Annotated in this window: 50 protein-coding genes and 3 pseudogenes; 29 read left to right on the top strand and 24 right to left on the bottom strand. The window is 71.5% G+C overall.

The features are described 5' to 3' along the window. The first annotated feature begins 204 nt into the window (after positions 1–204). From ACZ7H1_RS11005 to ACZ7H1_RS10995, 3 genes are all read left to right on the top strand, one after another. The gene (locus tag ACZ7H1_RS11005) at positions 205–783 is read left to right on the top strand and encodes a hypothetical protein (RefSeq protein WP_470785573.1); all 579 of its coding nucleotides are present in this window, start codon (positions 205–207) and stop codon (positions 781–783) included. A 309-nt stretch (positions 784–1,092) separates the two neighbouring features. Further along, positions 1,093–1,650, top strand: coding sequence for a DUF2785 domain-containing protein (locus ACZ7H1_RS11000; RefSeq protein ID WP_470785581.1), 558 nt, complete (start codon positions 1,093–1,095; stop codon positions 1,648–1,650). A 105-nt stretch (positions 1,651–1,755) separates the two neighbouring features. Beyond that, a complete protein-coding gene (locus ACZ7H1_RS10995; protein ID WP_470785571.1) occupies positions 1,756–2,160 on the top strand; it encodes an actin depolymerization factor/cofilin- and gelsolin-like domain-containing protein in 405 nt (134 codons plus the stop codon). 22 nt (positions 2,161–2,182) lie between these two features. On the opposite strand, the gene ACZ7H1_RS10990 is transcribed toward ACZ7H1_RS10995, so the two are convergent. Both ACZ7H1_RS10990 and ACZ7H1_RS10985 read right to left on the bottom strand, forming a co-directional pair. After that, positions 2,183–3,277: a carboxylate-amine ligase gene (locus ACZ7H1_RS10990; RefSeq protein ID WP_470785569.1), complete on the bottom strand. Its 1,095-nt coding sequence runs from the start codon at positions 3,275–3,277 to the stop codon at positions 2,183–2,185. Positions 3,278–3,424: 147 nt separating this feature from the next. Further along, the gene (locus ACZ7H1_RS10985; RefSeq protein WP_470785568.1) at positions 3,425–4,390 is read right to left on the bottom strand and encodes a pirin family protein; all 966 of its coding nucleotides are present in this window, start codon (positions 4,388–4,390) and stop codon (positions 3,425–3,427) included. A gap of 137 nt (positions 4,391–4,527) precedes the next feature. Between ACZ7H1_RS10985 and ACZ7H1_RS10980 the strand changes: the two genes are divergently transcribed. The 4 genes from ACZ7H1_RS10980 to ACZ7H1_RS10965 all read left to right on the top strand — a co-directional run bounded on the left by ACZ7H1_RS10980 (position 4,528) and on the right by ACZ7H1_RS10965 (position 8,047). Beyond that, entirely contained in the window at positions 4,528–4,881 is a 354-nt protein-coding gene (locus tag ACZ7H1_RS10980; RefSeq protein WP_470785567.1) for a tetratricopeptide repeat protein, read from the top strand. A 62-nt stretch (positions 4,882–4,943) separates the two neighbouring features. Next, positions 4,944–6,152 carry a methyltransferase gene (locus ACZ7H1_RS10975; RefSeq protein ID WP_470785565.1) on the top strand — a complete coding sequence of 403 codons (1,209 nt, stop codon included), beginning with the start codon at positions 4,944–4,946 and terminating at the stop codon, positions 6,150–6,152. Between the two features lie 141 nt (positions 6,153–6,293). Then, on the top strand, positions 6,294–7,424 hold the full coding sequence (locus ACZ7H1_RS10970; protein WP_470785563.1) for a saccharopine dehydrogenase family protein: 1,131 nt from the start codon (positions 6,294–6,296) through the stop codon (positions 7,422–7,424). After that, positions 7,421–8,047, top strand: coding sequence for a TetR family transcriptional regulator (locus ACZ7H1_RS10965; RefSeq protein WP_470785562.1), 627 nt, complete (start codon positions 7,421–7,423; stop codon positions 8,045–8,047). The genes ACZ7H1_RS10970 and ACZ7H1_RS10965 overlap by 4 nt, the downstream gene beginning before the upstream one ends. Here the strand turns inward: ACZ7H1_RS10965 and ACZ7H1_RS10960 are convergent. Then, the gene (locus tag ACZ7H1_RS10960; protein WP_470785561.1) at positions 8,037–8,252 is read right to left on the bottom strand and encodes a hypothetical protein; all 216 of its coding nucleotides are present in this window, start codon (positions 8,250–8,252) and stop codon (positions 8,037–8,039) included. The two genes, ACZ7H1_RS10965 and ACZ7H1_RS10960, sit on opposite strands and share 11 nt — an antisense overlap. Before the next feature lie 134 nt (positions 8,253–8,386). On the opposite strand from ACZ7H1_RS10960, the gene ACZ7H1_RS10955 reads away from it, so the two are divergent. From ACZ7H1_RS10955 to ACZ7H1_RS10935, 5 genes are all read left to right on the top strand, one after another. Then, complete coding sequence (locus ACZ7H1_RS10955) at positions 8,387–9,562, top strand: TDT family transporter (RefSeq protein ID WP_470785559.1); 1,176 nt, start codon at positions 8,387–8,389, stop codon at positions 9,560–9,562. A 9-nt stretch (positions 9,563–9,571) separates the two neighbouring features. Beyond that, positions 9,572–10,507, top strand: coding sequence for a LysR family transcriptional regulator (locus ACZ7H1_RS10950; RefSeq protein WP_470785558.1), 936 nt, complete (start codon positions 9,572–9,574; stop codon positions 10,505–10,507). 96 nt (positions 10,508–10,603) lie between these two features. Continuing rightward, positions 10,604–10,762, top strand: coding sequence for a hypothetical protein (locus ACZ7H1_RS10945; RefSeq protein ID WP_470785556.1), 159 nt, complete (start codon positions 10,604–10,606; stop codon positions 10,760–10,762). Between the two features lie 21 nt (positions 10,763–10,783). Then, complete coding sequence (locus tag ACZ7H1_RS10940) at positions 10,784–11,455, top strand: disulfide bond formation protein B (RefSeq protein WP_470785554.1); 672 nt, start codon at positions 10,784–10,786, stop codon at positions 11,453–11,455. A 111-nt stretch (positions 11,456–11,566) separates the two neighbouring features. Next, positions 11,567–11,848, top strand: coding sequence for a DUF2087 domain-containing protein (locus ACZ7H1_RS10935; protein ID WP_470785552.1), 282 nt, complete (start codon positions 11,567–11,569; stop codon positions 11,846–11,848). Here ACZ7H1_RS10935 and ACZ7H1_RS10930 read toward each other — a convergent pair. From ACZ7H1_RS10930 to ACZ7H1_RS10920, 3 genes are all read right to left on the bottom strand, one after another. Beyond that, the gene (locus tag ACZ7H1_RS10930) at positions 11,845–12,759 is read right to left on the bottom strand and encodes a phosphatase domain-containing protein (RefSeq protein ID WP_470785551.1); all 915 of its coding nucleotides are present in this window, start codon (positions 12,757–12,759) and stop codon (positions 11,845–11,847) included. The genes ACZ7H1_RS10935 and ACZ7H1_RS10930 overlap by 4 nt on opposite strands. 3 nt (positions 12,760–12,762) lie before the next feature. After that, positions 12,763–13,980 (bottom strand): T4 RnlA family RNA ligase, encoded by a 1,218-nt coding sequence (locus tag ACZ7H1_RS10925; RefSeq protein WP_470785549.1) that lies wholly within the window; start codon positions 13,978–13,980, stop codon positions 12,763–12,765. Positions 13,981–14,070: 90 nt separating this feature from the next. Then, entirely contained in the window at positions 14,071–14,922 is an 852-nt protein-coding gene (locus ACZ7H1_RS10920; protein WP_470785547.1) for an HAD-IIA family hydrolase, read from the bottom strand. Between the two features lie 102 nt (positions 14,923–15,024). Here ACZ7H1_RS10920 and ACZ7H1_RS10915 point away from each other — a divergent pair, with 102 nt between their 5' ends. Then, complete coding sequence (locus ACZ7H1_RS10915) at positions 15,025–16,410, top strand: phosphoribosyltransferase family protein (protein ID WP_470785545.1); 1,386 nt, start codon at positions 15,025–15,027, stop codon at positions 16,408–16,410. Here the strand turns inward: ACZ7H1_RS10915 and ACZ7H1_RS10910 are convergent. Next, positions 16,379–17,092: a GntR family transcriptional regulator gene (locus ACZ7H1_RS10910; protein ID WP_470785544.1), complete on the bottom strand. Its 714-nt coding sequence runs from the start codon at positions 17,090–17,092 to the stop codon at positions 16,379–16,381. The two genes, ACZ7H1_RS10915 and ACZ7H1_RS10910, sit on opposite strands and share 32 nt — an antisense overlap. Positions 17,093–17,159: 67 nt before the next feature. Between ACZ7H1_RS10910 and ACZ7H1_RS10905 the strand changes: the two genes are divergently transcribed. Both ACZ7H1_RS10905 and ACZ7H1_RS10900 read left to right on the top strand, forming a co-directional pair. Continuing rightward, positions 17,160–17,582: a VOC family protein gene (locus ACZ7H1_RS10905; protein ID WP_470785542.1), complete on the top strand. Its 423-nt coding sequence runs from the start codon at positions 17,160–17,162 to the stop codon at positions 17,580–17,582. Between the two features lie 96 nt (positions 17,583–17,678). After that, positions 17,679–18,059 (top strand): VOC family protein, encoded by a 381-nt coding sequence (locus tag ACZ7H1_RS10900; protein WP_470785541.1) that lies wholly within the window; start codon positions 17,679–17,681, stop codon positions 18,057–18,059. Positions 18,060–18,095: 36 nt separating this feature from the next. Here ACZ7H1_RS10900 and ACZ7H1_RS10895 read toward each other — a convergent pair whose 3' ends face one another. The 5 genes from ACZ7H1_RS10895 to ACZ7H1_RS10875 all read right to left on the bottom strand — a co-directional run bounded on the left by ACZ7H1_RS10895 (position 18,096) and on the right by ACZ7H1_RS10875 (position 24,092). Beyond that, positions 18,096–19,538: a dihydrolipoyl dehydrogenase family protein gene (locus tag ACZ7H1_RS10895; RefSeq protein WP_470785539.1), complete on the bottom strand. Its 1,443-nt coding sequence runs from the start codon at positions 19,536–19,538 to the stop codon at positions 18,096–18,098. A gap of 85 nt (positions 19,539–19,623) precedes the next feature. Continuing rightward, on the bottom strand, positions 19,624–20,004 hold the full coding sequence (gene trxA, locus ACZ7H1_RS10890; RefSeq protein ID WP_470785537.1) for a thioredoxin: 381 nt from the start codon (positions 20,002–20,004) through the stop codon (positions 19,624–19,626). A 92-nt stretch (positions 20,005–20,096) separates the two neighbouring features. Next, a complete protein-coding gene (locus ACZ7H1_RS10885; RefSeq protein WP_470785536.1) occupies positions 20,097–21,536 on the bottom strand; it encodes an aldehyde dehydrogenase family protein in 1,440 nt (479 codons plus the stop codon). Positions 21,537–21,669: 133 nt separating this feature from the next. After that, a complete protein-coding gene (locus ACZ7H1_RS10880; protein WP_470785534.1) occupies positions 21,670–22,854 on the bottom strand; it encodes a thiolase family protein in 1,185 nt (394 codons plus the stop codon). Between the two features lie 206 nt (positions 22,855–23,060). After that, positions 23,061–24,092 (bottom strand): LacI family DNA-binding transcriptional regulator, encoded by a 1,032-nt coding sequence (locus ACZ7H1_RS10875; protein ID WP_470785533.1) that lies wholly within the window; start codon positions 24,090–24,092, stop codon positions 23,061–23,063. 899 nt (positions 24,093–24,991) lie between these two features. On the opposite strand from ACZ7H1_RS10875, the gene ACZ7H1_RS10870 reads away from it, so the two are divergent. The 3 genes and pseudogenes from ACZ7H1_RS10870 to ACZ7H1_RS10860 all read left to right on the top strand — a co-directional run. Then, entirely contained in the window at positions 24,992–25,645 is a 654-nt protein-coding gene (locus ACZ7H1_RS10870; protein WP_470785532.1) for an alpha/beta fold hydrolase, read from the top strand. A 19-nt stretch (positions 25,646–25,664) separates the two neighbouring features. Then, positions 25,665–27,107, top strand: a complete 1,443-nt coding sequence (locus tag ACZ7H1_RS10865) for an amidase (RefSeq protein WP_470785531.1) — start codon at positions 25,665–25,667, stop codon at positions 27,105–27,107. Positions 27,108–27,145: 38 nt separating this feature from the next. Next, a pseudogene (locus ACZ7H1_RS10860) lies at positions 27,146–27,316 on the top strand (type II toxin-antitoxin system PemK/MazF family toxin); the annotation flags it as partial. 121 nt (positions 27,317–27,437) lie between these two features. Here ACZ7H1_RS10860 and ACZ7H1_RS10855 read toward each other — a convergent pair. Continuing rightward, positions 27,438–29,039, bottom strand: a complete 1,602-nt coding sequence (locus ACZ7H1_RS10855) for a tyrosine-type recombinase/integrase (protein ID WP_470785529.1) — start codon at positions 29,037–29,039, stop codon at positions 27,438–27,440. A 184-nt stretch (positions 29,040–29,223) separates the two neighbouring features. Between ACZ7H1_RS10855 and ACZ7H1_RS10850 the strand changes: the two genes are divergently transcribed. Next, positions 29,224–29,418, top strand: coding sequence for a DNA-binding protein (locus ACZ7H1_RS10850; protein WP_470785528.1), 195 nt, complete (start codon positions 29,224–29,226; stop codon positions 29,416–29,418). A gap of 469 nt (positions 29,419–29,887) precedes the next feature. After that, positions 29,888–30,619 carry a hypothetical protein gene (locus ACZ7H1_RS10845; protein ID WP_470785527.1) on the top strand — a complete coding sequence of 244 codons (732 nt, stop codon included), beginning with the start codon at positions 29,888–29,890 and terminating at the stop codon, positions 30,617–30,619. 178 nt (positions 30,620–30,797) lie between these two features. On the opposite strand, the pseudogene ACZ7H1_RS10840 reads toward ACZ7H1_RS10845, so the two are convergent. Then, positions 30,798–31,334, bottom strand: a pseudogene (locus tag ACZ7H1_RS10840) (transposase); the annotation flags it as partial. A gap of 596 nt (positions 31,335–31,930) precedes the next feature. Between ACZ7H1_RS10840 and ACZ7H1_RS10835 the strand changes: the two are divergent. Beyond that, positions 31,931–32,776, top strand: coding sequence for a sporulation protein (locus tag ACZ7H1_RS10835; protein WP_470785525.1), 846 nt, complete (start codon positions 31,931–31,933; stop codon positions 32,774–32,776). On the opposite strand, the gene ACZ7H1_RS10830 is transcribed toward ACZ7H1_RS10835, so the two are convergent. Continuing rightward, complete coding sequence (locus ACZ7H1_RS10830; protein ID WP_470785523.1) at positions 32,755–33,834, bottom strand: LCP family protein; 1,080 nt, start codon at positions 33,832–33,834, stop codon at positions 32,755–32,757. The two genes, ACZ7H1_RS10835 and ACZ7H1_RS10830, sit on opposite strands and share 22 nt — an antisense overlap. A gap of 435 nt (positions 33,835–34,269) precedes the next feature. On the opposite strand from ACZ7H1_RS10830, the gene ACZ7H1_RS10825 reads away from it, so the two are divergent. The 5 genes from ACZ7H1_RS10825 to ACZ7H1_RS10805 all read left to right on the top strand — a co-directional run bounded on the left by ACZ7H1_RS10825 (position 34,270) and on the right by ACZ7H1_RS10805 (position 37,800). Then, positions 34,270–34,848, top strand: a complete 579-nt coding sequence (locus ACZ7H1_RS10825) for a BlaI/MecI/CopY family transcriptional regulator (RefSeq protein WP_470785521.1) — start codon at positions 34,270–34,272, stop codon at positions 34,846–34,848. Further along, positions 34,845–35,246 carry a BlaI/MecI/CopY family transcriptional regulator gene (locus ACZ7H1_RS10820; protein WP_470785519.1) on the top strand — a complete coding sequence of 134 codons (402 nt, stop codon included), beginning with the start codon at positions 34,845–34,847 and terminating at the stop codon, positions 35,244–35,246. Before ACZ7H1_RS10825 ends, ACZ7H1_RS10820 begins: the two co-directional genes overlap by 4 nt. Positions 35,247–35,250: 4 nt before the next feature. Then, on the top strand, positions 35,251–36,183 hold the full coding sequence (locus ACZ7H1_RS10815; protein ID WP_470785518.1) for a M56 family metallopeptidase: 933 nt from the start codon (positions 35,251–35,253) through the stop codon (positions 36,181–36,183). Between the two features lie 533 nt (positions 36,184–36,716). After that, positions 36,717–37,190 carry a hypothetical protein gene (locus tag ACZ7H1_RS10810; RefSeq protein ID WP_470785517.1) on the top strand — a complete coding sequence of 158 codons (474 nt, stop codon included), beginning with the start codon at positions 36,717–36,719 and terminating at the stop codon, positions 37,188–37,190. Further along, positions 37,162–37,800, top strand: coding sequence for a hypothetical protein (locus ACZ7H1_RS10805; RefSeq protein ID WP_470785516.1), 639 nt, complete (start codon positions 37,162–37,164; stop codon positions 37,798–37,800). The genes ACZ7H1_RS10810 and ACZ7H1_RS10805 overlap by 29 nt, the downstream gene beginning before the upstream one ends. Before the next feature lie 435 nt (positions 37,801–38,235). Here ACZ7H1_RS10805 and ACZ7H1_RS10800 read toward each other — a convergent pair whose 3' ends face one another. Together ACZ7H1_RS10800 and ACZ7H1_RS10795 are read right to left on the bottom strand one after the other, a co-directional pair. Continuing rightward, a complete protein-coding gene (locus ACZ7H1_RS10800) occupies positions 38,236–38,670 on the bottom strand; it encodes a nuclear transport factor 2 family protein (RefSeq protein WP_470785514.1) in 435 nt (144 codons plus the stop codon). 302 nt (positions 38,671–38,972) lie between these two features. After that, complete coding sequence (locus ACZ7H1_RS10795; protein WP_470785513.1) at positions 38,973–40,025, bottom strand: TerC family protein; 1,053 nt, start codon at positions 40,023–40,025, stop codon at positions 38,973–38,975. Between the two features lie 386 nt (positions 40,026–40,411). On the opposite strand from ACZ7H1_RS10795, the gene ACZ7H1_RS10790 reads away from it, so the two are divergent. After that, positions 40,412–40,957, top strand: coding sequence for a DM13 domain-containing protein (locus tag ACZ7H1_RS10790; protein ID WP_470785511.1), 546 nt, complete (start codon positions 40,412–40,414; stop codon positions 40,955–40,957). 343 nt (positions 40,958–41,300) lie between these two features. Here the strand turns inward: ACZ7H1_RS10790 and ACZ7H1_RS10785 are convergent, their stop codons facing one another. Together ACZ7H1_RS10785 and ACZ7H1_RS10780 are read right to left on the bottom strand one after the other, a co-directional pair. After that, a complete protein-coding gene (locus tag ACZ7H1_RS10785) occupies positions 41,301–41,540 on the bottom strand; it encodes a hypothetical protein (protein ID WP_470785510.1) in 240 nt (79 codons plus the stop codon). 113 nt (positions 41,541–41,653) lie between these two features. Further along, complete coding sequence (locus ACZ7H1_RS10780; protein ID WP_470785509.1) at positions 41,654–41,824, bottom strand: hypothetical protein; 171 nt, start codon at positions 41,822–41,824, stop codon at positions 41,654–41,656. 476 nt (positions 41,825–42,300) lie between these two features. Here ACZ7H1_RS10780 and ACZ7H1_RS10775 point away from each other — a divergent pair. Then, positions 42,301–43,421, top strand: a pseudogene (locus tag ACZ7H1_RS10775) (IS630 family transposase). Positions 43,422–43,440: 19 nt separating this feature from the next. Here ACZ7H1_RS10775 and ACZ7H1_RS10770 read toward each other — a convergent pair. The 5 genes from ACZ7H1_RS10770 to ACZ7H1_RS10750 form a co-directional block, all read right to left on the bottom strand. Further along, positions 43,441–43,827, bottom strand: a complete 387-nt coding sequence (locus ACZ7H1_RS10770; protein WP_470785508.1) for a hypothetical protein — start codon at positions 43,825–43,827, stop codon at positions 43,441–43,443. 134 nt (positions 43,828–43,961) lie between these two features. After that, positions 43,962–44,219 (bottom strand): twin-arginine translocase TatA/TatE family subunit, encoded by a 258-nt coding sequence (locus ACZ7H1_RS10765; protein ID WP_470785507.1) that lies wholly within the window; start codon positions 44,217–44,219, stop codon positions 43,962–43,964. A 93-nt stretch (positions 44,220–44,312) separates the two neighbouring features. Beyond that, positions 44,313–44,894, bottom strand: a complete 582-nt coding sequence (locus tag ACZ7H1_RS10760) for a TerD family protein (RefSeq protein ID WP_470785506.1) — start codon at positions 44,892–44,894, stop codon at positions 44,313–44,315. A gap of 244 nt (positions 44,895–45,138) precedes the next feature. After that, complete coding sequence (locus ACZ7H1_RS10755) at positions 45,139–45,849, bottom strand: hypothetical protein (RefSeq protein ID WP_470785504.1); 711 nt, start codon at positions 45,847–45,849, stop codon at positions 45,139–45,141. 133 nt (positions 45,850–45,982) lie between these two features. After that, the gene (locus tag ACZ7H1_RS10750; RefSeq protein ID WP_470785503.1) at positions 45,983–46,558 is read right to left on the bottom strand and encodes a TerD family protein; all 576 of its coding nucleotides are present in this window, start codon (positions 46,556–46,558) and stop codon (positions 45,983–45,985) included. A 311-nt stretch (positions 46,559–46,869) separates the two neighbouring features. On the opposite strand from ACZ7H1_RS10750, the gene ACZ7H1_RS10745 reads away from it, so the two are divergent. After that, on the top strand, positions 46,870–47,748 hold the full coding sequence (locus ACZ7H1_RS10745; protein ID WP_470785501.1) for a universal stress protein: 879 nt from the start codon (positions 46,870–46,872) through the stop codon (positions 47,746–47,748). The last annotated feature ends 402 nt before the right edge of the window (positions 47,749–48,150 follow it).

Raw genomic sequence — 48,150 nt, 5'->3', positions numbered from 1 at the left:
GCTTGCCCCGCCCCCCCCCGCCCCCCCCTACCCCCCCCCCCCCCCCCCCCCCCCCCCCCCCCCTCCGTCCCTCCCCCCCCCCCCCCCCCCCGGGGCCGGATTCCGACGCAGACCCGACGGCCGGCCTATGCGGGTCGTCAAGGAGCCATCAGCGTTGCGTCAAACCGGGCCGGGCCGTCGGCCGCTGCTCCTAGCGTCGCCGTCATGGGACGACGATTCGCACAGCCCGCCGCCGCCGGCGATCCCCCGGACGCACGGCCGCCCTCGCCCGGCGGCCGGCCCGGGCCCTGCGTCCTCGACGCCGACTGGGCGGGCGAGCGGCGCACGGCCGTCCGGGTGTCCCTCCTCTTCCTCGCGGCGTTCCTCGTCCTCGACGGCGGGACGGGGGAACTCACGCTCCGGCGGGCCGCCCTGTGGATCGCGCTCGCCGCCCTCGTTTTCGTGATCCTGGTCCCGCCGCGCGTCTCGGCCACGCCGGGCCGGCTCACCTCGCGGGGTCTGTTCACCGAGCGGTCCGTCCGTACCGACGCCCTGGTCTCCGTCCGCCGGGACGACGGGGTCGCCCAGCGCCTGATCCTGCGCGACGTGCACGGCGACCGGGTGGAGATCGATCCGGTCGTCTTGATCCGCAACCCTCGACTGTGGCGGCTGCTCGACGGTGACACGCGTACGTCCATCGAGCAGGGCACCCTGCTGTGCGGGGCGACCGCGATGCGCCGGCTCGCCGAGCACGTCGACCGCCAGACCGCCCGTACCGTCTTCAAGGTCTCCGGTCTGGAGTGATCCGCCCCGGAGCCGGGCTCGAGGCCGGCCGACGGATATTCCCGGTGCCCGGGGCGCGTGGTGTACGTATGTTGACCCTCATGATCGACTGGGAACACATCGCGCGCACCGACTTCCCCGTACCCGCCGGGTACCCGATGGACGAGCTCGTACGAGCGCTCTCGCGCGCCCTGGCAGACCCCGATCCGTCGGTCCGGGACGGGGCGCCGTACGCCGTGCTGGACATGTGGATCGAGCGCGGAGTCATAGACGCGCCACGGCGGTCGGCCCTGGGCGACGAGATGGCCGCCCGCTTCGCCCACCCCCGAGATCCAGGCGCGCACCTTCGCGCCGCTGGTGCTCGACATGATCGTGACCAAGGGCGACTTCAGAGCGGACTGGGTGGACGCCTTCGAGCGCTGGTACACCGCCGAAACGGACCTGCGCGGCCACGACGAGGAGCTCGGATGGCTCCATGCCGTCGCCCACGGGGCCGACTTGCTCGGCCGCTTCGGACGGCGGCCCGAGGTGGCACCCACCCGGATGCTGGAACTCGCCGCCGCCCGGCTGCTGATGCCCACGGCACACGTGCTCGACCAGCTGGAAGACGACCGGCTCGCCCTCGCCGTCGCCCGGATCCTCACCCGCCCGGACATCACCGAGGGCGAGGCCGTCGGCTGGCTGGAGCCGATCGCGGCCGGGTTCGCCGGGAGCCCCACTCCGGTGCCGGCCCACGTCTCCAACTGCCTGCGCACGCTCCGCATGCTCTACTTCCTCGCGGACCGGGGCGTCCGGCCGACGGCCGATCAGGAGCCCGCCCCGCTCCCCCACCGCAGGGCGGTCAAGGCGGCCCTGGACCTCACCCTCGGCCGGATCTTCAAGCGCTGACACCGCGGACCGGCACGACACGGACGCCTGCCGGGCAGCAACCTCCCGGGCGAGGGTTCGTTGAGCCGGTCGACCCCTGCGCTCGAAGTGTCGGAAAGGACTGCCGTGGCCGAGGACATCACCGTGGAGGAGAGCTGCATCAGCGCGTTCCAGGAGCTGAAGGGCAGGCGGGACGTCAACACGGTGATCTTCCGGCTCGGCGACACGATGGACAGCATCACCCTCGACTTCCAGGGGAACGTCACCCACGACGAGCTGCTGGCCGCGCTGCCGGCCGCCGAACCCCGGTTCGTCGTCTACGACCTGGCCTTCGCCACGCCGGACGGGGCCCGTCAGAACATGGTCGCGCTGATCCGCTGGTGCCCCGAGGGCGTCAGCGCCGCGCAGCGGGCGGCGTCCGCCGCCGGCTACGGCACGCTCCGGGACACCCTCGACGGTGTCCAGGTCTTCGTGGAGGCGACGGACCCGTCCGACGTCGACCACCAGAAGCTGGTGGCGGAAGCGCCCTGACCCGCAGCCCCCGGCAGACGGCTCACACGGTGGTCACCCCTGCGGTGATCAGGGCCGCGAGGGCCGGGACGCCGCCCTCGGCGAGGGCGCGGCGCTGCCGGTCGGCCGGTGTGCCCTGCTGGAGGAGCCGGTGCACGAGCGCGCCCACCTCGCGCCGGTCGCCGGACTCGTCGAGGGCCGTACCGACGTACGTCATGAGCATGCACAGCACGTCGCCGCTGCTGCTCGGCCGGCCTTCCGGGTCCAGCAGGGTCTTGCTCATGCCGTAGCGGGCCGCGTGCCAGGTCGCGGCCTGGAGGATCTCGGGCGGGCACCGCACGGGAGCGGCTCCGGACTGCTCCTCGGCGATCGCGGTGGCGACGAGTGCGCGGATGACGCCGGCGAGCATCACCGAGTCGTCCGCCTCCAACTGCACGTCGCAGCAGCGGACTTCGAGGGTGGGGTAGCGCTCCGAGAGCCGGGCCTGCCAGTACAGCTGACCCCGGTCGGCGATCACGCCCGATGCCGTCAGCGCCTCGCCCCTCGCCTCGTAGTCCGCGAGGTCCTCGAAGTACGGCGGCGGGCCGCTGACCGGCCAGCGGCCGAAGATGATGGTGCGCCAGCTGGCGTAACCGGTGTCCCGCCCGTCCCACAGGGGCCCGTTCGCGGACATGGCCAGCAGGGTCGGGAGCCAGACCCGCAGGCGGTTGAGGACGCGCACGCCGGTTTCCCGGTCGGGGATCCCCACGTGCACGTGCATGCCGCAGATCAGCTGCTCGTCGACCAGCTGCCGGGCCTCGCCCCGCATCTTCAGGTACCTCGCCCTGCTGGTGACGGGTACGGGTTCGGCGTCCCGGAGCGGGGCGGTGGCGGAGGGCGCGATGCTGCAGCCGTTCGCCTGTGCGGCGGCGGCGACCGCGTGGCGCAGCCGCAGGAGGTGGCCTCCCACCTCCTCCAGGGCCGTGCACACGGGGGTGGCCACCTCGATCTGCGACTGCAGCAGCTCCTCCTGGACCTCCTGCTCGTCCGTGATCGGCGTCAGCCCGGCCGTGGCGCACACCGCGTCCACCAGCGGCGCGGGCAGCAGCGTCGCCGGGTCGACCAGCAGGTACTCCTCCTCGACCCCAACGGTCAGCATGCCGGACAAATACCCCGAAGCGCCGCGATCATCCCGGGCGGCCGACCGGTATTCGGACGCCTACCGTCCGTCGCCCCTCCGCACGTGCACCGGGGCATCCGGGCGGCCCCGGGCACGAAGCAGGAGCCGGATCGGCCCGCGGACCGGCTAACGGACCCGGCCGCGGGGCTTGAGGGGGACCGGGGGGAGGGCCGGGGCCGGGAGGGGCGCGCCGGCGTAGCCCTTGACCTCGCCGAAGCGGGTTCCGGAGGTCCAGTCCGAACGGGCCTGGGCGATCTCGTCGTTGGTGCGGCCGATGAAGTTCCACCACATGACGATCTCCTCCTCGAAGGGCTCGCCGCCGAGGAGCAGCAGGCCCGCGTCGGAGACGGCCCGCAGCGGGAGGGAGGTGCGGCCACAGCCGAGGTAGAGCATCGATCCGGGGAGGACGGGGACGCCGTCGACGCGGGCCTCGCCGGACATGGACAGGACGGCGTACTCGAAGTCCGGATCCAGCGGGAGGTCCGCCTCGGCGCCCGCCGCGAGGGCGAGGTCCGCACCGACCAGCGGGGTGTACGTCGTACCCGGCGAGGCGGTGCCGTCCAGCGCGCCGAGGATGACGGTCGCGTCGAGGCCGGGCGCGGTGACGTGCGGGAGTTCGGCGTGGTGCTGGAAGTGCGGGTCGACGTCGCGGTGCGCGTCGGGGAGGGCGACCCACAGCTGTGCGCCGTGCAGGAAGCGGGCATGGGACGCCGGGCTCTCCTCGGAGTGGCTGATGGCCCGTCCGGAAGTCATCAGGCCCAGCTCCCGCGGGCGTACGGCCTGCAGGCTGCCGGTGCTGTCGCGGTGCAGCACTTCGCCCTCGTGCAGCCAGCTGACCGTCTGCAGGCCCATGTGCGGGTGCGGCGGTACCTGCATGCCGGGCTCGTCGGCGATGTCGTCGGGGCCGTAGTGGTCGACGAAGCACCAGGCGCCGACCATCCGGCGGCCGAGGTTCGGCAGCAGGCGGCGGACCTCTGTGGACTCGCCCAACTGGACGCGGCGCGGGGCGAGGAGCTCCCGCACGGGCTCTGCGACGACGAAGCCGCGGCCGCCGCACACCGAGAGCGAGGCCTGGCGATCGAGATTGCTCATGGACGACAACCTAGCCCCGCGGGGGCCCCGGCCGCCGGTGTCCGCGCCAGGAGAGTTAGTGGAATTTTCAACTTCTTGGCCGGGTTGAAGGGTCCGAGCGGCCCGCAGCGGGCGGGCCGCCCGGCAGGAGGGACCCGATGAGCGAGCGCACGGCGTACTACGAACACGGGACGGCAGCCGAGCGCTGGGCGCGGGCCCAGCTCTTCTTCGAGGCGAGGGAGTACGCCACGGCCGCGCGCGTCCTGACGGGTCTGGCCGCGGAAGCGCCCGAGCAGCTGGCGCCGCGGCTGCTGCTGGCACGCGCCTACTTCCACTCGGCCCAGCTGCGCCGGGCCGAGGCGGAGCTGCGCGGCATCCTGGAGCGGTGGCCGGTGGAGGACTACGCCCAGCTGATGCTGGGCCGCACGCTGGAGCGCCAGGGGCGGGCGGCGGAAGCCGCCCCGCACCTGCGGATCGCGGCGGCCATGGCCGGAGACTTCGGCGACGCGTGAGCCGCGGTGCCGGACGGTGCGGTTCTTCCGCGCCGCCCGGCCTCGGCTAGCCTGGCTGCACGATGACAGGCACCACTGAGAACCGTTTCACGACGTCATGGGGCGGGTTCGAGCTCACCCGATTCCCCGAGGAACCCCGCGACAGGCTGCGCGCCTGGGACGCCGCCGACGAGTACCTGCTCCGGTATCTCGCCGGTGAGGCGGGAGAGGAGGCGGGCACCGGGGAAGCCGGTCCGGTGGACCTGGCAGGGCGCAATGTCACATTGTTCGGTGACAGGTGGGGTGCGCTGGTCACCGCGCTCGCCGCCCGGGGCACCGCAGCCGACCTCGCCCAGATCACCGATTCCTACCTCACCCACGAGGCCAGCCGGGCCAACGTCGCCCGTGCGGGCGCGGCCCCCGACGCCGTACGGCTCCTCACCACCCGGGACGCGCCGCCGGAGCGGATCGACGTACTGCTCGTCCGCGTACCCAAGAGCCTGGCCCTGCTGGAGGATCAGCTGCACCGGCTCGCACCGCACGTGCACGCGGACACGGTGGTCATCGGCACGGGCATGGTGAAGGAGATCCACACCTCCACCCTGAAGCTGTTCGAGCGGATCCTCGGGCCCACCCGGACCTCGCTCGCCGTGAAGAAGGCCCGGCTGATCTTCTGCACGCCCGAGCCCCGCGAGCAGCCCGCACCCAGCCCGTGGCCGCTCACGTACGCGCTCGGCGAGGACGAGGGCGCCGCGGCCGGACTCTCCGTCACCAGCCACGCCGGCGTGTTCTGCGCCGACCGGCTCGACATCGGCACCCGCTTCTTCCTGGGCCACCTCCCCCGCAGCCGCGGAGCCGAGCGCATCGCGGACCTCGGCTGCGGCAACGGCGTCGTGGGCACGGCGGCCGCGCGGGCCAACCCCGCCGCCTCCCTCGTCTTCACCGACGAGTCGTACCAGGCGGTGGCCTCGGCCGAGGCGACGTACCGCGCCAACGTCCCCGTCGGGGCGGCGGAGTTCATGGTCGGGGACGGATTGGCCGGCCTGCCCGAAGGCTCGCTCGACCTCGTGCTCAACAATCCGCCGTTCCACTCCCACCAGGCGACGACCGACACCACCGCGTGGCGGATGTTCACCCAGTCCCGCCGGGCCCTGCGGACGGGCGGCGAGCTGTGGGTGGTCGGGAACCGCCACCTCGGCTACCACCTCAAGCTGCGCCGCCTCTTCGGCAACTGCGAACTCGTCGCCGGAGACCGCAAGTTCGTGGTGCTCCGCGCCGTGAAGAACCGCTGACCCCGGGGCCCCTGCCGTCCTACCGAGAACCTCCCGCAGCGCCGGATGCGCCGCGGGAGGTTCTCGTTTTCCCCACACCCCTTTTCCCTTTCTTGGTCGGTCGACATATTTTTCTCGGTCATGTGACCTATGATCGGGCTCATGACTGACGAACTGCGGCACGACCCCGCCGGTCCGGTACTGATCACGGGCGGGTACGGCACGGTCGGTGCCGAGATCGCCCGCCTCGCGGCCGCGGACGGCCTGCCCGTCCTGCTCACCGGCCGCACCCCGGCGCGCGGCACGGAACTGGCGGACCGGCTCGGGGGCGAGGCCCGGCGCTGGGACCTCTCCGACCCCGCGTCGTTCCGGGCGGAGGCCCGGGCCGTGATCGGCGCCGTCAACGACCCCGACGACCGCGTGCTGCGCGCCGCCGTCGTCGGCTGCGTCCCGTACGTCGACATCACCCGCTGGACCTCCCGGCTGCAGCGCGCGGCCGCCCTGGCTGCGACCCTGCGCCCGGCCGCCCCCGTCCTGCTCTCCTCCGCCTGGATGGGCGGGGTGACCAGCCTGGCCGCCGCGGCGCTCGCCGCACGGCTGGGCGGCGCCGACACCGTCGAGACCGCCGTGCGCTGGGACCTCGCGGACCGGGCGGGCGCGGACTCGGTGGAGTTCATGGACCGGCTCGGCATCGCGTTCGAGGTGGTGGAGGGCGGCCGGCGGCGGCTCGCGGCGCCGCTCGGGGACGCCCGCACGGTGTCCGTCGGCGGCGACCGGACCCGGGTGGCCCGGATCGACACCCCCGAGCAGTTCACCCTCCCCCTGACCCTCGGCACGGCCACGGCCGCCACCCGGATCGGCTTCAGCTCGGCCGCGGCCACCGCGGCGCTGCTGGCGGTGCGGCGCACCGGCTTCTTCCGCTGGGGCGCCGGGGACCGCTGGGCGCCCGCCCGCCGTGCCCTGCTGTACTCGCCCGGCGAAGGCGGCGTGGCCCGGCTGCGCGTCGACGTGTCCCACGCGGGCCGCACCCTGACCGCGACCGTCACCGACCCCCGGGGGCAGGGCCACCTGACCGCGGTGGGCGCGCTGCTGGGACTGCGCCGGGTCCTGGGCACCGACGGTGCACCGCCCGTCTCCGGCGTGTCCTTCCCCGAACTGACCCCGCTGCCCGGGGCCGTGCCCGCCGCGCTGGCCGCCGCGGGCGCCGAGATGACGGTGAGCTGTCCGAGCGCCGTCGCCCGTACGGGACCGGCCGCCGGTACGCAGCCGACGGTGGACGGGGCCGCCGCGTGACCCCGCCGGAGGCCGCCGCGCCCACGCCCAAGGGGACCCGGCGCCGGGCCGAGCTGCTGGACGCGGCCGAGCGGGTCCTCGCCGACGGCGGCGGCGCCGAGCTGACCATGCGGGCCGTGGCCGCCGAGGCGGGCGTACGCCTGGGCCACCTCCAGTACTACTTCCCCGCCCGCGCCGATCTGCTGGCCGCGCTGCTCGACAAGGTCCTCGACTCCGCGCTGGTGCGGGTCGCAGCCCTGGCAACCGACACGGGCCGGGAGGCGGCCGAGCCCGCCGAGCCCGCTGCGCTCCTCGACGCCGTGCTGCTGGCCGACCACGACGACCCGCGCCTGGTGCGCCTGTTCACCGAGGTCTGGGCGCTGGCGGCACGCGACGAGGCGGCCGCCGCGGCCGTACGGGCCTTCTACACCGCGTACACGGGGCACGTGGCGGACTTCATCGCGCGCCGGGCGCCCGCGGGGACGCCCGCCGCCGACTGCCGGGCCCGGGCGGAGACCTTCGTGATGCTCGTCGAAGGCGCCGCGCTCTTCCGCACCGGCATCGCGGCGCACCGGTCGGCCCGGACGGACGCGCAGCTGCGCCGGGTGTGCCTGGCGCTGCTCGACCCGTCCGTCAGCCCTTGAGCGTGGTGCCCAGTTCGCCGAGCAGCCGGCCGGGAACGTTCTGGGCCAGGCCGACCGACGGGCGGATCTCGTCGCCGCCGGGCGCGCCGATGCCCGTACCGACGGTCGTGGCGGGGCCGTCCGCCGCCGGGGCGGGGGCGGCCCCGGCGATCAGACTGCCGGCAGAGGTGAGGGCCAGCGCGGTGCCGGCCAGGATGCGGCGCACGGGTGTCTCCGCTCGTCGAGCACGGGGGGCGGTCCGGACAGAGCCCTAACGACCGGAGATCGTTCCCGGTCACCGGGAGCACCTGCCCGGGCCACCGGTGGCGGGAGTGCGGCCCGGGCCCGAGGGTGGGCTGCATGGCAGCAGCTGTGCAGGGCGCCGGACGGGCCGCCGCGGTGCGTCATCTGGGGCCCAACTGGTACGCCTCGGTGATGGGCACGGCGATCGTCGCCAACGCCGGGGTCGCACTGCCCGTACGCCTGCCCGGGCTGTACGTCCTGTCCCAGGCCTTCTGGGTCCTCTCCGCCGTGCTGCTGCTCCTCCTGCTGGGCGCACGGGCCGCGCACTGGCGCTTCCACGGCGACCAGGCCCGGCGCCAGCTGCTCGACCCCGCCATGGCGCCGTTCTACGGCTGCCTGTCCATGGCCCTGCTCTCGGTCGGGGGCGGGGCCCTGCTGGTCGGGCGGGACCTGATCGGCACGGACGCGGCCGTGGCGATGGACGCGGTCCTCTTCACGCTCGGTACGGCCGTGGGACTGGCAGCGGCGGTCGCGGTGCCCTACCTGATGGCCTCGCGGCGCACCCTCAGACCCGGCAGCGCCTCACCCGTGTGGCTGCTGCCGGTGGTGGCGCCCATGGTCTCGGCCGCCCTCGGCCCCCTGCTGGTCCCCCACCTGCCCGCCGGGCAGTGGCGGGAGGCGCTGCTGCTGGGCTGCTACGCCCTGTTCGGGCTCAGCCTGTTCGCAACGCTGGCGTTGCTGCCCGTGGTGTTCTCCCGGCTCCTGACCGGGCCGCCGCTGCCGCTGACGCTCACGCCGACGCTGTTCCTCGTGCTCGGGCCGCTCGGCCAGTCCACCACCGCCGCGAACAAGTTCGCCGACGTCGCACCGCACACCGTGGCCGCCCCCTACGAGGAGGGCTTCGCCATGCTGGCGGTGCTGTACGGCGTGCCGACCATGGGCTTCGCGCTGCTGTGGCTCGTGCTCGCGGGGCTCGCGGTGGCCGGCGCCCGGCGGCGCGGGATGCGGTTCGCCATGACCTGGTGGGCGTTCACCTTCCCCGTCGGCACCTGCGTGACCGGAGCGGAGGGCCTGGCCCGGCACACCGGGCTGCACGTGTACGAGTGGCTGGCGGTCGCCCTGTGGGTGCTGCTGCTGCTCGCGTGGGCCGTCACCGGGCTGCTGACCGTACGGGGCCTGGTGCGCGGGACGCTGCTCCCGGCGAAGGACCCGCCCGCACACGGGGCGCCGGAGCCGGAACCGCCGGAGCGGAGCGCGGCCGCGGCTGCCGGGACCGCTCCGCCCCGGTCATAGCATGGCTCTATGCCCCTGTCCCCCCGCGTACCCGACCTGACCGCCCTCGAACTGCTGCTCAGCGTGATCGAGCTGGGCAGCATGGGCCGGGCCGCCGACGCACACGGCATCAGCCAGCCCTCCGCGAGCTCCCGGATCCGCTACCTGGAAAAGCTCGTCGGGGTGCCCGTGCTGGAGCGGACCCCGCTCGGATCGCGGCCCACCGGGGCGGGGGCCCTGATCGCCGAATGGGCGAAGGCGGTCGTCGACGCCGCGCACCAGCTGGACGCGGGGATCGACACCCTGCGCGAGCGGCGCGACTCCCAGCTGCACGTCGCGGCGAGCCAGACGGTCGCCGAGTACCTCTTCCCGGGCTGGCTGGTGGCGCTGCGCACCCGCGCCCCGGAGACGGCGATCGCCCTGCGCTCGGGGAATTCCGCCGACGTCGCCCGGGCCGTGCTGGAAGGCCGCGCCGAGATCGGGTTCACGGAGGGCCCGCGGGCGCCGAAGGGACTGCAGAGCAGGCTCGTCGCCCGGGACCGGCTCGTCCTGGTGGTGGCTCCGGGGCACCCCTGGGCCCGGCGCACGGCCGTCCCGCTCGAGGAGCTGGCCGGGACGCCGCTGATCCAGCGCGAGGCCGGCTCGGGCACCCGTACCGCCTTCGAGCGGGCCGTCGCCGCCCGCCTGCCGGGCCGGGAGCCGGCGGTGCTGCTGGAGCTGTCCTCGACGACGGCCATCAAGACGGCGGCGGCCGCCGGGGTGGGGCCGGCCGTCATGAGCTCGCTGGCGGTCGCGGCGGAGCTGGCCGCCGGGACCCTGCGCTCGCCGCGGGTGCCGGACCTCGACCTGGGGCGCGGGCTGCGCGCGGTCTGGCGGGCCGGCCAGACGCCCATCGGCCCGGCCCGCGACCTGCTGGCCATCGCCCGCTCCCTGGGCGGCGGGCCGGCCGCCTTCCCCAGCCCATAGAACCGTTCTGTGGATGCATCGGACCGGTGCCGCTACCGGGGGCGTCCCGCCGGGCGGAAGGTGAAGACAAGATCCTTCCGATGAAGCAGGGACACGATGTACACCCTCCTCTTCCTTCTCATCTCACTGTGTGTGCTGGCCGTACTGCGGGACTGGCCGCGGCGGGCGCGACTGCTGATGTGGGCCGGTTCGCTGGCCGCCACCACGCTCGCCTTCCTGCCCCACCTCGACCGCGCCTTCGGCCTCGCCTTCTGAGCTCCGAGGAGGAGATCCACCATGAAGACCGACATCACCACCGCTCGTACCGCCCCCGGGGCCACCGGCCCCCGGACCGCCGCCGGACTCGTCCCCACCGCCCGCCTCGGCAACCGTCTCGGACTGTGGTTCGCCAACCTGTACGTCGTCGGCATGTGCGCCACCATCGGCGGCGCCTACGTCTTCCAGTTCGGGCTGTGGGAGTACCCCTGCCCGATGTGCCTGCTCCAGCGGATGTTCATGCTGCTCAGCGCGCTCGGACCCGCCTACGTCGTCGCCCGGTCCCGCAAGGGGGCCGTGACCACCCGGGAATTCGCCTCCGGCTGGGGCTGGGCCATCGTCTGCGCGCTGATCGGCAGCACCGTCTCCGGCGCGCAGGTGCTCATGCACATCGTGCCCCCGGACCCCGGCTACGCCGGCGCCCTGTTCGGCCTGCACCTGTACACCTGGGCCGCGATCACCTTCGGCCTGGCCGTGCTGGCCGCAGCGGTCAACCTGACCTTCACCCACGAACTCCAGCCCCTGGACGCCTCGGTGGCCTCGCCCGCCCTGCGGCGGGCCGCGTCCGTCAGCCTGGCCGTGCTGGCCCTGTTCGCGGTCAGCAACCTGATCGCCTGCTTCTTCCTCCAGGGCTTCCACTGGCAGATGCCCGGCGACCCCACCGGGTACCGGTTCTTCACCGACCTCTTCTAGAAGCCCCGTTTCCAGAAGGACGCGTGAACACGGTTCCCTCCTCCCTGCGGCGTCCGCAGGGAGGAGGAAATTCCGTTGCCGCACCCGTGCCACTGCGCAAGGCTTCCCGCCATGTCACACAGCACCGCACACGATGTCCCCGCAGTCGCCGACCTGTTCCGGCAGGGGCGGCTCCAGTCCGTCCCCCGGCGGCCCGCCCGCCGCGAGCAGCTGCTCGCCCACCTCGCCCGGACCCTGTTCGAGCCGGGGCGCTCGTACTCGGAGCCGGAGGTGAACGACGCGCTGCGCACGGTCCACGACGACTGCTCGGCGCTGCGCCGCTATCTGGTGATCGCGGGCCACCTGACCCGGACCCGGGACGGCAGCGCCTACCGGCGGGCGGACACGGTCTAGAAGTTGCCGTAGTTGACCTGCCAGGTGGGCAGGCCCATCCGGCGCCACACCGCGACCACGCGGTCCCGGTCGTCGAGCGACACCCGGACCGCGTACCGCCGGCGCACGTGCCGGTCGAAGAGCTCGGCCTTCACGATGTCGTCGCCGCGCCCGTCGCCGGACGCCCGCATCCACAGCTCGTCGTACGGGACCGCGTGGTCCCGCAGCCACTGCTCGGTCAGCGCCCGGTGGTCCTCGCTGCGGCCCGACAGCAGCACGATCACATCGCCCTCCGCCCGCTTGAAGGCGTACAGGGCGTCCCGCACCGACGTGTTGAGCAGGTCGCGGTCGCAGCGCGTGAAGTCGTACGGCCCGCGGTCCCCGCGCAGCGCGAGCGTGCCGTCGATGTCGCACATCACCGCCGACGGCAGCGCCGGGTCCGGCACGTACGGCGCGACGGGCCGTACGTCGTTCAGCCAGTCGCCGGTCAGCCGCCAGCCGCCCTTCGTGGCCTTGAGGTGCTTGTCGGCGAGGATCCGGATGATCTCCTCCCCCACGGGCCGCTCCCGGGCGGCGTCGCGGCGTACGCACTCCTCCACCGGCACGCCGGTGAAGTCGTGCACCACGAAGTCCGCCTGGCCGGCCACGGCCGCCTTGAGCCGCTTGGGTATGTGCGGCGTCAGGTGGGTGTTGTCGACGACGACGTCGAACCCGTCCTCGACGGCCGCGCGCACCGCGGCGTCCTGGATCGCCAGCACCGTCTGCTCGTGCGCGTGCGAGCGGCCCCGCTCGGGTGCGGGGACGTCCAGCATGCTCCGCAGGTCGTCGAGGTTGACGCGGCGCATCCGGCCCTCGGACTCCGCCTGCAGCTGCCGGGCGGCGGTCGTCTTACCCGAGGCAGGCAGCCCCGTCATGACGTGGACGAAAGGCACGGATCAGTTCTCCTCATCGTTCGTGAAGGGGTCGGACGCCTCCGGCCGCACGGCCCGCCAGACGAAGAGGTCCGTCGGCTTGCCGTCCAGGCGCAGGAACAGGGCCGCGCGCAGGTCCGGGTCCGGCAGCTGCCGGGCGGCGCGGGCGAAAGCGCCCCGGTCGTCGGCCAGATGGGCCAGCGACGCGAAGGCCTCGTCGATGGCGCGCTCCCGGCCCGCCGCTTCGGCTTCGAGCCGCGCGATGACCGTACGCACCCAGGCGTCGAACTCGTCGGGCACCTGCTCCAGCAGCGCGTCCAGCGGGCGTCCGCCCGAGGACCGGATGCCACCGAGCTCGGCCACCGGGCAACCCAGGCCCTGCGCCAGCCGCTTGACGGACATCCCGGCGAACCGCTGGATGCCGTGGCTGCGCCAGATGTCCCGCTCGGTGACACCGGTCAGCACCTTGTGCAGCCGGACGTACTCGGCGATCTTGGCCTTCGCCCGCACGCCGGAGGCGAAGCGGAGCACGTAGCCCTCGGCGTCGGTCCCGGTGGCGGCGGCGCCGCCCGGCAGGGTGCTGGTCTCGGTCAGCTTGAGGAGTTCGTCGAGCGGCATGGCCGGCCAGACCCGGACCACGGAGCCGATGCCCTGCCAGGCGGTGGCGGCCTCGGCCAGCGGGACCTCGGTGCCGTCGTTGCCGAACGCCGCGAGGAGCACGAGGTCCCGGCGGTCGCCGTAGTCCACGACGATGCGGTTCTGCGGGTAGACGATCTCGGCGAGGTAGGTCACGCCCGGCACGAGCGCGGAGGTGTCCTTGCCGTCGAGGCGGCGCTGCGCCCAGGTCGCCTGCGTGCTGCCGAAGGAGCCCTTGGACGCGACGTGCCACCGGTCCGCGTAGTGGAAGACGACGGCGAGGCTGCCGTCGACCTTGTCGTAGACCTCGAACGGCTCGTCCGGCAGGGCGGGCGCGTACGGCTGGCCCGTGGTGTGTTCACCCACGTTGAAGAACTTGGGCAGCGGCAGCGCGACGATCTCGCCCGTGGTGTCGTCGGCGACGAGGCCGCGGCAGCGCGTGGTGACGTCGTTCCAGATCCGCTCGTACTGGCACGCCCGCGTGTACGTGTAGATCGACAGCGGCAGCTCGGGGTGCCGCTTGCGCGTGACGTGCCCGGCGTCGAGCGCCGCCGCCAGCTCCTGGTGCGGCAGCAGGCCGTGCAGAGTCAGGGGTGCCTGGCTCATGGGTTCCTCCCGTGGATGATGCGTCATTCTCACGTGCGGGAGGGGCTGTCCGACACCCAATTAGCCGTGGGACGGCGAGAGAGCCGCAGGTCACACACGCCGGCCGGGGCCGGATTCCAGCAATGCGGGCACATCGGCGAAGGAGTCGAGCACGTGGTCGGGCGTGCCGGAGGCCGACCGGTGCGTCTCCGGGAGGTACTTGCCCGTCCTGACGAGCACTCCGGTGATCCCGGCGCGCTGGGCGGCCAGTACGTCGGACTCGACGTCGTCGCCGACCATCAGGGCCTGCGACGGCGGGACGCCGAGGTGGGCGAGCGCGGCGGCGAAGAAGGCGGGCGACGGCTTGCCGGTCACTTCCGCCTCGACGCGGGCGGCGCGTTCCAGGCCGAGGAGGAAGGCCCCGGTGTCGAGGTCGAGCCCGGCGTCGGTGCGCCAGTACAGGTTGCGGTGCATGGCGACGAGCCGGGCGCCCCGCTGCAGGTGGTGGAAGGCGCGGTTGAGGTCCGCGTAGCCGAATCCTTCGCCCGCCCCGCCGAACACGACCACGTCGACGTCCGCGTCGACGTCCACGTCCACGTCCGCCGGGTCCGTGGCCGGGTCCCCCACGAGGGTGATGCCCGCGAGGTCCTCTCGGACGTCTCCGGTGGTCAGCAGCAGACAGCGGGCGCCCGGATGGTGCTCCCCGAGGTACACGGCCGTGGCGGCTGGGGCGGTGAGGACGTCGTCGACGCCCACCGGGAAGCCCGCGGCGGCGAGTTTCGCGGCGATGGCCGCCCGGGTCCGCGAGGTGTTGTTCGTGACGAGCGCGAGCGGGATGCCGGCCGCGCGGAGCCGCTCCATGGCCCGGACGGCGCCGGGGAGGGGTTTCCACGACACCGTGAGGACGCCGTCGATGTCGATCAGGACCGCTGCGGGGTGCGGGACCGGCCGCTGTGCTTCCACAGGTCCGACCGTCGCCGAGTTGCGGACCGGGCGCAACCGCGGTTGCGTCGAAGGAGGCGGGGAAGTGGATGCCGTCTCACCCCGGGATGGGGGCGGAGCACCGTGTTCTTCACCGACCGTACCGATGCGGGGCGCCGGCTGGCCGCAGCGCTCCGGCACCTGGCGGGGGAAGACCCGGTCGTCCTCGGGCTGCCCCGGGGCGGTGTACCGGTGGCCTTCGAAGTGGCCCGGGAACTGCACGCCCCCCTCGATGTGATCGTGGTCCGCAAACTCGGCGTGCCCACCCACCGCGAGCTGGGGTTCGGCGCCATCGGCGAGGGCGGCGTACGGATCGTGAACGACGACATCGTGCGCAGCAGCCGGGCCCGCCCCGAGGAGCTGGCGGCCGTCGAGCGCGCCGCCGAGGAGACGCTCGCACTTCAGGCGCAGCGGTTCCGGGCGGGCAGGGAGCAGGTGTCGCCGGCCGGCCGCACGGCGGTCGTCGTGGACGACGGGATCGCGACCGGCGCGACCGCGGCGGCCGCGTGCGAGGTGGTACGGGCCCAGGGTGCGGCCCGGGTGGTGCTGGCCGTACCCGTCGCGCCGCCGGACGCCGTGGCGTGGCTGCGGACGGAGGCCGACGAGGTGGTCTGCCTGTCGACGCCACCGGGGTTCCGGGCCGTCGGCGAGTGGTACGGGGACTTCTCCCAGACGCCCGACGAGGAGGTCGTCGCGCTGCTGGCGCAGGCGGCGGCCGCCACGGCGCGCGAGGACGGCCCGGGCGGCACCGCCGCGGCCGCCGGGCGGGAAGTGCGGGAGGTGGAGGTGGCGGCGGGCGGGCTGCGGCTGGCCGGGGACCTCGTCCTGCCGCCCGGCGCCCGGTCCGTCGTCATGTTCGCCCACGGCTCCGGCAGCAGCCGGCTCAGCCCGCGCAACCGTGCGGTGGCGGCCGAGCTGAACGCGGCGGGCCTGGGCACGCTGCTCTTCGACCTGCTCACCCCGGCCGAGGAGGCCGACCGGGCGAACGTCTTCGACGTCGCCGCCCTGGCCGGACGGCTGGGGGACGCCACGCGCTGGCTGCGCGACCACGCGGGCGGACGGGCCGGCGAGCAGTCCGGAGGGCGCGCCGGCGGGCAGGCCGGTGGACAGGCAACCGGCCGGGCCCTGCGGATCGGCTACTTCGGAGCCAGCACCGGCGCCGCGGCCGCGCTGCGGGCCGCCGCCGCGCCGGACGCGGACGTCGGCGCCGTGGTCTCCCGCGGCGGGCGCCCCGACCTGGCCGGGGACGCGCTGCCCGGGGTGCGGGCGCCGACCCTGCTGATCGTCGGCGGGCGCGACACGACGGTCCTCGAGCTCAACCGGGCGGCCCAGGCGGAGCTGACCTGCGAGAACCGGCTCGACGTGGTCCCGGGTGCCACGCACCTCTTCGAGGAACCGGGGACCCTGGACGAGGTCGCCGCGCTGGCCCGGGAGTGGTTCACCCGGTACCTGGCTCCCCCGGACCGGTAGCCCCGGCCAGCTGGGCGCACAGCACGCGGCACGCCGACAGCACGTGCTCCTCGGCCGCCCGCTCCAGCGCCGCGAGGTCCTTGGCGCCGATCAGGCGCACCAGCTCGCGGTGCTCGTCGACCACGGCGGCGCGGTACTTCTCGTACCCGAGCCGCACCCGGGTCAGCTGGAAGAGGTGGACCTGCGAGCGGACTCCGGACCAGGCCTCGTACAGACGGGCGTTGCGGGCGAGCCGGTAGATCCGGTCGTGGAAGTCCAGGTCGAGGGCGAGCAGCCGGGGGCCGTCCGCGCCGCGGGCGAGTTCCGCCGCCATCGTGTCGACGACGGCGTCCAGGGCGGCGACCTCCTCCGGCGCGGCGCGCTCGGCGGCCAGGCGGGCGGCGAGGCGTTCCAGGGCGGCGCGGACGGCATAGACCTCCTCCGCCTCCTGCGGTGTCACGTCGATGACCTTCGTACCGCGGTGCCAGGCGCTGCGGATGAGTCCTTCGCGCGCGAGCACGGCCAGGCCCTCGCGGACCGAGCCGCGGCTGATGTCCAGCGATGCGGCCAGCTCCACCTCCCGGAGTGGCGCCCCGGGCGGGAACCGGCCCTGCAGGATCGCCTCGCGCACCCGGTCGGCGGCCTCGTCCGCGAGCCCCCGCCGCTGGGCCGGTGCCACCGCCCCGCTCCCCATGATGTCCATAAGTTCGAATGTTGACATCAGTCGGCCGAGAGGTCAAAGTCATGAGCAGGAACGGAAGGAGTCACCGATGAACCGCCCCGGCTTCCACCTCGCCATCCCCGTCGACGACCTGGTCGCGGCGCGCGCGTTCTACGGCGGTGTGCTCGCACTTCCCGAGGGCCGCTCCACGGACACCTGGGTCGACTGGGACTTCCACGGGCACCAGCTGGTGACCCACCTCGACGGCCGTCGCCCGGCGGACCGGCCGGCGTACGGCGAGGTCGACGGACACCGCGTGCCGGTACCGCACTTCGGCCTGGCCCTGTCCGTTCCCGGCTTCCACGAGCTGTCCGGGCGCCTGCGCGGGTCCGGTACGGCGTTCGTGATCGAGCCCTCGGTGCGTTTCGAAGGCCGGCCCGCGGAGCAGTGGACCATGTTCCTCCTCGATCCCGCCGGGAACGCCCTGGAGTTCAAGGCGTTCCGGGACGAGTCGCAGGTGTTCGCGAAGTAGCCCGGGTCGACGGCCCGCGCACCGGGGTCGAGGATGGAAGGAGATCCCCGGCGGAGGGGAAAGGGCAGCGGGGAAGAGTCGGACAGAAGGATCGCCATGTTCGCTGACAGCAAGGCATTCAGCGGCTTTTCGGTCGACGACCTGGCCAAGGCCAGGGAGTTCTACGGCGAGACGCTCGGCCTGCGCGTCTCCGAGGAGAACGGCATGCTGTTCCTGCACCTCACGGGTGACGCGACGGTGCTGATCTACCCCAAGGAGAACCACGAGCCGGCCGGCTTCACCATCCTCAACTTCCCCGTGACCGACCTGGAGAAGGCCGTCGACGACCTCACCGCGCGCGGTGTGCGCTTCGAACGGTACGACGGCTTCGACGCCGACGAGAAGGGCATCGTCCGCCAGGAGGGCGGCATGCCGTCCATCGCCTGGTTCAAGGACCCCGCGGGCAACGTCCTGTCAGTGCTCGACGAGACGCCCTGAACGCGCCCGGCCGGTGACGGACGGCGTGCACGACGGCTACCCGCGGTAGGTCTCCAGCAGCCTGAGCCACACCTCGCTGATGGTCGGGAAGGCCGGGACGGCGTGCCAGAGGCGGGCCAGGGGGACCTCGCCCGCGACGGCCACGGTGGCGGAGTGCAGGAGCTCGCTCACGCCCGGGCCGACGAAGGTCGCACCGAGGATCACTTCCCGGTCCAGGTCGACGACCATGCGGGCCCGGCCGCGGTACCCGTGGGCGTACAGACCCGCCCCGGAGACGCTGCCGAGGTCGTAGTCGACGGCCCTGACCCGGTGCCCGGCCCGCTCGGCCGCCTCCAGCGTCAGGCCGACCGCCGCCGCCTCCGGATCGCCGAAGACGACCTGCGGGAGCGCGGCCTTGTCGGCGGTCGCGGCGTGGGCGCCCCAGGGCCCGGTGTCCGCCTCCGTCTCCGGGTGCGCCCCGCCGGCCGCGCGGGCGGCGATCGCCGCCCCGGCGATCCGCGCCTGGTACTTGCCCTGGTGCGTCATCAGGGCACGGTGGTTGACGTCCCCGACGGCGTACAGCCAGTCCTTGCCGAGCACGCGGCAGCTCTCGTCGACCGGCAGCCAGCCGCCCGGTTCGAGGCCGACCGTGTCCAGTCCGACGTCCTCGGTGCGCGGGGTCCGTCCGGTCGCGAAGAGCAGCTCGTCGGCCTCGACCAGCGCGCCGCCCTCCAGGACGACCGTGACGGGCCCGGTCGAGCCGTCGCGGACCACGGCCTCGACGGACACGCCGGTACGGACGTCCACACCGGCCTCGCGCAGGCTCTCGGCGACCAGTTCCCCGGCGAAGGGCTCCATGCGGGGCAGCAGGCGCGGGCCGCGCACGAGCAGGGTCACCTGCGAACCGAGCGCCTGCCAGGCGGTGGCCATCTCCACGCCGACGACCGAACCGCCGACGATGGCCAGGCGCGCCGGCGCGTGCTGGGAGCTGGTGGCCTCGCGGCTGGTCCAGGGACGTGCCCCGGCCACGCCGGGCAGGTCCGGCAGGACGGCGCGGCTGCCCGTGGAGACGACCACGGCGTGCCGGGCGGACAGGATGTGGTGTTCGCCCTCGGGGCTGGTGACGCTGACCTTCCGCTCCCCGTAGAGCCGGCCGTGGCCGCGGTAGAGGTGGGCCCCGATGGAGTCGAGCCAGCCGAGCTGGCCCCCGTCCTTCCAGTTGCCGGTCCACCAGTCGCGGTGCGCGAGCACGGCGGAGACGTCCAGCGGGCCCTGGACGGCGGGGGCGAGGCCCGGCACCCGGCGGGCGTCGGCGCGGGCGAGGGCCGGGCGGAGCAGGGCCTTGCTGGGGATGCAGGCCCAGTACGAGCACTCGCCGCCGACGAGCTCGCTCTCCACCACGGCGGTGCTCAGCCCGGCCGCCCGGGTGCGGTCGACGATGTTCTCGCCGGCCGGTCCCCCGCCGAGCACCACGACGTCGTACTCCACTGCTTCCGTCATGGGGACAGTCTCGGGGCAGCGGACGGGCCGCGCACGCGGTTCGCGCGGTTCGCGCCGTTCACGCGGTTCCGGGGGCGGCCGGGTGTCAGGCGTCCGCCGCGCCGGAGCCCTGCGCCTCGGCGATCTTGGCCCGTACCTCGTCCATGTCCAGGGCGCGGGCCTGGCTGATCACGTCTTCGAGCAGGGCCTCGGGGAGCGCCCCGGGCTGGGCGAAGACGGCCACCTGGTCGCGGATGACCATGAGGGTCGGGATGGAGCGGATCTCGAAGGCGGCGGCGAGCTCCTGCTGGGCCTCGGTGTCCACCTTCGCGAAGACGAGGTCGGGGTGGGTCTCGGAGGCCTTCTCGTAGACCGGGGCGAACTGCCGGCACGGACCGCACCAGGACGCCCAGAAGTCGATCAGCACGAAGCCGTTGGAGCTGACCGTGTCGTCGAAGTTGTCCTTGGTGAGTTCTACGGTGGCCATTGCGTCGTCCCTCTTTCGTCGTCTGCGGGCGCAGCCGTCCGCGACAACCGCCGCACGGCCCCTGCTATTCCGCCCCCGGCCGGGCGGCTGTCTCAGAACGGGTACCCGGCGGGCTCGCCGCGGACCGTGGTCCAGCGCAGTTCCGTGAAGGCGTCGAGGTTGGCCTCCCCGCCGAAGCGGGCGCCGGTCCCGGAGGCGCCGACACCGCCGAAGGGCGCCACCGCCTCGTCGTTCACGGTCTGGTCGTTGATGTGGGCGATGCCGGTGGGGATGCAGTCGGCGAGCGCCAGACCGCGTGCAATGTCACGTGTGACGATCCCCAGTGACAGGCCATACGGTCCCGCCGCGGCCAGTTCCGCCGCCTCGTCGGCCGTACGGAAGGACCGCACCGGGGCGACGGGCCCGAAGACCTCCTCCGCGTAGGCCGGGGTGTCGTCCCCGACCCCCGCGAGGACCGTCGGCCGGTAAAACGGCCCCACGCGGCTGCCGCCCGCCAGGAGCTTCGCCCCGGCTGCCGTGCTGGCCTCGACGAGGGCGTGCACCCGGTCGAGCTGGCCGCGGTCGATCAGCGGGCCGAGGTGCACCTCCTCCCGGTACGGGTCGCCGACCGCGAGGGCCTCCGCGCGGGCGGCGAGCCGCTCGGCGTACTCGTCGTAGAGCGAGGCGTGCACGAGGTGGCGGCCGGCGGTCATGCAGATCTGGCCCTGGTGGAAGAAGGAGCCCCACGCGGCCTGGCCGACCGCGGCCTCCACGTCGGCGTCCTCCAGGACGATCAGGGCCGAGTTGCCGCCGAGTTCGAGGTGCGCCCGCTTGAGCGCGCGCCCGGCCGCCTCGCCGACCGCCCGCCCGGTGGCGGTGGACCCGGTGAACGACACCACGCGAACGCGCGGTTCGGCCACCAGTGCCCGTCCGGTGTCCGGCCCGCCGGGCAGCACGTGCAGCAGCCCCTCCGGCAGCCCGGCCGCCTCGAACACCGCCGCCAGGGCGATCCCGCCGCAGACGGCCGTACGCGCATCGGGCTTCAGCAGCGCGGCGTTCCCGAGGGCGAGCGCCGGCGCCACCGAGCGGATCGACAGGATCAGCGGGGCGTTGAAGGGCGCGATCACCCCGACCGTCCCGGCCGGGACCCGGCGGGTGTACGACAGCCGCGGGGCCTCGCTCGGCAGGACCTGGCCGACCGGGCGGGAGGCCAGCGCAGCCGCCTCGTAGCACTCCTGCGCGGCCACGTGCAGCTCGAAGGCCGCCTTGCCGGGTATGGAGCCGGACTCCCGGACGATCCAGGTGGCGAGCTCCTGGGCGTGCCGGGTGAACAGGTCTCCGGCCCGGCGCAGTACGGCCGCGCGCTCGGTGTGCGCGGCGCGTGCCCAGTCCCGCTGGGCGGCCTCGGCCCGGACGGCCGCCGCGGTCACGTCCGCGGGCGAGGCGAGGCGGACGGTGGCGAGGGTGTCGCCCGTCGCCGGTTCGGTCACGGGTGCCGTGCCGCCGGTGAGCGTACGGCCGTCCTGCCAGGTGGCGGGGTCGAGCAGGGGCATGGGGCGGTCTCCCGGTCCTCGCGGGCCCGGCGGGGGCCCGGGCACGCGCGCCATGCTAGCCAGAGCGGTCCGTCAAATCTGTTCAGTTATTGGGCAGTTGGTGACCTGAATTGATCCACAGCGCCGGGCCGGGTCAGCGCTCGAGCACCAGGGCGATGCCCTGGCCGACGCCGATGCAGAGCGCGGCGAGCCCGGTGCCGGACCCCGCGGCGGCCAGCTGGTGCGCCACGGATCCGGCGAGCCGGGCGCCCGAGGCGCCGAGCGGGTGGCCGAGGGCGATGGCGCCGCCGCGCTGGTTGACCAGGGCGGGGTCGAGGTCCGGCCACTCGGCGAGGCAGCCCAGAGCCTGGGCCGCGAAGGCCTCGTTGAGCTCGAAGGCGGCGAGGTCGCCGAAGCCGCGACCGGCCTTGGTCAGGGCGCGCTGGACGGCGTCGACCGGGCCGAGCCCGAAGATCTGCGGTTCGATGCCGGTGACGGCCGAGGTCCGGATCCGGGCGAGCGGTTCGCGGCCGGTGGCGCGCAGCCCCTCCTCGTCCGTCAGCAGCAGGGCGGCGGCCCCGTCGTTGAGCGGCGAGGCGTTGCCGGCGGTGACCGTGCCCCCGGGCCGGAAGACGGGCTTGAGCTTCGCCATCGCCTCGGGGGTGGAGGACTCGCGGATGCACTCGTCGCGCACCAGGTCCGCACCCGGGTAGGGGACGACCTCGCCGTCGTAGAGGCCGGCGGACCAGGCGGCGGCGGCCTTGCGGTGGCTGTCGAGGGCGAAGGCGTCCTGGGCCTCGCGGGTGATCCCGTGCTTGTCCGCGACGAGTTCGGCGCCCTCGCCGAGGGAGACCGTCCACTCCTCGGGCATCCGCGGGTTGGTCATCCGCCAGCCGAGCGTGGTGGACCACATCTGCTGGTGGGCGGCGGGGAAAGCCCGTTCGGGCTTCTGCACCACCCAGGGGGCGCGGGTCATCGACTCGACACCGCCCGCGACGGCGACGGAGGCGTCGCCGAGCGCGATGGCGCGGGCCGCCTGGATCACGGCCTCCATCCCGGAGCCGCACAGGCGGTTGACGGTGACGCCGGGGACACTCACGGGCAGCCCGGCGAGCAGGACGGCCATCCGGGCCACGTCGCGGTTGTCCTCGCCCGCGCCGTTGGCGTCGCCGAAGACCACGTCGTCGATCCGGGCCGGGTCGAGTGCGGGCGTACGGTCGACCAGCGCGCGGACCACGTGCGCGGCCAGGTCGTCGGGCCGGACCCCGGCGTAGGCGCCGCCGAACTTGCCGATCGGGGTGCGTACGGCGTCGACGATGTACACGTCGCGGATGCTCATCGGGGTCTCCAGGGCAGATCCGTGCGGGTCGGCGCGTCCGGGTCGACGCGCCCGCAGTCTCCGTCCGCCCGGCGTGCCGTGTCAACGCCCGACCGGACATTCGGTCGTCTCGTGGGCCGTCCCGTCGGTCGACCCGCGGCAGCCGGGTGCGGCGGCCGCGGACGGCAGGACCGCCCGGCAGCCGGACCGGGATCGCCGGGATCAGGTCAGGTCGACTCGCGCGCCAGGGCGCGCGCCGCCATCAGGTCGTACCGCTCGGGGGCCTCGGAGGGCTCGCGGACCACCCGGTCCACCAGGGCGGCCAGCCGGTCGCCCGTGGGCATCTCGATCTGCACGGTGCTCAGGCGCGGCCGCAGCAGCTTCCCGAGCAGCAGGTCGTCCGCACCCATGACGGCGGCGTCACCGGGGACGTCCATGCCGGCGTCCTGGAGGGCCCGCATCAGCAGCATCGCGTACTCGTCGTTGTACGCGAAGACGGCGTCGAGGCCGAGCCCGTGCCAGCGGGCGGCGAGGCCGGCCGCGGACTCCTCGGTGTAGCTCATGGGGAGGGCCTCCACCTGCGCTCCGGCCGCTCCGGCGACGGCGCGCACGCCCTCGAGGCGCGGGGCGGAGAACATCTCGAAGCCCTCCTCTTCGGGTACGACCACCCCGATCCGGCGGCGGCCGCGCTCCAGGAGGTGGCCGGCGGCCCGGGCGCCCACCTCCCGCTGGTCCATCACCAGCGCGTGCGCCCCGGCGACCCGGCCGGGGCCCAGGGTGATCACGGCGCGGGCCCCGGCGCGCTTGAGCGTGGCGATGTTGCGCGCCGAGAGGGTGATCTCGCCGAGGGAGATCACCGCGACCGGGCGGAGCTCGGCCCAGGCGCGGGCGGCCTGGTCGCCGGTCAGGCCGAGGCTGCCGTACTGGACGACCGTGTAGTCGAGGCGGCGCAGCCCCCACTGGAGCTCGTTGAGGAAGCGGCTGTACAGCGGGCCGACGGGGACGTGGGCGGTGGGCAGCAGCACGATCCGGGTGTGCCCGGCGCGCAGGCTGCGGGCGGCGGCGTGCGGGACGTAGCCGAGTTCCTCGGCGGCCTCGCGGACCTTGCGGCGGGTGGGCTCGCTGATCCGGACGGCCTCCGCGTTGTTGAGCACGTACGAGACGGTCGCGCGGGAGACGCCGGCCAGGCGGGCCACGTCGGCGCTCGTCGGGACGGCTGTTCCGCGTTCGGCTGCCTGCGTTTTCGGTGACTTCGACATTGCCGTCGCATCTTTCCAGACCGGTCGGTGCCGGGGTCTGGCGGATGGCCTGAAACGGATGCCGCACAGTGGTTACACGCTTCACTGGCACGTGTAACCACTGCGGTGACCACCCCTGCCACGACAGCCGCACCCCTGCTGTCACCACGGCGCCGTCACCCCGTCACCTGCCCTGGAGGGCAACGTGGTCCATTCCTCACCCGGTACCGGACGCGGTACCGGTGGCCCCCTGCCCCACCGCCCGTTCCGGGCCCGGCCTCCGGCTGCTGCCCCTGCTGCGCGTCGGCAACACGGCCATGTACGCGCTCCACACCGGCGTAGCGGGCGTGCTGCCGGCGCTCCAGGCCGAGGGCGTCGACCGACGAACAAGGTTTCCAATTTCGGCCTGATAGCGGGGGTCTCCGCGATCTTCGCGACCGTGTTCAGTCCCGTCGCGGGGTAGACGTTCACGACGGCCCGGCCGAGACACCGGGAGATCGTGATCAGCAGGATGGTGTCCGCGTGTCCGAGCAGCAGCGTCGCGGGTACGGCGAGCAGGACGCCGCCCAGGATCCACGGACCCGACGGGTGCTCGGCGGCTGGCTCTCGGACCGCCACGACCGGCGCAAGCTGTTCGTCGGCGCCTGCCCCGCTCTCGGCACTGGGCGTGCCGGTACCGGCGCTGTCCACGCGCTGGACCGCGATGCCGGCCGTCGCCGTCGTCAACGGACTCGGCTTCGGCTGCTCCATGCGCCGTTCGTCACGGCCGCGGCCCTCTCCGTCGCGGGCGCACTCGCCGTGAAGCCGATCCGCTCCGTGCGCTGCCCCCCGGACTTCCCTCTGCGCACGGTCGGTCCGCCGATGCGTGCGCACCCGCCCGCCGGGCAGACCTGGCCGTCACCGATCAGAGAGGCACCACCGTGCAGCTGCACACCCACACCCGGGGCGACGGGGACCGCAGCGCCCTCCTCGTCCACGGCATCATGGCCGACCACCGCACGTGGCGGCGGGTCGGCCCGGCGCTGGCCGGCCGCGGCTACCGCGTGATCGCCGTCGACCTGCGCGGCCACGGCGCCGGCGGGCGCGGCGCGTACGGCCCGCAGGCCTTCGCCGACGACCTGGCCGACACCCTGCCCGCCGGGGCGGACCTCGCGATCGGGCACTCGCCCGGCGGCCTGTCCCTCTCCCTCGCCGTGGACCGGCTCCGGCCCGCCCGCGCGGTGCACTCCGACCCCGCCTGGCACCTCGCGAGCTCCGAGGAGGGCTTCGGGCCGGAGATGTTCGCCGAGTTCGAGTCCACCGCCACCAGGGAGCGGATCGCGGCGACGAACCCGCGCCGGGAGGAGACGGACGTCGACATCGAGCTCAGGACGCCGGCCCTCTGGGACGAGGCGACGGCCCTGGCGCCGGCTCCGCTCCTCGGCAGCGACCTGCTGCCCGCGGAGCCCGTCGTGCCCTCGCTTGTCCAGCCGGCCGACCCCAGCTTCCCGATGACTTCGACGGCTTCACGGCCTCGCTGGACGGCTGGATCTGAGGACACACCCCCGCCTCGCCGTTACCGTGGGTACTACTGATCGGTAACGGGGAGGTCCGGTGTCGGAGCCGAGTGCGCCCGCACGCGCTGCAGGACTGGTGGAGACGGCAGGGGCGCTGGCCCGGGGGGAGGTGTCCGCGACGGAGCTCACCCGGCAGGCGCTGGAGCGCATCGACGCCGCCCAGCCGGCGCTGAACGCCTTCCGGATCGTCCGCCACGAGGCCGCCCTCGCCGAAGCCGCCGGGCAGGACCGGCGGCTGGCGGCCGGTGAGCGGCTGCCGCTGCTCGGCGTACCGCTCGCGGTCAAGGACGACATGGACGTGGCCGGGGAGCCGACGGCGTTCGGCTGCCCGGGCGCGTTCCCGGCCAAAAGCGCCGACAGCGAGGCCGTACGGCGGCTGCGCGCGGCCGGGGCGGTGATCGTCGGGAAGACCAACACGCCGGAGCTGGGCCAGTGGCCGTGGACGGAGGGGCCGGCCTTCGGTGCCACGCGCAACCCGTGGCACCCGGCGCACACACCGGGCGGCTCCTCCGGCGGCTCGGCCGCCGCGGTCGCGGCGGGGCTGGTGCCGGCGGCCCTCGGCTCGGACGGCGCGGGCTCGGTGCGCATCCCCGCGGCATGGACCCATCTGATCGGCATCAAGCCCCAGCGAGGCCGGATCTCCACCTGGCCGGAGCCCGAGGCGTTCCGCGGCATCACGGTCAACGGCGTGCTGGCGCGCACGGTCGCCGATGCGGCACTGCTGCTGGACGCGGCGAGCGGGCAGCACCCGGGCGATCTGCACCGGCCGCCGGCCGTGGACGCCCGGGCCGCGGCCCGCACCGAGCCGCGCAGGCTGCGGATCGCCCTGTCGTTCCGGATGCCGTTCACGGCCACTCCCAAGTCCCTGGACCCGGCGGTGCGTTCGGCGGTGGAACGGCTGGCGGGGCGGCTGGAGGCGCTGGGGCACGAGGTGGTTCCCGCGGATCCGCGGTACGGCCAGATCGGGCTGGCGTTCGTGCCGAGGGCGACCAGCGGGATCCGCGAGTGGGCGCAGCGGGTGCCGGACCGCGCGCTGCTGGATCCCCGTACCCGGGAGGCGGCCCGGACCGGCCGGGTGCTGGACGGGGCCCCGCTGCGGCTCGCGCGCCGGTCGGAGGCCCTCCTGCAGCACCGGGTCGGGGAGATCTTCGGGCGCTTCGACGTGGTCCTCACGCCGACCACGGCCGCACCCCCGCCGCGGATCGGGGCCCTGGCCGGGCTGGGGAGCGCCCTGGAGACGGACCGCGCGATGATCGCCGTCTGTCCGTACGCGTGGGCGTGGAACGTCCTGGGCTGGCCGGGGGTCAACGTGCCGGCCGGGCTGTCCCCCGACGGGCTGCCGCTCGGTGCGCAGCTGCTGGGGCCCGCCCACGGCGAGCCGCTGCTGATCTCCCTCGCGGCGCAACTGGAAGCGGACCAGAGGTGGTTCGAGCGGTGGCCGGCGCCGGGCGCGGTCCCGGCGGGACGCGCCCCGGTCTGAGCGGCGCTGCGCCGCGGGCAGGGCGGTAGCGTGGCGGCATGACCAGTTCTCTGGACGAGCCGGGGCGCCAGGGCGCCGACGCGACCACCGAGGCGGACCCGCTGGAGACGGGCCCGGTGCGGATGTCGTACGCACCCGACCCCGACGGCGACCCGGATCCGGGCGAGATCGTGTGGACGTGGGTGCCTTACGAGGAGAACTGCGGTCGACAGATTCACCATCGATCACCTACATATCACCTGACCAGCAGAAACACGCTGAAACGGCCTCCCGGAAGGTGCTCCGGGAGGCCGTTTCCGTCTGTCCGGGGGACATTCGGGGGACAGCAGGCTAGGCCGCGGTACTCCCCTGCTGCGCTCCCCCTCCTCCTTCGATGAGCCTCATCTCCAACCCTGCGCTGGGCTCCTGTTGGGGCGCTTCCGCCGACGGGGCCGGCTGAGCCTGCGCCCTCGGAACCAGGGCGACGGGAGCGTCCGCAGCCTCCTTCTCGTACTGCGGCATCAAGCTGCTGTACGTGTCCGCTGTCAGCGCGAACGTCGCGTGCCCCAGGAGCGCCTGGATGGCCTTCATGGACAGGCCGGCGGCGAGGCTAAGCGATGCTGCGCAGTGACGAAGGTCGTGAAGGCGGATGGGCGGCATGTCCAGGCGCCTGAGAAGCCGGTCGAAGACCTTGGAGACGTTGTCGGGGTGCCAAGGTGTCCCGTTGTCCTGTGTGAAGACGTAGCCGCTATCAACGTACGGGGCGTACTTCTCAGGGTCCTCCTTGTGCTTCTTCTCCCACTCGGCTCGCTTGGCCTTCTGCACGTCTCGCCATGTCGCTAGGAGCGCGTGTGTAGCGGAGTCGAGGGCGATGGTTCGCCGGCCGCTGCGGCTCTTGGGCGTCTCCTCGAAGAGTTTGTGCGAGGTGTCGGAGACAAGCTGCTGGACGATGTTGGCAGTGCCCTTCGTCATATCGACCTCCGCCCAGGTAAGCCCTGCGGCTTCACCTCGGCGAGGCCCTCGGAACACCTGGAGGTGCCACATCACGTACATACGGTGGCCTGCTGCGGCATCGAGGAATTGGCCGGTGAGCTCGGGGGTCCAGACCATGACGGAGCTCGGCTTCTCCCCAGTTTCGCGCCAGCGCGCAACTCGCTCTTCGGTCCAAACGATGGCACGCGGCTTCTCGTACCTGGGGATCACGACCTCGTCCGCCCAGTTCTCGGTGATGAGCTTCTCCATGACGGCGGCCTTGAGGGCGGCGGACAGTGCGTCGAGGATCCGTTTCTGCGTGCCGGGGCCCGTATTCTGGCGGGGCTTGGCACGGGCCGCTTTGAGGACAGCCTTGGCTTCGTCCCAGTGCTGGCGCAGCTCCGGCGGCCGGGGCCGGGGAGCCTGTCGCCACGCCTGGCGCGCAGTTTCGCATTTCGCGAGTGCCTCCTCGGCCTCGATGCGGTTCGCTTCCTTGACCTTGTTGTAGGCCCAGATGTCTTCGAACATCGCCTGGATGTGCCGGGTCCGAAGTTCACGCATGGGCAGTTGGCCGAGGGCGGGGATGTAGAGGCGCTCGATGAAGTCGGTGTAGTCGCATCGGGTCTTCCTCTTGAGGTCGACGCGGTTTTTGAGCCAGCGTCGGAGGAACTGCTCTACGGTCTCGCGTGATTCGACCTTGATTCCGTCGGTTGCCTCGCTCCAGAGCATCTGGGCCGCGTGCTGGGCTGCTGCGCGGGTGAGGAACCCTCCCTTGCGCGGCCGCCGGCGTTCGCCGCGTGGGCCGTCGGGGAGGTTCACGTAGTAGTACCAACTCCCATGGTCGCGCTTCTTCAGGTCAGGGCAGCGGGTACCCAGTTCGCGGGTCTTGGGGTTTCCGTTCGAGTCGAGGAGAGGTTGGCCGGAGTCGTCGAGTTTGGGTTCGGTGCACTTGCACCGCTTGTAGATGCTGCCGCTGAACATGGGTGTCCCCCGAATGAACTCGGTTGTCCTTACGTGTCCTCATCTTTCTGTAGCGAGCGGGACGCCCCGTTGGGCACCGTAGGCTTCTGGTCAGGTGGCGCGGGGAAGAGGGTTGTGACCACCTATGTCCTCATCTATTCCTGCCGCTCCGGCAGGTTCGACGCGGGGTTCGCAGGGCGGCTCGATGACGATGGGCGAACTTTTGGAGCTGCCTCCGGCGGTGAGTGTGGCGACGGCTGCGCAGGCGCTGGGTATCGGCAAGGACAAGGCGTACGCACTGATCAAGGCGGACCGCTTCCCGGCGCGGGTCATCCGGCTGGGTGCGACGACGCGCGTTGCGACGGCTTCACTGTGGGACGCTCTTGGCGTCAAGGACTGAGATGCCTGATGACCTATACGGGAGGGCTCGACCCGGCCAGGGTCGAGCCTTCGGGCATTTCAGGCGCGACGATCGACGGAAGCCGCGGTTCCCCCAAGTTTCAATCTGTGACCTGCGCCACATTCATGCAACCTTGCAGCGCGCTCACCTGCCGATATACGCGACCGGGAAGGTTGTAGGCGAGCTGCGAGTTATGCATCACAGGCGTTGGCCTATTAGATAGAGATCAGCACCTCATCGACAGTCGATCAGGGCGGGACCGATCGGAGATCAGCGGGATATGGCGAGGCTGTGCGGATACGCCAACGGTGGGGGCGGGCTCGTCCACGCAGAAGCGGCGTTCCTGCGGCGCGCAGCATCACGGCTGTCCATCGTTGATCCGCCGGTGTCGCAGAACGCTGTGGCCGAGTGGGTCAACCAGACCGGCGGACGCACCCCCCTAGGCGGTCCCTGGCGGGGAGACACCCTGATGAAGACCCTCTCCCACCCCCGGATGGCCGGCCTCGACAACGACGGCAATCCGATCGAGGGCTTCGGGGAGACCGTGCTGACTCCCGACGAGCAGCGCGCCCTCCTCGAAGCACGCGCCGCCATCCGTGGTGAGCCCGTACAACGGCGTGAGTGCTATGACTACCTGCTGACCAAGGGCATCGCCGACTGCGACGAGTGCGGCCACGACCTGACCGGCGGCCGGGTCAACGCCGAGGCGGGCCCGAACTACCGATGCCAGGGCTGCGGCAAGATCCGCATGGATGCCGATCGCCTAGAGCCGGTGGTGACCGAGGAGGTCCTTGCCGACCTGCTCCGGCCTGGCCAGCACGAGAAGCTGCTGCGCCTACAGCGGGACGCCGGGGAGGAAGCCGAGCGGCTGGCCGCCCACATCAAGGACGCCGACAGCCGGTTCGCCTCCCTCAAGGCGTTCCGACAGCAGATGGTGCCGGACGCGTACAAGGCAGCGGAGAAGGCCACCAAGGATGACTTGGCGGCTTCGCGGGCCCGCCTGCGGTTCCTGGAGCAGATCACCGGTGTTCCGCTGTCCGACCCTCGTGAAGTGGTCGGCTGGTGGAACACCGCTCCCCGGGCGCTCCAGCGGGGCCTGGTCATGCTGACGGTCGCGAAGGTGCACGTCCTCGCGGCAGGCGGCGGAGCGGTCGCCCCACGCAGCCGTATCCGCATCGAGTGGCGTACGTCGGTCAGCTGAACTGGGAGTACAAACGAGCCGGGCCGACGGACCTTGCGTGAAACGTGTCTGAATACTCTGCGTAAGGGTTCGGCTCGTCTCGTCCCGATCCTGGGCCGCCGCAACGGCAGCCTAAGGGCTGTCCCGTAAATGATCTCTGACGCCTCGGGCGTGGTGGGCCGCCGTGCGGCCCGCTGGCCTATCCGGCGAGGGCGAGGTTGTGCATCTGTGCGATGCCGAGCATGGCGTGGTGGACACCGTCTCCTTTGAGGCGGCAGTCGCGGAGGATCTTCCAGGTCTTCATCCGGGCGAAGACGTGCTCGACACGGGCCCGGACCTGCTTGTGGGACTTGTTGTGTTCCTCCTTCCAGGCTGGAAGTTCGGTCTGGCCGCGCTCTCTGCGGTGCGGGATGACGAGTCCGGTGCCTGGGTAGCCGCCGTCGGCGATCGTGGTGGTCTTGCCGACGGCGGCCTTGGCACCGGATTCCTCGCATGCCTTGCAGTCGTTGCGGTTCCCGGCGAGTGGCCGGCCGACCACGACGACCAGGCGGGTGTCGGCGTCGATGACGACTTGGTGGTTGGTGGAGTACCGGTAGTTCTTCGACCGCTCGGCGATCGTGTGGTCGCGGGTGGGCACCAGGGTGCCGTCCACGATGAGCACGGTGCCCTTGGCGAACCGCTTGCGGGGCTGGAGGGCGAGCATCGGCCCGAGGTTGTCGATGATCCGGTCCGCTGCCTAGGGACAGGCTGTCGGAGCCCTCTGCGGCTCAGTTCTTGAGGGCCTGGTCGAGCTGGGAGAAGCCTGCTTCGGTGACGACGCGGCTTGTGCTGTATCGCGCATAAGCATCCCCAACCTGGATATCTCTCTTGAAGGTTGCTTGGACGGCCGGATCTCGAACGCCTGGATCACGCTGCATGATCGGCGGCGCTCCGCGGCCACTGGCCCGATGGAGCACCCAGCCTGGTGCGGCCTTCCCGTGACGCCCCCAGGGCGAGACACCCGGCCACGACGGGGAGCGAGGCAACGAGGGCCAAGAGGTGGGGGTGGCCGACGAGGGCGGGGACGGTCCTTGCGGCCTTTCCATCGCAAATTCGTCAACGCCCCTGCCTTTCAAGATCCTGCGACAGCATCGCCGCCTGCTTGTGGGACTTCACAGCGGGGGATGTGGAGGGGTTTACAAGCTGCCACCCGCCCCTATCTTTCTACATAGATGTAGAAGCATTCGGGAGGGGAAGGCTGCTTGTCAGTTCGTCGGAAGCGGGATCTGACTGGTCAGCGATCCGGTACGACGAGGGAGTCGATGCCATCGTGACGTCACTGCGACCTGCGATATGAATGACCCGGCTGCGGAGCTTGCCATAGCGGCCGAGGCTGTGGAGCCTGGCGGCATCCTGCGTGGCGCGATCCAGCTGAGTGACCGAGTTCCGACCGGGCGAATCGAGGACATGTTCCTTGAGCTCGTCGCGTATGGCGAGGCGCAGCCCCGCGCCGTCATCTTCCGCCGCTTGACCGTTGGCGGCCTCGTCGGCCGCCCGGAAGGCGGTATGGCAGGGCGGTTCACGGCCGCAGTGCCGTGGGAGACTCCCGTCACGCAGCTTTTCGGAGTGACGTTACCTGTCACGGTTGCCGTCAGGGCGACAGTCGCGGTCTCGGGTGTGCGTGGCAGGGGCCCGCTGCTGCCCTTCCCTGTGCGGCCTCTTCCTGTGCAGGAGGCAGTCGCTAACGGGATCGCCGATCTGGGCTTCACGCTGACGTCAGCCCGGATGGTTCAGGGACAGATCGCTGGCACGACGCAGGGACTCCCCTTCTACCAGGAGTTCAGGCTCGCAGCGCCCGGCCAGTATCGGCGAGTCATGCGGGAGCTGTCGCTCACATTCCTCACCCACGCCGGCGGCGCCGAGGTGGCCATGGACGCGGATAGACCTACCGGATCGAACGCGGGCGGTGTGCTCGCCCAGTTCATTGCGCGCCATGAGGATGTCGCCCGGCTCGACTGGGCGGACGAAGCAGAGCGGTGGCTGCAACATCTGACCGCCAGGGGTGGAACCAGGGCGATCCCGCTGCCGCACAGGCCAGTCGACGGGCCGGGGGCTACCTCGTGGAAGTCTCCTCCCGACCAGCGGAGTCAACCCCCTGGCACTGTTACGAACCTGGGTCAGCCGAGCAGCCCGGTGTAGTCGGCGCCGACCGTCAGAGTGATCACTCTGACTGCCATGTTCTGGCTGGCCTGAGCGGTGACAGGCGTCCTCAGACGGGAGGCGAAAGCTTCCGCGTGTAGATCCAGGCCCGGCGGGTGGGTCACGGTGGTACTTGCTGCGTTTTGAGGGGCGTTGCCGGTTGCTGTGACGGTGTAGCCGGCGGTGCGCAGTTGGGCGGCGACGGCGGCCGCCTTGCCTGATGTGCCGGTGCCGTTGAGGACCAGGACCTGCGTGGAGCCGGCCGCGATGGGCTCGGCGGCTGCGAGTTGGACCTTGGTGATTGCCTGGTCTTTGGCCAGGGCGGTGAACAAGATCCGCGCGTGGGGGAACTGCCAGGAGATGTTGGCCTTGTCTGTGGGGACGTCCACCTCGCGCGGGTAGTTGGGGACGGTGAGGAACGTGAGGCGGTCCGGGGGGATGTCCTGGAGCTGGGAGGCCAGGCCGTGCAGGGGGCGCAGGCCGGCCAGGGCCTTGTCGGTGGTGATGGACTTGGTGGCGGAGTCGAGGAAGCCGTAGACGTCGCCAGGGCTGGTCAGTTTCTGCTGCGCTTTGGCGGCCAGGGCCTGCATGAATTCCTGCTGACGGCCGATGCGGCCTATGTCTGAGCCGTCGCCGGTGCTGTAGCGGGTGCGGACGTATCCGAGGGCCTGTTCGTCCTTGACGGTCTGGCAGCCCGCTTCGATGTCCAGGTGGGCCTTCTTGTCATGGATGGCCCTGCCGCGGGCAGACCTCGATTCCGCCCAGAGCGTTGACCATGCCTTGAAGCCCTGGAAGTCGACGGTGACGAAGTGGTCAATGCGCAGGCCGGTGTTGTGCTCGATGGTCTTGATCGTGCACGCGGCCGCTCCACCGCCCTCGCCGCCCTCGCCGCCGATCGCGTACGCCGCGTTGATTTTGAAGTGGTACGGCGCGGACTGGGTGCCGTCTGCGCGCTCACAGGCCGGTATCTGCACCCAGGAGTCGCGCGGGAGGGAGACGACGACCGCCCATTTCCGGTTGGCGGCGATGTGGAGGACCATCAGCGTGTCCGACTGCATGGTGGCCAGGTCCTTGCCATATTCGGCGTTGGCGCCTTCCCGGCTGTCGGACCCGACCAGGAGAATGTTCTTGGCGCCGGGGCTGAGGTTGACCGGGCGCCCGCCGCCGAGCTTGTCGTCGATGTCGGAGGCGTTGATGTTGCCGTCGAGGCGCTGGTACAGCCAGCCGCCAGCGCCTCCCGCAGCCAGAACCAGGACGGCGAGAGTGCCGGCCGCCCACCGTGCGATGCGGCCGCGCCGGGTCAGTATCGGCTTCCCGCGCTGCCCTCCCGGCCGGGGGAAACCGGATTTTGTGCGGGGCCGCGGTACGCCCGTGTGACTTCCCGTTGTATATCGCCTTCCGCCACCGGGCCCTTGAGAGCCTGCTGTGCCATGTCGCCCCCGACAGATCCCGGTCGGTCACGCCGCGGCCAAGAATCTACAACGACGTAGAAGATGGTGGGTGTCGGGGGCATCCTTGAGGAGGAGCGCGTGGGAGCAGTCGCCTCCGCATTCGTGCGGGCCGGTGACGGGAAGGACAGGCCAGTGGATGAGACCAAGAGCGGGCCGGTGCGCGCGGTTGCCCGGAGGGAGTCCGGCAGGCTTGAGGCCAGTGTGCTGACCGCACTGTCCGGGGCGCCGGAGCCGGTATCGGCGTCCTGGGTGCGAGATCACGTCGATCCCGCGCTCGCCTACACCACCGTGGCGACCGCACTGTCCCGGCTCGAGGCAAAGCATGCCGTGGCCCGGAGCCGGCTGGGGCGAGGGTACGTGTGGCGGGCTCTGGTCGACGACGCGGGACTGGCGGCGATCAGGATGCACCGGGTACTCGAGGGGGAAAGCGACCGGCAGGGAGTGCTGAGCCGCTTCGTCGCCGACCTTCCCCCCGGTGACGAGCAGACCCTCAGGGACCGTCTCTCCGCCTCCAAGGGGCCCCCTGCTGGAGGGGAACGGCAGGAGACAGCGAGGGCTCAGTACGATGAACTGCGCCGCAACGCCATGCACGCGCCACAGACGGGAGGGAAGAGGACATGACAGCCCCGCAGAGCACGGGTGACGGGGATTCCCGCCGACGCGGCCAGGGTGAGCTCGAGGCCCAGGTCCTTGCCGCACTGGGCCGGGCACCCCGGCCGGTGACAGCGGCCTGGGTCCAAGAACGCCTGCCCGGGAACCTCGCCTACACCACCGTGATGACCATCCTGACCCGGCTCCACGCCAAGGGCGCGGTCGACCGCGAGCGGGCGGGCCGCTCGTTCGAATGGGTGCCGGTCGCCGACGAATCTGGCCTGGCCGCCCTGCGGATGCGTAAGGTCCTGGACGGCGAGCCCGACCGGCAGGCGGTCCTGGCCAGCTTCGTCACCGCACTGTCGCCCCGGGACGAACAGCTGCTGCGCGATGTCCTGGCCCAGACCGCCGAAGAAGGAGAAGGCTGACCGCATGGGGGTCTTCGTCTTCCTGCCGTTGGTGCTGCCTTTAACCGCATGGCCGATCGCGCGGCTCGCGGAACACCATCTCCACCCGCGCGCCGCAACGTGGCTGCTGACCGCGATCGCAGCCGTGCTCGCGGTGTGCAGCACGCTGTGCCTGGCCCTGCTGATGGTGGTCGGCACGGCCCAGCTGCCCGGCAACCCGCTGCCCGACGGCTGGTCGGACCCGGAAGTACGCGAAGCCGTCCCCTATGACGAGGTGGCCGGCAAGGCCGCCATCCCCGCCCTGCTCGCCGTCATCACCGCCTGCACGCGGCTGGCTTGGCGCCACCACCGCGTACGCCGCGACGCGACCCGCGCTCTGGCCGCACTGCCCGACCGGAGCGTCGCCGTGCTGCCCGACCACGCTCCCTACGCCTACGCCCTCCCGGGCAAGCGCCGGGATCGTGTCGTGGTCACGGCCGGGATGCTCGCCGAGCTGAACGGACCAGAGCGCCGCGCCCTGTTCGCCCACGAGCGCGCCCACCTCGCCGCCCGCCACCACCGCTTCCTGCTGGCCGTGCAGCTCGCCGCGAGGGCGAACCCGTTCCTGCGCCCACTGCGCACCTCGGTCACCTACACCGCCGAACGGTGGGCGGACGAGGAAGCGGCGGCCACCACCGGCAGCCGCCGAACCGTCGCCAGAGCCGTCGCCAAGGCCGCTCTCATCACCCGGGGCGCCCCCGTAGCCTCGCTCGCACACTTTGCGGCCCCCGGCCCGGTGCCACGCCGGGTGGCGGCTCTCCTGGCACCCGCTCCGCTGTCCCTGGCATGGCCGTCAGTGTTCACCGCGGCGGGCCTGGCCGCCTGGGGCGCCACCGCCGGCGCTGCAGCCTCCGCCCTCTCCTCTGCGAACTCCGCCATCACCCTGTTCTTCATCCTCAAAGCCGCGACCCCACTGTGAGCCCGGAAAGCCGGATGCCCGGACGAGGCTGGGTGCCGAGCGGCAGCGCGGTCCCCGTGATGACGCCTGGGCACGACCTTCCCGGGTGCGCCGTAACTCCTTGGGGGTAGCCGATCGACATGGCCGACGAGCCGGCGACTAACGAGCGTAGTTGCGGACGAGCTTGGGCCGGGTTCTGGAGGCGCACCACGCGTCATGAGTCGGTGAAGCGTTTACGCCCGGGCCGGTGAGCAATAGCCAGCCCATTTCTCTCCGTCAGCGGTCTGCGGGCCCAGCGTGTTGCGGGCCCTCCAGGTATTCGGGGCAGTCAGGGTTGTGGCAGACACTGGGGCGGCGCCGCACCGGCACGAAGGCCCCCAGCATCTTGCGCCTTCTCTTGATCGTCATGGACAGGGGGTGCTTGCAGACCGGGCACAGGAGCACCCCCTCGGGACCGGTCTCATGCTGGGCTTTACTCATTCTTTAACAATAGGCATGCGGAGGGCTAGTTGTGGAATCATGGCAACTGAGAAGAAAACTGAGGGGGGCTGACCTTGGCTGACGTGCTGATCAGGCGCGGAGTTGCCGGACTGCCGAGCGTGTCCCGCTCGGATGTCCCCGGGAACTACCCGTACGAAGCGATCAGGGTGGCGAAGCTCATCCGAGCCGCCGGCTTGACCGTCGAGTTCGAGGACGAGAAGCCTGATCGCACCTACCTGACCCACGACGCCGCCGAGTTCTGGTTGCCGATCATTGAGTTCGCCAGGGACGTCGGGAAAGAGACCCTGATCGCAACGCTGACTGGCTTGGTCTCCTCCTACGCGACGATGAAGATCCTCAGGAGGGGCGATTCGTCCGGCGAAGAGGTGACTGTTCCGTCCCCCGTTCTGCACGTGGAGGTAACCCGGCAGGGTGACCTGACCACCAAGCTGGTGCTGGACGGCCCGGCCGACTCGGTCCTCGAAGCGATCACCAGGATCGAGAGGTGGGGTTCTGAGGATGAGCACCGTCAGCTCCCCGAGGGATGAGAACGAGGTCTTCCAGCAGTGCCAGGTCGACCTTGAGCAGGCCAAAGCTGCACGCCACCCCGATCCAGCTGCGCTAGAGATCCTGCGGCGGCTGAGGGGGGAGCTGCGGCAGGTAATGGACCGTTCCGAAGAGCACGACCTTGCCCTCTTCGACCGAGCTCATGAGCTGCTGGACGAGGTAGGCGGATTGCTGAGGCGGGGCTATCCGAAGGCTTGCACCATGGCCTACCGCGACGGCGTCTACTACCGGGAGTGTCCAGTCGATCTTGGGCATCTTCGGGTCGGGTTTAGCGTGGAGACACGCGTGGACGAGTCGGAGTGCTCGATTTGCGGACTTGATCCTGACGAATGCGATCACATCCCCGGTGAGTCGTACGAAGGCCGTGAGTGCCTCGTCATCATCACGAAGGCCCAGATCCTGGCAGTGGCCCTCGTAGCTAACCCGAGGTTCCGGGATGCGCGCTTCGGCAGCCTGTCGCTCGGCACATCTACCGAGCTGCGTGCTGCTCTTGGGCCGAATTTTCGGCCGGGAGTGAGGCTCAGCTGCGATAAGTGCCTCGCGGGATGCCACGGCCTCAACCGAAACTTCGATGGGTCGACACACGGCTGATCGACAGTAACTGGCCGGACGAGACTCGGCGCTGACGCAGAGTCGCGCTTCCGCGTGCTGGTCGTTCTCGTGGTGCACCCACGAGCTGCTTCACCCCCGCGCCGGTGACACCAGCTCACCGCCACTTCAAGGAGACAGTCTCTAGGCGCCGCCATCGCCAGCAGCCGCTCATTGCGGTGGGTCATCTCGAGGCGTCGGGCTGCTTCGAGCCCTGTCGTTCACTGGCTGGCACTGCCTCGTCACCGTCGCTACCGCCGCCCGCCTGCTTCCTGCGACCTGCTTCTGCACTCGCTTCGCCCTCCCGGGAGACCACGACGACGTAGCCCTGCTCATGCGGGGCGACACCGGAGGCCGGGCAGATTACCGAGCGTAAATCGCCTCCAGCGGCTCGCAGGTCAGGCTGCGGCTGACCTCGAATCGGGGCGGGGATGCCTCTCAGCTCGTGCCTGACGAAGCCGACGGAGCCGCTGCCGTGATGTGGCTCAGCACGCACAGCCAGCGGCCGTCCTGCCTGACGAAGACATCGGTCGTCCACTCGTCGGCGTCGAACCGCCGGCCTCCGTAGTGGGCCGTGTTCGTAGCCCGCGCCGTGAACACGGCGGTATCACCGCGCACGCGGATCCTGGGCGGGCTGATGAGATCCATCGCCGAGTGGGTCAACTCCCCGGACTCGACGAACGCAAGGAACTGCTCTTTGGTGGAGATACCCGACTCGGAGACGATGACCCAGTCGTCCGCCATGTATCTCGCCATCCGCGCGGCGTCGTTGGAGACGATCGCAGCCGCCCAGTCCTCGACGGCGGCCGTGAGCTGCGCGTGATCCTCGTCGTCCTTGGGGATCTTTGGGGGCAGATCGACAGCGTCATCCATGGCCCGAGCGTGGCCAGGACCCGACGCTACAGCCTGCCGAAGCGGTCTGGGCCTGTGCTGTGGTGTCGGGACGTACTCGGTGCAGTCGCGGTTGTGGCAGGGGCCGGGGCCCCAGACGGGTACGAAGACGCCGAGTGTCTTGTGGCGTGTGATCGTGGAGGTGACGGGCTGCCCGCACGCTGGGCAGGCGTACGTGTCGGGATCACTCTCTTTTTTGACCATTTTTTTACGATATGCCCGTACCGGAGAGTCGGCCAGTGGCAGTGCGCTGTTCCGCAGGCCGGGGTGATGGTGCCTGCCAGCTACCTGTCGGACTCGGGTGGATCGGACCGCTGCTTGCCGTTTCCGAGCGCGGTGCCATGGTCGGGGCCTGTGGGCTGCGCGCCCTCGCTGCCGGGCGCGTGCACCTGTGGGTCGGCCGGCTTGGCGGGCCGCTTAAGGCTGAGCACGATGGAGGCGGCCAGGACGGTGACAATGACGGCCAGGCTCACGGGTGTGGGGATTTCCGGGATGTCGGTACTGATCATTTTGTGGGATGCCTGGAGGATGAGCTTGACGCCGATGAAGGCGAGGATGATCGCCAGGCCCTTGTTGAGGTAGTGGAACCTGTCGAGGAGACCGGCCAGCATGAAGTACAGGGCGCGCAGGCCGAGGATGGCGAAGGCGTTGCTGGTGTAGACGATGAACGGGTCGTCACTGACCGCGAGAACGGCCGGGACGCTGTCGACGGCGAAGATCAGGTCGGCCGCCTCGATCGCGACGACCACCGCGAGAAGCGGGGTCGCCACCCGTTTGCCGGCTTCCCTGACGAAGAACTTCGTTCCCGCGTACTCGTCCCGGACCGGGATGACCTTACGGAGCATCCGCACGGCGAGGCTCTTGCCGGGATCGAAGCTCTCCTCCTCGTCCTTGAGGAGCTTGTAGGTGCTGTAGAACAGGATGGCTGCGAAGGCGAACAGGACTGCGGTGAAGCGGCTGACCACGGCCACGCCGAGGGAGAGGAAGATCCCGCGGAAGACCAGAGCCCCCATGACGCCGAAGAACAGTACGCGGTGCTGGTAGGCGCGGGGCACTTTGAAGTACGCGAAGATCACAGCGAAGACGAACAGGTTGTCGACGGACAGGCTCTTCTCCAGCAGCCACGCCGTGGTGTACTCGGTTCCCGCCGTGGTGCCCAGGACGAGGAAGACGACCGCGCCGAAGATGAGCGCCAGGCTCACCCACCCGGCGCTCCAGGCTGCGGCCTCCTTGAAGCCGATGACGTGCGCGGTTCGGTGCGCCAGCAAGTCCACCGCCAGCGATACCACCACCGTCGCGGCGAATGCTCCCCACAGCCACAGCGGGACCTCAAGCACGTCGGCCACCTTCACGCTGGCCGACGCACGGTGCACCGGCCCTTACACAGGAGTCTGCGGTAATCGGCCCCGCCTGGCTCGCCGGCGCAATGGGTGCGGCATCGCTCAGGCCACGGACGGCCGCAGTGTTGGAGCGACGCACAGGTGCAGCGGTCATCCTTCCGGGGCCGCGGCAGGAGCGAGTACAGGTGGATGGAGGCATGCTTGTTCCAGGTCCTGTGGTCCAGGAGCGCCGTCCCGGCAGCGGTAGCGGGTGCATCCGGGGACGTATCGCAAAGGTGGAGGTCCGCCGTGCTGGACGTACCTGGGCGCCGGCGATGCAGCCGGGAGCGGTTCCAGGCCGGCCGTAGGCAGCGGGGCGCACCCAGCGGGACGGAGGAGCGGGCGTGGTAGGTGAGCAGGGGCGGCGGCGCAGGCCGCTGCTGATCGGCGGGCTGGCGGTAGTGGGCGCCGGGCTGGCTGTCGGCCTGTACTGGTTCGAGCCCTGGCAGCTGTGGGTGGACGACACGGTCAACGAGGCGGTCCCCTCGGCCTCCGCCGCCCCGACGCCCGACTCGCCGGCAACCCCGCCCGCCGGGCCGCGGACGGTGGCCCAGGGGACTCTGATCAGCCACGAACACGCCACCACCGGCACGGTGAAACTCCTCCGTCTCGCCGACGGCTCCCACACCTTGCGCCTGGAGAACCTGGACACCAGCAACGGCCCCGACCTCCGTGTCTGGCTGACCGACGCCCCCGTGATCGAGGGCCGCGACGGCTGGCACGTCTTCGACGACGGCAAGCATGTCAGCCTGGGCGAGCTCAAGGGCAACAAGGGTGACCAGAACTACCCCGTCCCGGCCGATGTGAACCTCGCCGACTACACCAGCCTCTCCATCTGGTGCGACCGCTTCAATGTCTCCTTCGGCGCGGCCACGCTCAACCGAACCTAGGCATATCGGATCCGGGATCCTCCCGAAGGGCAGGTGTGTGATGTCGGGCCCTCATCACTTCCACATCGACGCCGCCGGGCACTCGGTGACGGTCAACATCCATGGCGGTCGCCGTGGGGCCGCTGAGCTGTTGGTCGACGGCAAGGCGACCGGTCACGCGGAGCTGCAAGGGAACCGACCGGCGATCGTTTCCGGAGAACTGCCGACGGAGCCGCCGAGGCCTGTGAGCGTACGTATCATGCCGGGACCGGGTGCGCCGCGTTGCGCGGCGGTGATCGACGGGGCGGAGATGCTGATGTCCCCGCGCGCGTTCTGAAGCCCCGGCCGTCGGCTGGGCGTCTCTTCAGTGGTCATGCCAGTGCCCGTCGTGCTCGGCGTGGCGATGGCCATCGTGGACGTAGTCGACGTGGCCGTTGTGGGGGACGCTGACGTGTCCACAGCCTTCACCGTGCTGGCGGTCGTGGCTTGCGTGGTCGGCCGTCTCGCACTCGTCGGTGTGGTCGCGGTGCGGCAGCGCGACATGCCCGCAGGCCGGACCGTGCTGGTGCGTGTGCTTGGGATGGGTGGTGTGCGCGATCGTCATGACCGTCTCCACGGCCCAGCGGCCGGTGCTCGTGTATGAGTGATCGCCTTCCATCGTGCTGCTGGGGCGGGGTGCCGCATTCCGGCGTGATCCGGCCTCCGACCGGCTCCGCGCTACCTGCGGCTGTGGTCCGTTCCCAGCAGGGCGATGCCTGTGACGAGCAGGGCTATGCCGACGGTGAGAACGGGGGCGGCGGGTCCGGGGAGGATGTAGAGGGCAGCTCCTGCCATGGTGGTGATGACCCCGATCGAGGCCAGGATGACGGCGGCCCAGGTCTGCGACATGCTCCCCTCCGCAGGCGGGTGTGGCGGAATCGATGTGGAGGACCGTATACCGATTCAGATGCGGCCCACGCATGTTCGCCCGGACGGCGTCAGCGGGAGGGGGACCCCGCGAAGTTGACCGTGCCCGATTGCCGAGGGTCCGTCTGCTCAACGCACAGGTGATGTCGTGCCCGCTGGGGCGAGTGCGCGACCACGAAGGCTGGCGTGGCGACGGGACTGGCGTCTCGTGGACAGGCATCGAGGGCGTCGCTCAGCCGCCGCTGTTGCGGAAGGCCAGGTGGTAGGCGATGAGCAGGGCGAGGGAGCTGGCGATGGCGGTCACCCAGGTGCTGAGGTCGAAGAAGTGGGTCTCGACCTGCGTGCCGAAGAACTGCTCGGAGACCAGTGCTGTGACCGGAAACGATCACCGGGGTGGTGCTGACTGGCCGTGTGTCGGTTGGATGTGACGACACGTCCGATCGGTGTGGGGAGGCTCGATGGCAGTGCCGGTCAGGGTCCGCAGGCTGACCGAGCAGGAGGGGCAGAAGCTCCAGCGGATCGTGCGGCGGGGCAGCACCAGCACGGTGCGGTTCAGGCGGGCGATGATGCTGCTGGCCTCGGCGGGCGGGAACACCGTCCCGGTGATCGCGAATCTGGTGCAGGCGGACGAGGACACGGTCCGTGACGTCATCCACCGCTTCAACGAGGTCGGGCTGGCCTGTCTGGACCCTCGGTGGGCGGGAGGCCGTCCCCGCCTGCTCAGCGATGACGATGAGGAGTTCGTCATCGAGACGGCCGCCACCCGCCCCACCAAGCTCGGCAAGCCCTTCACTCGCTGGTCGATCGGGAAACTCGCGGACCATGTGCGGCGCCACGCCGCCCGCCCATACGCATCGGCCGCGAGGCCCTGCGCTGCCTGCTCGCGCGCCGCGGCGTGACGTTCCAGCGGACCAAGACCTGGAAGGAATCCAGCGACCCGGACTTCGACGCCAAGCTGGACCGGATCGAGTACGCGCTGACCGAGCGCCCCGACCGCACCTTCGCCTTCGCCGAGTTCGGGCCGCTGGGTATCCGCCCCACCGCCGGGTCCTGCTGGGCGATCAAGGGCAGGCCCGCCCGGTTGCCGGCGACATTCCACCGCACCCACAGAGTCACCTACTTCCACGGCTGCTACTCGGTCGCCGACGACACCCTTTGGGGTGTCAACCGCCGCCACAAAGGCGCTGCCCCGTCCCTGACCGCGCTGCAATCGATCCGGAACGCCCGACCGGACGGCGCCCCGATCTGCGTGATCCTGGACAATCTGTCCGCCCACAAGGGCAGCAAGATCCGCCAGTGGGCCCGGAAGAACAAGGTCGAGCTGTGCTTCACGCCGACCAACGCCTCCTGGGCGAACCCGATCGAGGCGCATTTCGGGCCGTTACGGCTGTTCTCCCTGGCCAACTCGAACCACCCCAACCACACTGTGCATACGCGTGAGCTGCAGTGGTACCTGCGCTGGCGCAACCAGAACGCCCGCCACCCCGACGTCCTGGCCGCCCAACGGCGCGAACGAGCCCGTGTCCGCAGTGAGAGAGGCATTCGGTGGGGTGGTCGACCACTGGCCGTGGCGGCCTGAGGATCCCCGCCACGGCGGTCTACCCGGCCATCTCCTCGGGAGAGCGCCGGGTGATCTTCTTACCCGCCTCGGTCTCCACCAGGGTCACCGCACCGATCCAATCACCATCGGGGTACTCCCAGTTGGATGGGTCCTCCAGGACCGCCGAAAGCTGATCGAGAGGCACCAGCTCTCCGGGCTGGAAGCCCTTCTCCCCTGACGGGGACGTCCACGACGCGACTCGACGAACGTCGATCCATCCACGATCGATGAGAGTCAGCAAGATCCCTGCCAGCTCCTTCACGGGCCGGGACTGATCGGCATCGTCGAGATCCCCCCAGACACCAGCCAGGATGTCGATCTCATACGAATTGACCATGAACGCTTCCTCGGACTTGGTCAACGCCTGCCACTCACGCTCGCTCATCCACCGATCATCGCAGGACACCCCGGTGATCGTTTCCGGTCGCAGCACAGACCGAGCGTCAACCAGATGATCAGGCTCATGTGCTCCCCTTGGGATCTGGACGCGGTGGCTTGTCATCCTTTCGCCGGAGAGGGTCAGCGTCGCGGGGTGTCGTTGTCGGCCTGGTGGGCGGGGCGGGGGCTGATCACGGCGTCGGGTTCGATGACGAGCCCGGCGCTGGATGCCGGCCCAGCGGCCCCAGGGGTGGCGGGGTCGTTCTTCATCGCCCGGGCCTCGCTCTTGAGGATCCGAGCCGACTTCCCCATGGAGCGTGCCAGTTCGGGGAGTTTCTTGGCCCCGAGGACCAGGATCAGAATGATCGCGATGATCGCTATTTCACTGATGCCGAACATGGGTGTCCGTCCCCTCTGAAGCGGCTGAGATCCGCCGCGGCCCCGTGCCTGGGCCGGCGGCGGGGCAGTTCCGTCGGATCTGCCGGTGGATGGTTACAGGTGGGAGGCGACGGCGGGGAGCAGGTCCTGGAAGGTGCGCCCGGTGGCCGGTTCTCCGATGGCGGACATGTTCCAGCCGTTGGTGGAGCGGTGGACCTTGGCCATGACCTGGGCGGTGTAGTTGCCGCCGCCGGAGAGGGTGTAGCGGGCCAGTTCCTGGCCGTTGCTCTCGTCGATGAGCCGGCAGAAGGCGTTCTGAACTTCGGCGAAGGTCTGTCCGGTGAAGGAGTTGACGGTGAAGATGATCTGGTCCACGTGTACGGGCACCCGCTGGAGGTCGACGAGGATCGACTCGTCGTCGCCTCCCTGTCCGGCGCCGCCGACGCGGTTGTCCCCGGTGTGGCGGACCGATCCGTCCTTGCTGGTCAGCTGCTGGAAGAACACCACGTCCACCGGCTCCTTCCCGGCGAAGAGGACGGCGGAGGCGTCGAGGTCGATTTCCTTCGCGGTCATGCGGGCCAGGAAGCCTTTGCGCGGGGCGGCCTGCCAGCCCAGCCCCATCCGCACGACGCTGAGTGCGCTGCCGCTGCTCTTCTCGAGGCTGATCTGCTGACCCTTGGTGAGCGTGACGCTCATTAGCTTCCTCCTGATGCTCAGGGCAGAGAGGCGCCTGCCCGGTGACAATTCGTCCGCCCGAATCTACAGCACTGTAGAAAAGGTGAGGAGAGGGCACTCCGGCCGCGGGGTCCACGGCCCAAGCCCCTGCGTACGGCGAACCAGGCTGTGCTGCGGAGGCGTTGTCGCCGCACACGCCGATCATCTCTGGCCGCCCACCCGGGGATCCTGGCGAGTGGCCGTGCCTGCCCGGGAGCAGTCGGACTCAATCCTGGGCGCGTGGGGCGGGGCTGGTGAAGTCCGGGCTCGCGAAGTCAGGGCTGCTGTAGCCAAGGCGCCGCGGTCGGGGAAGGGGAGCCTCGGGCGGCGCGGAGGCGGGGAGTTGCAGGTGGCGGCGCAAGAAGGGGAGCAGGCCCCGCTCCAGGAGGGCGTGGCGCCAAGCCTCCTGGGCTTGGGTGAACTCGCCAGGGTCCGGCTGCGGGGTGTACGGCTCTGCGTGGTGGCGCAGTGCGGTCATGGCCAGTGCACTGCCGGAGGCGAGTGCCGCCAGGGCGGCCACCGTGGCGGCAGTCCAGCCTGTGCCGATCAGCGTCTGCGCGAAATGCGGCTGGGCGCCGGCCAGATGAAAGGAGTAACCCAGGAGGAGGAATATCGCCGCCGCGATGGCGGAGAGGGCGGGGGTGATCACGGCAAGCGCGGCCAGGATTCCCCGCCCTCCTGCCGGGCCTCCAGCGGGTTCCGGCCGCTGGGCGGCCGCTGTTCGCAGACGGACCAGGAGGACGTGCTCGGCTGAGGCTTCGGCGGCGACTGCATCGGCTGCGACCAGGGCCAGAGCGCGCAGCTGTTCGCCTGTGATCGCCGTGTCGGGATGGTTCAGGGCCGCTCGGATGTCGGGGGCGCGCAGTGCTTGATGCAGGATGCGCTCGAAGTCGGCCCTGTCAGCCCCTTCGAGACGGCCGGACTCATTCACCTTCATCCCCCGATCGCGTGTGGCCGCCGCCTGGCATTGTCCGTTTCTCCCGGCGTGATGCAGTGGAGCCGAGCTGACCCCGTGCCGACGGGCGGACCGGATAAAGCCCCGGCCCGCCCGCAGGGCGCGCGCCCTTAAGTCAGACTCCTACGCCGAAGTCGGCGGCGATGCCGGCCAGACCGGAGGCATAGCCCTGGCCCACCGCGCGGAACTTCCACTCGGCGCCGCTGCGGTACAGCTCGCCGAAGACCATCGCGGTCTCAGTCGATGCGTCCTCGGAGAGGTCGTAGCGGGCGAGTTCGGCGCCTCCGGCCTGGTTGACGACGCGGATGAACGCGTTGCGGACCTGCCCAAAGCTCTGGCCGCGGTTGTCCGCGTCGTGGATGGAGACCGGGAAGACGATCCTGGTGACGTCCGCGGGGACGGTGGCGAGGTCGACCTTGACGGCCTCGTCGTCGCCTTCACCCTCGCCAGTGAGGTTGTCTCCGGTGTGCTCGACCGAGCCGTCGGGGCTCTTGAGGTTGTTGTAGAACACGAAGTGCTGGTCGGAGGGAACCTTGCCAGAGTCGCCGACCAGCAGCGCGCTGGCGTCGAGGTCAAAGTCCTGGCCCGTGGTCGAGCGGGCATCCCAGCCCAGTCCGACCAGTACGGCGGTCAGCCCCGGGGCCTCCTTGCTCAGCGAGACATTGCCGCCCTTGGCGAGGCTCACACCCATGTCGAATCCCTTTCCCGTTGTCCGCGGCCCGGCGTTCGCCCGGACCGTCGACAGATCCAACCGAAATCTACATCACTGTAGAAGTGACGGCTATGTGTCCGGGCATCCGGAGGCGGGCGTGTGCGATTCGGCCGTGCGCTGATCGTTTCCAGCCGCCCATCCAGGGGTGCGCGACTCAGACAGCGGTGCCGGGGGGTGAGAGTCGCGGTCGGTGGGCGTCCCATCGCGGATGCCCGGACTCCGGGAGACGCTGGAAGGACGGGGCCAGTGCGTCCGCACTCTGGTGCCTGCCGGTGACGAGAGGCGAAGCGATGACCGGACCGGTGGTGGTCGGCGTGGACGGCTCGCCTGCCGCGCTGGCAGCCGTGGACGCCGCAGCGCGCGAGGCGCAGGTGCGGGGTGTGGGATTGCGGGTGGTTCACGCCTTCACCTGGCCGGCTATGCACGTGCCGCAAGGCGCATCGCCGCTGGGTCCGCCCTCGGGGGGCGTGCGGGAGAGGGTTGAGGACCTGGTGGGGCAGGCGGTCGGGCGGGCCAGGAGTGCCGCACCGGGGGTAGATGTGGACCGCGCGGTCATCGCCGGTGAGGCGCTGACCGTCCTGGAAGCCCAGTCGCGTACGGCGCAGCTCATCGTGGTGGGCCACCGCGGTTCGGGGGGCTTCCTCCAACTGCTGCTGGGGTCGACTGCGGTGCATTTGAGCGCGCACGGCCGTTGCCCGGTGATGGTCGTGCGGGGCCGGCCGGACCTTGCCGGGCCGGTGGTGGTGGCGGTGGACGGCTCCCCGCGGGGGCGGCCCGCCATCGCCTTCGCGTTCGCAGAGGCTGCCCTGCGGGGCGCCGAGCTGCTGGCTTTGCACGCATGGTCCACCTGGGCCGATCACGGTGAGCACCGCGTCGGTGATCCGGTGGATCTGGTGGATCTGATCGGGGATGTGGACGAGATCCGGGCTGCGGAGGAGCGGCTTCTGGCCGAGGCCTTGTCCGGGGAGCGGGAGCGGTATCCGGATGTGACGGTACGTTCCTCTCTGGTACGCGGGCGCACCCGTCCGGCGTTGATCAAGGCAAGCGGCAGCGCCCAGTTGATGGTGGTCGGCGCACGCGGGCACGGCGGATTCGCGGGCATGCTGCTGGGCTCGGTCAGCCAGGCCGTTCTCCATCACGCCCGCTGCCCCGTCATCGTGGTGCGCTAGAAACGCTGAGCCGCTCGAAGGTCGCGGGCCACCAGACTCAGCCGGCACGGCGCCCTGAACGTCGGCCAGGCATGGAGTGGCGCCGCGCGTCTCACGAGAGCCTCTTCCGATGCCGCCGGCGCGTCTGGCGGCGGCGAAAGGCCGTTGAGGTCCACGTCGGGCGCCGTCCGTCGTGCGGGCACGATGCCACCGCCGCCGGAAGACCTCCACCCGTACACCCTCCGCCGTTCTCGCGGTCACCTTCGCCGTCTGATGGCGGGCCACGCGCCGCCGGCCCGGCACGGAGCCACCAGCCCCGGACGAGGCCCGGAGCCACCGCTGACCCTGCGGGGGGGGGGGGGGGGGGGGCGGGGGGGGGGGGGGGGACCCCCTTGTGGGCCTTATCGTGTCCCTAGTATCAGG

The sequence above is a fragment of the Streptomyces sp. NPDC037401 genome (genome assembly GCF_055602345.1).
Note: the sequence above shows the minus strand (reverse complement) of the source record. Positions and strands in the feature narration are given on the sequence as shown.

Coding starts and splice junctions, on each gene's coding strand:
- ACZ7H1_RS10765 (WP_470785507.1), bottom strand. CDS start 44,219: ATGTTCGGCATCAGTGAAATAGCGATCATCGCGATCATTCTGATCCTG.
- ACZ7H1_RS10925 (WP_470785549.1), bottom strand. CDS start 13,980: ATGAGCCAGGCACCCCTGACTCTGCACGGCCTGCTGCCGCACCAGGAG.
- ACZ7H1_RS10885 (WP_470785536.1), bottom strand. CDS start 21,536: ATGCCCCTGCTCGACCCCGCCACCTGGCAGGACGGCCGTACGCTCACC.
- ACZ7H1_RS10750 (WP_470785503.1), bottom strand. CDS start 46,558: ATGGGTGTGAGCCTCGCCAAGGGCGGCAATGTCTCGCTGAGCAAGGAG.
- ACZ7H1_RS10825 (WP_470785521.1), top strand. CDS start 34,270: ATGGTGGGTGTCGGGGGCATCCTTGAGGAGGAGCGCGTGGGAGCAGTC.
- ACZ7H1_RS10850 (WP_470785528.1), top strand. CDS start 29,224: ATGACGATGGGCGAACTTTTGGAGCTGCCTCCGGCGGTGAGTGTGGCG.
- ACZ7H1_RS10980 (WP_470785567.1), top strand. CDS start 4,528: ATGAGCGAGCGCACGGCGTACTACGAACACGGGACGGCAGCCGAGCGC.
- ACZ7H1_RS10845 (WP_470785527.1), top strand. CDS start 29,888: ATGAAGACCCTCTCCCACCCCCGGATGGCCGGCCTCGACAACGACGGC.
- ACZ7H1_RS10755 (WP_470785504.1), bottom strand. CDS start 45,849: ATGAAGGTGAATGAGTCCGGCCGTCTCGAAGGGGCTGACAGGGCCGAC.
- ACZ7H1_RS10975 (WP_470785565.1), top strand. CDS start 4,944: ATGACAGGCACCACTGAGAACCGTTTCACGACGTCATGGGGCGGGTTC.
- ACZ7H1_RS10910 (WP_470785544.1), bottom strand. CDS start 17,092: ATGGACATCATGGGGAGCGGGGCGGTGGCACCGGCCCAGCGGCGGGGG.
- ACZ7H1_RS10770 (WP_470785508.1), bottom strand. CDS start 43,827: ATGAGCGAGCGTGAGTGGCAGGCGTTGACCAAGTCCGAGGAAGCGTTC.
- ACZ7H1_RS10945 (WP_470785556.1), top strand. CDS start 10,604: ATGTACACCCTCCTCTTCCTTCTCATCTCACTGTGTGTGCTGGCCGTA.
- ACZ7H1_RS10940 (WP_470785554.1), top strand. CDS start 10,784: ATGAAGACCGACATCACCACCGCTCGTACCGCCCCCGGGGCCACCGGC.
- ACZ7H1_RS10900 (WP_470785541.1), top strand. CDS start 17,679: ATGTTCGCTGACAGCAAGGCATTCAGCGGCTTTTCGGTCGACGACCTG.
- ACZ7H1_RS10955 (WP_470785559.1), top strand. CDS start 8,387: ATGGCAGCAGCTGTGCAGGGCGCCGGACGGGCCGCCGCGGTGCGTCAT.
- ACZ7H1_RS10880 (WP_470785534.1), bottom strand. CDS start 22,854: ATGAGCATCCGCGACGTGTACATCGTCGACGCCGTACGCACCCCGATC.
- ACZ7H1_RS11005 (WP_470785573.1), top strand. CDS start 205: ATGGGACGACGATTCGCACAGCCCGCCGCCGCCGGCGATCCCCCGGAC.
- ACZ7H1_RS10855 (WP_470785529.1), bottom strand. CDS start 29,039: ATGTTCAGCGGCAGCATCTACAAGCGGTGCAAGTGCACCGAACCCAAA.
- ACZ7H1_RS10760 (WP_470785506.1), bottom strand. CDS start 44,894: ATGAGCGTCACGCTCACCAAGGGTCAGCAGATCAGCCTCGAGAAGAGC.
- ACZ7H1_RS10835 (WP_470785525.1), top strand. CDS start 31,931: ATGAATGACCCGGCTGCGGAGCTTGCCATAGCGGCCGAGGCTGTGGAG.
- ACZ7H1_RS10935 (WP_470785552.1), top strand. CDS start 11,567: ATGTCACACAGCACCGCACACGATGTCCCCGCAGTCGCCGACCTGTTC.
- ACZ7H1_RS10905 (WP_470785542.1), top strand. CDS start 17,160: ATGAACCGCCCCGGCTTCCACCTCGCCATCCCCGTCGACGACCTGGTC.
- ACZ7H1_RS10830 (WP_470785523.1), bottom strand. CDS start 33,834: ATGCAGTCGGACACGCTGATGGTCCTCCACATCGCCGCCAACCGGAAA.
- ACZ7H1_RS10815 (WP_470785518.1), top strand. CDS start 35,251: ATGGGGGTCTTCGTCTTCCTGCCGTTGGTGCTGCCTTTAACCGCATGG.
- ACZ7H1_RS10820 (WP_470785519.1), top strand. CDS start 34,845: ATGACAGCCCCGCAGAGCACGGGTGACGGGGATTCCCGCCGACGCGGC.
- ACZ7H1_RS10875 (WP_470785533.1), bottom strand. CDS start 24,092: ATGTCGAAGTCACCGAAAACGCAGGCAGCCGAACGCGGAACAGCCGTC.
- ACZ7H1_RS10990 (WP_470785569.1), bottom strand. CDS start 3,277: ATGCTGACCGTTGGGGTCGAGGAGGAGTACCTGCTGGTCGACCCGGCG.
- trxA (WP_470785537.1), bottom strand. CDS start 20,004: ATGGCCACCGTAGAACTCACCAAGGACAACTTCGACGACACGGTCAGC.
- ACZ7H1_RS10780 (WP_470785509.1), bottom strand. CDS start 41,824: ATGTCGCAGACCTGGGCCGCCGTCATCCTGGCCTCGATCGGGGTCATC.
- ACZ7H1_RS10745 (WP_470785501.1), top strand. CDS start 46,870: ATGACCGGACCGGTGGTGGTCGGCGTGGACGGCTCGCCTGCCGCGCTG.
- ACZ7H1_RS10895 (WP_470785539.1), bottom strand. CDS start 19,538: ATGACGGAAGCAGTGGAGTACGACGTCGTGGTGCTCGGCGGGGGACCG.
- ACZ7H1_RS10785 (WP_470785510.1), bottom strand. CDS start 41,540: ATGACGATCGCGCACACCACCCATCCCAAGCACACGCACCAGCACGGT.
- ACZ7H1_RS10970 (WP_470785563.1), top strand. CDS start 6,294: ATGACTGACGAACTGCGGCACGACCCCGCCGGTCCGGTACTGATCACG.
- ACZ7H1_RS10985 (WP_470785568.1), bottom strand. CDS start 4,390: ATGAGCAATCTCGATCGCCAGGCCTCGCTCTCGGTGTGCGGCGGCCGC.
- ACZ7H1_RS10950 (WP_470785558.1), top strand. CDS start 9,572: ATGCCCCTGTCCCCCCGCGTACCCGACCTGACCGCCCTCGAACTGCTG.
- ACZ7H1_RS10800 (WP_470785514.1), bottom strand. CDS start 38,670: ATGGATGACGCTGTCGATCTGCCCCCAAAGATCCCCAAGGACGACGAG.
- ACZ7H1_RS10805 (WP_470785516.1), top strand. CDS start 37,162: ATGAGCACCGTCAGCTCCCCGAGGGATGAGAACGAGGTCTTCCAGCAG.